The following is a 57,172-nucleotide window of genomic DNA, read 5'->3' as shown; positions in this document are numbered from 1 at the left end:
GGGCGCACCACCAACGACCGGCTGCGCAACGGCAGGCGCAGCCGCAAGGCGTTCGCCTGGGCGGAGCGGGCGCTGGCCGAGCGGGGCGGGCTGGTCCTCGTGGTGGCCCGCTACATTCCCGGCGGCCGGACCGCCTGCACCCTGACCATGGGCGCGGTCGCCTATCCCCGGCGCTCCTTCGCCCTCTTCGACGCCCTCGCCGCGGTGACCTGGGCGGTCTACTCGGGGGTGATCGGCTACGTGGGCGGCGCGGCCTTCGAGCACGACCCGATCAAGGGCCTGCTGCTCGGTCTCGGCATCGCCCTGGCGGTCACCGTCGTGGTCGAGGCCGTCCGCCACCTCCGCCGGCGCGGTACCGCGCCGGAGGCGGAGCTGGTCACCTCCGGCGACTGACGAAGGACACCGTTCCCGAGGAGCTCCGTACCCCGGCGCGAGGAACGACGCTCACGACCGCCTCCAGATCAGGGTATGCCACCGGCCGTCCTCGCCGGCCGCCAGGACCAGCCGGTCACCGTCGGCGTTCAGCTCCCGGACCTGGACGGTGCCCGCGAAGGCCGGGTTGAGCGCCACCTCGACGTCATGGGCGACGTGGCCGTCGCGCACCTCGTAGCGGCCCGCGTAGGCGAAGAACGACGTGAACGCCTCGGCCAGCGCCTCCGGGGGCGCCTGCCGCGGGCCGGCGCCGGGCAGCGGGGCGCGCCCGGCCCGCGCGACCGTCACGCTCATGTGGCCGTCGGGGGTGTAGCAGAGCAGGCCCACCGCGTCCGTGCCGAAGGGGTGTGAGACCCGCCCGCCGGCACCGACGATCCGCCACTCGACCAGGTGCCAGGCGCCCACGAGATCCATGCCCGAGAAACTACGATAAGAGAAGCCAGCAGGTCAACAGCCCCGACGCGAATCTCGGGGAATTCCCTGCGAAGTCAGGGTGAACCCCTATGGCTCCGGCACCTTCCCGCACGGGACGCTTCGACTGTTCATCCCGAACCCCTCAACGGACGCCTCCTCGAGGCGATCCGGTCATCTCGCCATGTCTTCATCTGCTTGGAAGGAGTGTGCATGACCGTGCTCGCGGCCGGCCTGGCGTTGCTGGGATCCCTGTTCTTCGCACTCGGCGCCGCTCTGCAGCAGTTCGAGGCGGCGAGCACGTCCCGCGCCGGTCTCCGGTACCTGGCCAGGCGCCCCCGGTGGCTGCTCGGCGGCCTCGCCATCGCGGCCGGCACGGCCCTGCACATCGTCGCGCTGAAGTACGGCCCGCTCACCCTGGTGCAGCCGATGGGCGTGGCCAGCCTCCTGTTCGCCCTGCCGTGCGCCGCGGCCCTGCAACGCCGCAGGCCGCGGTCCGGCGAGCTGGCCTCGGCGGCGGTGATCGCCATCGGGCTGATCGGCCTGGTGCTGGTCGTGCCCGAGCACGGCGGTGACCCCCACCTCAGCACCTGGGAGGCGGTGGCCCTGCTCGCGGGGGCGGCCACCGCCGCCCTGGCGCTGTGGGCCCTCGCCAGGCGGGCCGCCCCCGCCGCACGGGCCTGCCTGCTCGCCACGGGCGCGGGCGTGCTGTACGGCGCGACCGCCACGCTCACCCGCGTCCTGGTCGACGGCGACTGGGAGCCGTGGTTCCTGTTCGCCGTCCCGATGCCCGCCGTGATCGCGCTGGCGCTGCTCCAGCGCGCCTACGCCGTCGGCCACTTCGGCGTGGCGTTCGCCGCCCTGCAGGTGGCCGATCCCCTCACCGCCGTCGCCTTCGGTGCCCTCCTGCTCGGCGAGCCCCTGCCGACCGGCGCGGCGAGCACGCTCACCGCGCTGGCGGCGGCCGCGCTCACCGCCGCCGGGACCGTCGCGCTGGCCCGTACCACCCCGATGTCCCCCTCACCTGACGTGACAGCACGATGAACGGAGCACCGATGGTCATGCCGGCCACCGCCCCCCTGTACACCCACACCCCCGTGCGGACCCCGGCCCTTCTCGCCACCCGGCCCCGCCGGGTGCTGATCGGGGCCGACACCTACCCGCCGGACGTGAACGGCGCCGCCTACTTCGCCCACCGGCTCGCCCAGGGCCTGGCCGAGCGGGGGAACGAGGTCCACGTGGTGTGCGCCTCGGACGAGGGACCGGCCAGGACCGAGCAGATGGACGGGGTGACCGTGCACCGGCTGCGCTCGGCGCCGGTGCTGGTCCACCCCACCATGCGGGTCGCGGTGCCGGCCCGGCTGGACCGGCTGATCGACAGGATCGCCCCGGACGTGGTCCACGTGCAGGCGCACTTCGTCGTCGGCCGCGCGGCGATCTCCGCCTCCCGGCGCGCCGGCGTCCCGGTCGTGGCGACCAACCACTTCATGCCGGACAACCTCTTCCAGTTCGCCCACATCCCCGGACGGCTCCGCGAGAGGGCGGGCGCGCTGGCCTGGAAGGACTTCAACCGCGTCTTCTCCAGGGCCGACCGCGTCACCACGCCCACCGAGATCGCGGCCGGGCTGCTCACGGGCAAGGGCTTCGGCCCGCCGGTGGAACCCATCTCCTGCGGCATCGACCTGGCGAGGTTCCAGCCGCGCGCCGAGCCGAAGGCGTGGGCCCGCAGGGCCTTCGGCCTGCCCGACCGGGACACGATCGTGTTCGTCGGCCGGCTGGACGAGGAGAAGCGCCTGGACGAACTCGTCCGCGCCCTGCCGCACGTGCTCGTCCACACCGACGCGCAGATCGCCCTGGCCGGAACCGGCGGGCAGCGGGCCGCGCTCGCCAGGCTGGCCGACCGGATCGGGGTCGGGGACCGGGTGTCCTTCCTCGGGTTCGTCCCCGACGAGACGCTGCCCCAGGTGTACGCCGCCGGTGACGTCTTCGCCATGCCGGGTGTCGCGGAGCTGCAGAGCATCGCCACGCTGGAGGCCATGGCCAGCGGCCTGCCGGTCGTCGCCGCGGACGCGATGGCCCTGCCGCACCTGGTACGGCCCGGCGAGAACGGCCACCTGTTCCGGCCCGGCGACGTCCTGGAACTGGCCCGGCACCTGGGCGCCCTGCTCGCCTCCCCCGGGACGCGCGCCGCGATGGGCGCCGCGAGCCGCGCCATCGCGCTGACCCACGACCACCAGGCCTCCCTGACCAGGTTCGAGCGGATCTACCAGGAGGTCGCGCGATGAGGCCGGAGACGGTCCGCCGGGAGGTGGGACCGGACCTCGAGACGGTCCGCAGGGAGGTGGCGCGATGAACTCCGAAGCGGCACACCGGGAGGTGGCGCGGTGAACGAGGGCCCGCCGTCCCGCTGGCCCGGCGTGGCCGGGCCGCTGTCCGCCCTGGCCGCGATGGGCTACGCGCACCTGGTCGCGGCCGACACGGTGGACCCGATGAACGGCCTGATCAGCGACTACGCGCTGCGCGACGACAGCGCCTGGGCCATGGTGGGCGGCACGATCGCCCTGGCTGTGGGCTGCCTCTGGGTCGCGTACCTGCTGGCCCGGGTGGCGCCGGTGCGCGGTGCCGCCTCGCGCGCGCTGTTCGTGGCCTCGGCGCTGGGACTCCTCCTCACCGCCGCGTTCCCCACCGACGCGGCGCCCGGCGTCGTCTCGATCGCCGGGGAGATCCACCGCTGGTCGGCGGCCGTGGTCTTCACCGCGCTGCCCTGCGCGGGGTGGATGCTCGGCCGCCGGACGGGGAACGGGCCTCTGGCGACGGTCTCCGTCCTGTCGGCGGTGTTCCTCGCCTGGTTCCTGGCCGCCCACCCGGGCTCGCTCGTCTCGGACCTGATCGACGGCGCCGACCACTACGGCCTGGCGGAACGGCTGCTGGTGCTCTCCGAGATGACGCTGATCCTCCTGGCCGCCCTCTGGCCGGGACACCGCGACGGCGTGGCCGGTCATCCCGCCCACCGATCGGCGGCGAGAGAGCGGGGCACGACGGTCCCCGCCCAGCCGGGTCCGGACGACACCCGCCATCCTCGCCGTCAGGGCCCGGACGACCCCCGGCATCCCCACCGCCCGGGTCCGGACGGCCCTCAGCATCCTCACCGCCCGGGTCCGGACGACCCTCGGTATTCTCGCCAGCCGATCGGTCTCGGCTGACGGCGAAGAGGCTCCCTTGAATCGCCCACGAGTGAGTAAATGAGACATGCGGCACGTACCCATCAGGTCTTACCTACGCTAACGTAGGTTACGGTTGCGTAGTCTTCGAGGGAGAAAAACCTGATGCGAGAGTTCAGTGAGACCGAGCTGCTGCTCGAGCTTGAGCCTGTCGTCGCGGGGGAACTGGACCGGCACCACAAGGTGGCCAAGGAATGGTTCCCGCACGAGTACGTCCCCTGGTCGGAGGGACGGAACTACGACGGCCTCTACGGCGGGGACGCCTGGGTCGAGACCGACACCAAGATTCCCGAGGAAGCCCGCATCTCCCTCATCGTCAACCTGCTGACCGAGGACAACCTCCCCAGCTACCACCACGAGATCGCCACGACCCTGGGCCGCGACGCGGCGTGGGGCACCTGGGTGCACCGCTGGACCGCCGAGGAGGGCCGCCACGGCACCGCCATCCGCGACTACCTGACGGTCACCCGCGCGGTCGACCCGGTCGAGCTGGAGCGGGCCCGGATGGTGCACATGAGCGAGGGCTTCACCAACTCCTACGAGGGCGTGCTCGCCTCGGTGGCGTACGTCTCCTTCCAGGAGCTGGCCACCCGCATCTCGCACCGCAACACCGGCAAGGCCTCCGAGGACCCGAACTGCGAGCGGCTGCTCGCCAGGATCGCCGCCGACGAGAACCTGCACATGCTCTTCTACCGCAACCTGCTCAACGCGGCCTTCCAGCTCGCCCCCGACCAGACGATGCGCGCCGTGACCGACGTCGTCACCACCTTCCAGATGCCGGGAACCGGCATCGAGGGCTTCACCCGCAAGGCCATGACCATCGCCAACGCGGGCATCTACGACCTGCGCCTGCACATCGACGACGTCCTGCAGCCGGTCCTGCGCCAGTGGGACGTGTTCAACATGAAGAACCTCGGCGCCGAGGGCGAGAAGGCCCGCGAGGAGCTCTCCGACTTCCTCGGCAAGCTGGAGGTCACCGCCTCCCGTTTCGTCGAGCGCCGCGAGGCCCGCCGAGCCCGCCAGGCCGCCGGCGCCTGATTCCTCCTCCGGCCACCGCGCCCCTCCCCGCGGTACCTCGTCCCCGTCCGGGCCACCGCGGCGTCCGCTTCGCGGTGGCCCGGCGTCGACCGCCGTCGCCCGGTCACCGGGCACGCTCCACGGAGCGTGCCGAGGCGGAGCCGTGTCCCGCCGCGACCTCAGCCGCGCGCGCGGATCAGCATGACCAGCCCGGCGACGAACGACCCGAGCAGGACCGGCGACAGGACCACGAGGCCGCCCCACACGAAGAGGCCGAGATAGCCGAGCGCGGACGAACCGTACGCCGGGTCGGCGCCGGCGGCCGCGAACAGCCCCAGGCCGAGGACGACACCGGCCACCGTGAGCGCGATCGGCGTCCACAGGAGGGCGCGGGCCCACACGCGGTACCTCCGGCTGTGGACACGCCGGGCCGACGGCACGTTCGGCGGCGGGGGAAACCCGACGGATTCACTCATGCCGCATTTGTACCAGCCCGCGTGGGTCCCGCACCGCGGTTCAGCGGCCCTGGCGGCCTTCACGTTCCCGGTGGGCCCTGGCTTCCCGACGGCGCAGGTTGATCCGGCCCTGCCATTCGTAGAGTGCGTCGTACCCCGCCATGCCGAGCGCGATCAGGCCCAGGAGGCCGGTGATCACCGTGACCGGGATCAGGTTCAGCGCCCTGCACAGCATGGCCACGACCAGGAGCCCGACGCCGATACCGAGGCTCCACCTCCCAAGGCCGCTCATGCCGCCACCACCTCTCCGGGCAGCGCACGTAGCTCGTTCGTCCCGACTTCCTGGAGTGTGTATGTCACCGGTGTCCGTTCGTCGTCGTGCCCGTTGCCCCGCAACACGCGGAGGTACGGAGCATAGAAGATCCCCGCACTGGGCGTGTCCGGCTGTTCCGACAACGCAAGATTCGTCGGACATGACCTGGCTGTACCGTCCCGGCAGGTCGACGACCCGGCTGACAGGTGGTCGGCCTCCCGGCCCGGTGCTTCTCAGACCGTGGCGACCAGGTCGCGTGCCGGGGCGCGGCCGGCCCCCGGCCGCAGGCGGCGCAGGAAGACCAGCACGAGCAGGGCGGCCAGGCCGGTGGTGACCGGGGGGACGAGGAAGGCGAACGCCGCGCCGAAGCGGTCCACGAGCTGGCCCGCGACGGCCGCGCCCGCGGCGATGCCCACGCCGACGGAGCCGTTGAGCCAGGTGAACGCCTCGGTCCTCACCTCGGCCGGGATGAGGCCCTCGACCAGGGTGTAGCCGGTGATGACGGCCGGGGCGATGACGAACCCGGCCACGGCGGCCCCGGCGTACAGCAGCGGGACCGATCCGGCGAGCGTCAGCGCGACGGTGGCCGCGGAGAGCAGGCCGAACGCGGCGACCAGCCTGACCGGGGCGCCGATCCGCCAGCGGACCACGCCGTACAGGATGCCCCCGACGAAGCTGGCGCCGGAGAAGCTCGCGTAGACCGGTCCGGCGGCGGCGGCCTGGCCGAGGGCCGCGGTATAGGAGGTGACGCCGACCTGCAGGCTGCCGAAGACGGTGCCGAGGGCGACGAAGGCCAGCGCGAGCACGGCCACCCCGCGCAGCCGCAGCACGCCGCGCTGGGAACGGACCAGGACCGGCATCGGTTCGGGGGCGCCCCTGCGGACCCCGGCGAACGCGAGCGTCCCCACCACGACCATGACCAGCGCCACCGACAGTGCCCATACCGGTGAGAACCCGGTCGAGATGGCCACGAGCAGCACCGGGGCGAGGGTGAAGGTCAGCTCGTCGGTGATGGATTCGAGGGCGAAGGCCGTGTCCAGCCTGCCCGACCCGCCGAGCACGTGCGCCCAGCGGGCGCGGACCATCGAGCCGACCTGCGGCATCGTCGCCCCGGCCAGCGCCGAGACGGCCACCAGCCAAACCGCGGAGGCGTGTACCGAGGCGAGCACGAGCAGGGTGCCCAGCGCGACGGCGTGCACGGCGACCTGCGGGACCAGCACCCTCGCCTGGCCGTACCGGTCGGCGAGCCGCCCGGTCCTCGGGCCGACCAGCGCGGGCGCCACCGCGGCCACGGCGGCGGCGACCCCGGCCGCGCCGTACGAGCCGGTGGACCAGTGCACGAGCAGCAGCACGCCGAGCTGGAGCATCGCGTTCGGAAGGCGCGCGACGAAGGCGGGAAGCAGGAAGCGCCAGGCTCCGGGCGAGCCGAGCACGGCGGCGTACGAGGTCAACGTCTCTCCGTCCATCATCCAGACGGAGACTCCGCCCGGTTCGGGAGCCCACCGGGATAGCGGGCTTCGACCGGGGTTGATACCGCTTGCGCGGCCGCCGAGCGGTCATCGTGTGCGTCCCTGTGGAACGCGACAGCCATTTACCTTATGCCACGAACCGCCGTCGTCCGAAGCCGGCCTCCCTACGGCGTTCTCGCCCCTGCTTCCAGGCTGGTGTAGTAGTCGGCGTTCATACCGGCCAGAACGGCGACCTCCTCGCGCCGCAGTCCGGCGACCCTGCGGACCCCGTAGGCCGTCATGCCGACGTCTTCTGGCCGCAGGCCCGAACGGCGTGCGCGCAGAAGGTCTCCCAGCTCATTGTTGGCCATATCCCCAGGCTAGGCGGGCGGACAGCGGCCCGGGGTGCACGACAGCGCCGGAGCAGAACTCCTGAGCGCCATCCGGCACCTCGGAATCTCGGAATCTCGGCAGATCGAAAGGCAGACCTTCGGCAGATTGAAAGCAATCGGCTCGGCAGATCGAAAGGCAACTCTTCGGCAGATCGAAAGTCGGCGTTACTGTTTCCCCATGCGACAGGGGATCGAATACACACCGAGACGTGCGACGGAGCTGGTCTGTGACGCACTCCAGGACACTCGTGTCATCGTGATCAGCGGTGCCCGCCAGGTGGGAAAAAGCACTCTCGCCGAGCGGGTCCTCGACCAGGTCACCAACAGCGTCGCACGCTTCCTCGACGACCCGGCCGTCCGCGCGGCGGCGATCGACGACCCCGTCCGCTTCATCCGTCACGACGGTCTGATGCTCATCGACGAGGTGCAACGCGTTCCAGACCTCTGGCTCGCCATCAAGCACCTGGTCGACCGGGAGCCTCGCCCCGGCCGGTTCCTGCTCACCGGTTCCGCGCGCCTGCTCGCGTTGCGAAGCATCCCGGACGCGTTGCCAGGACGATCGGAGACGATCGAGCTGTGGCCGCTCTCCCAGGGAGAGATCGATGACGAGCCCGACGGATTCGTTGACGCGGCATTCGACCTCGGCTCCGACCTCCGGGCCGAACCGCGCGAGTTCCGTCGCAAGGACTACCTGTCGCGGGCGATCAGGGGCGGCTATCCGGAAGCCGTCAGGAGAGACACGCCACGCCGTCGCCACAGGTTCTTCGAAGGCTACCTCTCCGACATGATCAGCAGAGACGTCAAGCAGGTGGCCGACATCGAGCGCACCGACGACATGCGAAGACTCCTCGCGCTTCTCGCGGCGCAGATCGGAGGGTTGCTCAATCTCAGTCGGCTCGGGTCCGAACTGAGCATCTCCACACCCACTGTCCGCAAATACGTGGAGATCCTGGAAACCATCTATCTGATCCGCCTCATCCCTGCCTGGTCGGCCAACACGACCACCCGGGCCGTCGCCACACCGAAGATGCTCTTCGTCGACACGGGGCTGGCCGGATATCTGAGTGCCGGGGCCGTCAGTGACTCTCTCACCGGAGGGCTGCTGGAGAACTTCGTCCTCGGCGAGATCTCGCGGCAGTTGACCTGGTCTCAGACCTCCGCACGGCTCTATCACTATCGAGATCGAGATCAATACGAGGTCGACGGCATCATCGAGAACAATGCGGGCGAGATCATCGGCATTGAGGTCAAGGCTTCGGAGACCGTGCGTTCCGAGGACTTTCGAGGCTTGCGCCTCCTGCAGCGCAAACTCGGATCCCGGCTGCGTGCCGGGTTCGTTCTCTACTGCGGCCAGGATTCCCTGAGTTTCGGCGACGGGCTCTCCTGCCTACCGATCTCCGCATTGTGGACGACGGGCAGTAAATGACCTTCTCCATCAAGCGCTTACGTACCGGGGAAACCTTGTACGCAGGCCACGAGGGCGAACCGGCAGGGGCCAGATGGGCGTCATGAGGTTCGACCGCTGATCTTCTCCGCACGGTGAAGGTCACCGCGGTCCCACGGGGAACCGTCACCGACGGCCGAGCGCAGCGACGGCCAGGTGAGGACCGCGAGGGCGGCGGCCAGCGCGGCGACGGCCACCATCGCCCCCGGCAGGCCGGTCGTCTCGGCCCAGCGCCCGACGTAGACAGGCCCGGCGAGGAATCCCAGGTAGGCCACGGTGGTGACCACGGACGTCGCCCTCCCCCTCGCCGCCTCGCCCACGTGTGCCGCGACGACACCCATCAGCATGGGGAAGAGCACCGCCGTGCCGGCGGCGGCCAGGGACAGTCCCAGCAGGACCGCCGGGACTGCCGTCGCGACGGACACCAGCGCGGTCCCGGCCGCGGCCGTCGCGGCGCCGCAGACGAGCACGGTCGCGGCGTGCCGGGAGCCGACCGCGCCGGCCGCGAAGCGGGTGAGGGCGACGACGGCGGCGAAGACCGCCGGGCCGGCCGCGGCGAGCGCGGGACCCGCGCCGGCCACGTCGGCCAGGTAGACCGCGCCCCAGCTCTGGTGGGCGTTCTCCACCGCGAAGGCGAGCGCGCCCAGGCCGCCGACCACGAGCAAAGGGAACAGGCGCACGGCGTGTCCCGGCTGTCCCCTGCGCCCTCGGCTCCCCCGCCGCTCGCCGCCCCGGGCGGCCCCCGCCGCGTCCGGGACGGTCCTCCCGGTGACCGGGTCCTCCCCCACCAGGTCCGGGACGGCCCCCTCGCCGACCGGGGCGGCCCTCGCCGGTTCCGGAACGGCTCTCCCTGCGGCCGGGTGGACTCCCGCCGTGTCCGGGACGGTCCTCCCGATGGCCGAGGCGGCCCGCCGGTCGGCCACGACGCCGAGGGCCGCGCCGGCCGCTGCCCCCGCGACCAGCAGGAACGGCACGACGACCGGCAGTCCCAGGCCGCCGAGCAGCAGCCCGGTGGAGAGGCTGCCGGCGACCACCATGGCGGAGAAGGTGCCGTGCGCGCGGGTGATGACCGGCCGGCCGGACGCCCGCTCCGCCGAGGCCGCCGCCGAGTTGATCGCGACGTCGGCCGCCCCCGAGGAGGCGCCGAGCAGCGCCAGTCCCGCCGACAGGCTCCAGAAGTCGCGTCCCGCCACGGCCACCAGCGTCCCCACCGCACCGAGCGTCACCAGCAGGAACGCGGCCACCCGGAGCCCCCAGCGGTCGACCGCCCTGCCGGTGACGAGCATCGCGGGCAGCGCCCCCGCCCCGACGAACAGCAGCGCCGTGCCCAGCTGCCCGTCGCTCAGCTGCGCCTGAGCACGGATCGTCGGCACCGAGGCACCCCACACCCCCCAGAAAGCACCGAACGCGGCGAACCCCATATAAGCGGTACGCGCCCGGACTCCGCCCATTCCTCCTGACATGTGTGTAACGATACACAAAACGGCTGTGTATCGATACACAGCTATCCTCGGCCCATGAGCGGACGGGCGGCGCGACGCCGGGTGACCATGGCCGAGGTCGCCCGCGCGGCAGGGGTGTCGGTGATGACCGTCTCGTACGCCTACGGCCGGCCGGGCCGGGTCTCCGACGAGGCGCGGGCCAAGGTCCGCGAGGCCGCCGAGCGCCTCGGCTACCCGGGCCCGCACCCCGGCGCGCGCTCGCTGCGCAGCGGCCGGACCGGCAACCTGGGCGTCGTCCTGGGCGAGCACCTCACCTACGCCTTCGACGACCCGCAGGCGACCCGCTTCCTGTCCGGCGTCGCGCAGGTCTGCGCCGACCACGGCATGGCGCTCACGCTCGTCCCCGTCACCGGAAGTCCCTCCGACGTCGACCGGGTCACCGAGGCGGCCGTCGACGCCTTCGTGGTCTGGACGACCGCCGACGACGACCCCGTCATCGACGCCATCTCCGCCACCGGCCTGCCCGCCGTGGTCCACGGCGGCCCGCGCCGCGACGGCCTCTCCTTCGTCGCCGCCGACGACCGCGCCGCGGCGGCGGCCGTCGGCCGCGAGGTCTTCGCGGGGGCGCGGCGGCCCGGGGTGCTGAGCTTCCCCCTCGACCGCGCGAGGCTGTCCGGCGTCACATGCGGCGCGCCCCTGGACGACGCCGCGCCCGCCGGGTCGGGCACCCTGCCTCCGGGCGGGGTCGACCCGGACGCCTCGACCTTCCGGGTCACCCGACAGCGCCTGCGCGGCTACCGCGACGCCTGGGCCGAGACCGGCGGCGACTGGTCGCGGGTCCGCGTGGCCGTCTGCTCCACCAACAGCGCGCGGGAGGCCGAGACACTCGCGGCCGAGCTGCTCACCGGCCCGCACGCCTGCGACGCGATCGCCGCAATGAGCGACGAGCTGGCCCTCGGCGTCCTGCGCGCCGCCACCCGCCTGGGCCTGACCGTGCCCGGCGACCTCACCCTCAGCGGCTGGGACGACTCCGGCGCCGCCGCTTCCGCCGGTCTCACCACCGTCGCCCAGTCCCTTCGCGACCAGGGCGCCCGCTGCGCCCGCATCGCCCTCGGCCACCCCACCCCGGCCGACCGGGACGACGAGGTCGCCTGGCACCTGGTCAGCCGTGCCTCCACTCTGCGTCCTTGAGAAAGCGGACTTTCCTACCCGGACGGCTCAGGAAATACGGCTTCTCTGTAGTAATGGTGCGCAGGCAGCGTGTAAGTAGGGCCAATTTTCCTATTTTCAGACCTTCTTGCCTCTTGCCCGATACTCTCACAACTCGGAAATACCCCAACGATTCCGAGGACGGAGTGCCGCCATGGGCGAACACACTGCCAACAGGCAGCAGAGCAAGATCAAAATACTCGTACCGCTGACGATCATCGCAGCGGCGATTTCGGCAACGATCTGGCTGCGCCGCCGCCCCGGCCAGCCGATCCAGGTCTCGGTCCACGTCTAGGGGCCACCCACGTTCGCCCACTAAATCGACACCACTTCACGGATGGGCGATATTTCCGCGATATCCGAATTCTGCTGATCTCGCGGTCTCATTGCGGTTCTGTGGCGATTGTCCGCAGTGACGCACAGGACGCTTCCGCGGTCTTCATGACTGCGGTATCGCAGGCAGATCCAATCCTGTCGGTCCCGCCTGCCACTCTCTCCCAAAGCAATTTCTCGCGGTCAGGCAACACAGAGAGGTGTTCGCGGTGAGCACGAGCCTTTCGGCGCGTCTTCTGGATGCGCTCGGCGATGACAGGAAGCACACGGCGCTGGTGGTGCAGGCCAGATATCAACCGGTCGGCGGTGAGGGCAACGTCGTGATGCCCCCCACCTTCCCCGTCGACAAGAACGAGAAGGACCTCACGAAGAAGTACGTCATTGCCGATCGCCTGGTCGACGGCGAGCGGGTCGGGACGGTGACGATCGACCAGGAGCAGTCCCAGTCCAACCGGCTGGAGGAGGCCCTGCGCGACGCCCGCGACGGGGGCCGTCTCACCCTGCCGATGTTCGAGCTCCGGACGAAGACGTCCCGGGGCGAGATCCGGCTGACCTCGCTCGACTTCCCCCACCGCTACGCCGACGCCTACCTGCGCGACAGCACAATCGGAGGGGTCCGCTTCGATCAGAGCGCGATCGGCGAGCGGCTCCGCGCCGTCAGCGTGACCGACGTCCGGCCGCTGTTCGAGCGGGAGCCCCTGTCCCTCGTGCTCGGCGCGTGGGACTCCCACCGCAAGGGCCGCTGGCCCAAGTTCGCCCGCCTCTACACCGCGACCATGTACGGCGTGGCCCCCCACTTCGCCGCGCGACGCGGCGGACGCCTCGACCCGCAAAATCTCACCGGCTCGGTCGACGACAAGGCCAAGGCGGAGAACCACTGGAAGTTCGTCGCCGACGGGGAGAAGAAGAAGGGCGGCAAGCTCAGCGAGATCGGGCACGGCAACATCGCCCCCAACCCGGTGCCGGGCGGAGCAACGGTCAAGGAGATCCGCCGGATCGCGAGCATCTCCTTCGCGGGCCTTGAGCGCCTGCGCTTCGGCGACGCCTCGGCCGAAGCCTGCGTGGCCGGCCGTGCCACACTCGCCGCCCTCACCCTCGTCGGCGACCGGCTGGCGTTCGGGCGCCCGTCGGTCTGGCTGCGTTCGGGCTGCGACCTGGCCAAGGCGTCCGAGACGGTCGGCCTGGAGCTTCCCGGCGGCAGCGTCGACGAGCTTGAGGTGTCCGTACGAGAGGCGCTGGACGCCTACCACGAGCTGCGCGACGAGGCGGCCCGGCTGGGTGTGCCGATGGCCGACGACACGATCGAGGTCACCCCGATCCCCTCGCTTCAGCAGGCGATCGAGTTCGCCTTCGCCCAGTCCGCCGCCGACGAGGAGTAGCAATCGTGGCGCTCACTCTCACGGTGCGGCTGCGCCATGGCCGCTACGACGCCGGTGACATGCGGCCCAGCCGGGCCGAATGGCCCCCTCACCCAGCCCGGCTGTTCTGCGCCCTAGCCGCCTCGGCGGTGCAGGCGGACGACTGGGACGCCCTGCGCTGGCTCGAACGCGCCGGGGCGCCGGTGGTGCGCGCGGCCATGGACGATGCGCGGCCGGGCAGGACCGACTCCTACGTGGTGACGAACCAGACCGAGCAGAAGAGCGGCAGCCAGAGCTGGCCGGGCCGCACGAACGGGGCACGCAGCCGCGCTTTCATCACCCCGGCCTCCGACCGGTTCGCCGTGGTGTGGCCGGGCGCCGACCCCGACCCCGGCGTGCTCGCCAAGCTCGGCGCCCTGGCCCGCCGGGTGCCGTATGTCGGCCGCTCGACCAGCCAGGCCGAGGTGACCGTGACCGGCTACCTCCCCGATGACGAACCGGCCTGGTCGGAGCTGGCCCCGGTCGCGCTCGGCACCCCCGGCGCGATCGAGCTGCGCGTGCCCTACGTCGGATACACCGACGCGCTCCGAGACGCCTACGACCGTGGTGGGAGAGCGTGGGAGGCCGCGCGGGCGCTGCCGTACTCGCCGGTCGTGGTGACGGAAGAACCCGTCCCGACGCATCTCTCCCCCTGGGACGACCTGATCGTCTGGGGATTCGAGCGGCCCAGCGCCCGCGTCAGCGGCGACCAGGTCGCCCGGCTCACGCTCGCCCTGCGCAAGGCCGTCATGTCCAGGGTCACCGAGCCGATCCCCGCACAGGTGAGCGGGCACGGGGCCGACGACAGGACCCATGTCGCCTTCCTCGCGCTTCCCGACGTCGAGCAGGAGCACTCCGACGGCCACCTTCTCGGAGTGGCGCTGGCACTCCCTCGCCACATGCCCGCCGAAGACTGGAACCGGCTGGCCAAGGCCGTCATGGCCGACCCGCTGACCCGGCTCACTCCCTGGCCCGGTGAGCCGGTGCGGCTCGGCCAGGGTCAGAACCTGCGCACCCTGCGTCGCGGCCGGTGGACCGGCCGGGCGGAGGGTACCCGCACCTGGGTCACGGCCACCCCGATGATGACCGACAGCTTCGCCCGTCCCGGCCGCTCGTACGAGCAGATGGTCGCCAAGTCGCTGCGCCGGGCCGGTTTCCCCGATGTCGTGGATGTCGAGGTCTCGACGGCACCGCTGACGCGCGGGGCGATCTGGCGGCCCCGCCCGGGGTCCCTCCCGTCCAACCGGCCGAAGAAGCCCATCGTGCACACCCGGGTCGTCTTCGACCGGCCGGTGGTGGGGCCGGTGATCGCGGGCTCCCTGCGCTACCTCGGCCTCGGCCTCTTCGTCCCCGAGGGGGTCTCCGGATGAGCGCCTTCACTGTCACGGACTTTCCCGCCTTCTACAAGCAGGTCCATGGGTATGAGCCCTTCCCCTGGCAATTCGAGCTTCTCAAGCGGGTGGTCGAAGAGGGCTGGCCGGAGCTGATCGACGTCCCCACGGGCCTAGGCAAAACGTCCGTGATCGACGTCGCCCTCTTCGCGGCGGCCCTTGGCAGGGTTCAGGCTCGCGTTGGGGTTCCCAGGCGCGTCTTTTTCGTCGTCGACCGTCGGCTCATCGTCGACGAGGCGTATCGGCACGCCGATTCTATCGCCGAAGCTCTCCGCACCTCCGAACGAGGGAGCCTCGCGGCCAAGGTCGCCACTGCCCTCCGGATGGAGGGTGACACCGCCGGGACGCCGGTCGAGGTCACCCGGATGCGCGGCGGGGTCAACTGGTCGTGGCGGTGGGTCGAGCGGCCCGACCGGCACGCGATCGTCGTCGGGACCGTCGACCAGGTGGGCAGCCGGTTCCTCTTCCGCGGCTACGGCGTCGGGGAACACCTGCGCCCGATCGACGCGGCGCTGGTGGGCACCGACAGCCTGATCGTGGTGGACGAGGCCCACCTCTCGGAGGCGTTCCTGGCCAGCGTGCGCGAGGCCACGACCTGCGACGAGACACCGGCCCCGATCCGTCCGACCATGGTCAGCATGTCCGCCAGCCCCGAGGCCGACACCGCCCACGTGCACGGCATCACCGAGGCGGACGAGAACCATCGGGAGGCGTCCAAGCGGTTGAAGGCTTCCAAACGGCTCCACCTGGTGGAGGTGCCGACCACCAAGGCCAACACGGCGAAGGTGATGCCCGAGGCTCTTGCCCACTGGGCGCGGGAGCTGCACCGCGAACACCCAGTCGTCGGTGTCGTCGTCAACACCGTGGCGCGAGCGCGGGCCGTGTTCGAACTCCTGCGCACCGACCGCGAGAGCCGCTGCGTGCTGCTGACCGGCAAGATTCGTCCGCTAGACCGCGACTACCTGCTGTCCAACCACTACGAGCGCATCAGGGCGGGCCGCGACCGCGCGTCCGCCGAGCCGATGTTCGTCGTGACGACCCAGACGATCGAGGTCGGCGCGAACATCGACCTGGACGCACTCGTGACCGAGTCGTCCTCGCTGCCCGCACTCATCCAGCGCCTCGGCCGCCTGAACCGCCTCGGTGACCAGAAGACCGTGGCCTCTGCGATCGTGCTGCACGGCTCAGCGGATTCCGACGGCGTGTACGACACGGCCCGTCCGGCGACCTGGGCCTGGCTGTGCGAGCAGGGCGGCACACCGCTCTCCCACTCACAGAAGGCGCGGCTCCCCGCCGAACCGGCGGGCATGGACGTCTTCCCCTCGGCACTGCGCGCACTGGTGCGAGCCATGCCCCCAGGCCAGTGGGCGACGCTACGCGAGCCCCGCTCCTACGTCCCCTTCCTGGGCCGCGCCCACCTGGACGTCTGGGCCCGCACCTCACCGATTCCCCTCAACGACATCCCCGTGGCCCCCTACCTGCATGGCATCGAGCGGGAGACAGCCCAGGTGACGGTGGTCTGGCGTGACCTCCCCGACAACACGGACTTGTGGCCCGACCTCGTCGGCCTGGTGCCGCTGACCTCGGCCGAGAGCATCGAGCTGCCGCTTCCCGCTGTGAAACGCTGGCTCAGCGGCGAGCCCGGCGGAGACGACATCAGCGACCTGGAGGCCGAGCACCTCCCCGACGTCCCCGTCCTACCCGGCGGCAGGTCCGTGCTGCGCTACCGCTCACGCGACAGCGCCGAAGTGGTCGGCCCTGCGAAGATCCGCGCATCCGATCTCATTGTCGTCCCCACCTCCTACGGCGGCTGCGACGAGTACGGCTGGCATCCCGACAGCCGTGAGCCCGCGATCGACATCGCCGACCTCGCGCAGTCCGGCCTCCGAGGAGGAATGACGATTCGCGTCGGCCCGAGCCTGGTCCGCGCCATGGAGACCTATGCTCCCGACCTCGCCCCCGAGGTCACGGCCTGGGTCGAACGCCTGCGAACCGACCACCAGGACGCCCCCGCACCGAACCCCATGCTGTCGCTCCGATCCACGCTGAGCAAACCTCAACCGGGTCAGGACGAGCTGCCTCACCTGACGATGCTCAGACGGCTCACCAGCCGCCCCCAGGGTCGGCTGATCGACCACATCGACACCGGCACCCTCCTCCTATCCTTCGGAACCACCGCGTTCCGCGAAGACACCACCGCCGCGGGATCCTCCATCTCCTCCGCGAAGCTCTCACTGACCGTCCACCAACAAGAGGTGGCGGAGAAGGCCGAGGAGTTCGCCCGCAACCTGGGCATGGAGCCGGAGGTCATCCAGGCCGTCGGGCTGGCCGCCCTCTGGCATGACGAGGGCAAACGCGACCCGCGCTTCCAGGTCATGCTCCACGGCGGCGACCGCTGGGCGGCAGCGGCCAGTGACGAACCGCTGGCGAAGTCGGGCATGAACCCCGGCGACCGCGCCGCCTTCCGGCAGGCCCGCCAGAGAGCGTCCTACCCAGGCCCGATGCGCCACGAGGTGCTCTCCGCCCAGATCGCGACAGCGCTACTGGCCGACGTACGCGACGTCGACCACGACCTGGTCCTGCACCTCGTCGCCAGCCACCACGGACGGAGCCGCCCACTGTTCCCCTCGGTTGTCGACCCCGCGCCGACCACCAAAATCGAGCGGGACGGCCGGCCGATCGAGGTCGACACCTCCCGGTCGGTCGACTGGACGTCTCCGGGCCGCTTCGAACGCCTCAACCAGCGCTACGGCCGATGGGGGCTCGCCCGGATGGAAGCCGTGGTCCGGCTGGCCGACATCTGGTGCTCGGCCCTCAGCGAGGAGCGGACATGACGACCTTCAGCACTGAGCTCCCCGCTCTCGACGGACGAGACCCGCTCGGCTTCCTCGCCGCCCTAGGCCTCCTGCGCGTCTGCGCCGACATCTGCCGCGTGCCAACGACACTCTCCTTCTCCGACACCACCGCCTGCGCGATCCTGCACAGCCCGTACAAGACGGCCGAGGAGATAGCGGACGCCCTGCACGGTGTCGTCGCGTCGATTCCCGACGCGGCCGTCCTCCCCGACGGCGGAGCCGGTTTCCCACCGCCGTCGGGTTCGGGAAAGGACCCGCTGCGCCGATCTCGCGAGGACTTCCACCAGCTGATGGCGAGCCATCCCGAGGCGGTGGAAACCTGGCTGCCATCCTTGGTCACCGACCTCGCCCTCGACAAGCAGGGACGCTGCGCCATCACACCGTTCACCGCCCCCAGCGGGCAGCAGAAGCTACGGACGTTCTTTGAGAAACCCCTGGAGGCGGTACGGAACGAGCCTCAGCGGCTGTTGGAAGCCCTCATCGGCTGGCGACGTGTCGAGGGATTCACTGGCGAATACCTCGACCACCGGGTGCTGCGCAGCAGCAGCGACGACACCGAAGGTCGTAGCCGGGAAAGCGGCGTCCCCGGAGCAACCTGGTTAGCCACCATGGCCCTGCCCCTCCTCCGCGTCATCGGCGACGGCCACCGCCTCCGCGCCACCCTCTGGCACCGAACCAGTTCCACCTCCGTCATACTGTGGCCCCTCTGGCGCCCCGCCCTCGATCTCCCCTCCGTAAGGTGCCTCCTCGACCATCCCGCCCTCGCCCCTCACAACCGCGTCCCTACAGTCGACTCCGCCGAGTGGCCGGCCCTCGGCGTCTTCAACGTCTACGGCGCAGAACGCCAACGCATCCCTGGCCGCACCTTCGACGGCGTCCTCGCTCCCTTTCCCGTAAAGATCGTTTAGTCTCTGCACGTACGCACGAGTTGTCATTTGAAAAATGCACAGCACGCCACCGCCCCTCGCCAAGCCTGCCTCTCCTGGGAACCGGTTAAGAACCTCAAGCACTCACGCTTTCCCAGGGAGGTTCCGAAGCCCAAACAAGCACTCAAAAACCCAAACTAGACATCCTTTCGCCTCAATTCAATCACTCTGTGTCATAAGACCAGCTCGCGAAGCGTTGCACTCCGGTCTTCACGACCGGTCTCATTGCGGGCGCTCGCTCAGTAACTTCTCGCTGATCTTGTCGAACTGTTGCACTCCGGTCTTCACGACCGGTCTCATTGCGGGGCGAAAGTCCCTGAGCGGCCTGAACCGGCTACTCCTCCGTTGCACTCCGGTCTTCACGACCGGTCTCATTGCGGGACCGCCTGCTGTGTGGTGTCCAGGGTCCAGGTGTACAGAAGTTGCACTCCGGTCTTCACGACCGGTCTCATTACGGCGGGCTGGGCGTGACGTCGCCGGACGCGGCGCGGTGTTTCACTCCGGTCTCCGGACCGGTCTCATTGCGGCCTCGACCTCGGCACCGTCGGTGCCCGCTGGCTGGCGTTTCACCCCGGTCTCCGGATCGGTCTCATTGCGGCAGCGTCATGCCTTCGAGCTCCATGCTCGCGCCGCGCTGTTTCACCCCGCCCTCCGGATCGGTCTCATTGCGGGAACAACCACGCCATGGAGACCATCGTGCTCCAGGCAGTTTCACCCCGGTCTCCGGACCGGTCTCATTGCGGGCTTGGTGATGCAGGAAAGCTCGTGCAGGAGGGCGCGGTTTTCACCCCTGTCTCCGGATCGGTCTCATTACGGCAGCCACCGGTAAAGCTCCCCGCCAGGGCACTCCGTTGTTTCACCCCGGTCTCCGGACCGGTCTCATTGCGGCTCGTCTAGCTGTGCCTCAGTGACTCCGGGCTCGCCGGTTTCATCCCGGTCTCCGAACCGGCCTCGTTACACCGAATCAATCTCATTGCGAGAACAAGAGTGCGGCCCGCCGAGTCATCAAGCCAGGTCCGCGAGATAGCCCTCCTTTATGCTCACGAGGAGGGAGTCCCACTCGGCGGAGGTGAAGGAGAGCACTGGGCCATAAGGGTCCTTGGAGTCGCGAACCAGGAAAAGGCGTTCGGTATCTACCGTGTGTTCCGGGGCGACTTGGGCGTTGTCGGTGAGCGCAAGTTCAACACAGCTACCGCTGAGAGTGCTCTTGTGCCAGACGCCGACCTCGACGCACTGGCCGCCGTTGGCATTACTCAAGCTCGCCTTGCGCCAGATCACGTGGGAAAGATCCATCATGGGTGAGCCTCTCCGTCCGCTTGCATGTCTCGGATAGCCTGCGCGATCAAGCTGCGAGTCTGGTCCGGCCCGAGGGCTCGTGCACGCAGGTGATTGAAGAGCAGGACATACGCGTCTACTTCTCGCGGATCCTCTAAATAGACACTTCCCTGCCAATACTCAACATACACGGTGTCCGGATCGGACAGTTTGGGGAAATTGAGGAGAGTGAATCCGCCATCCATCGCGGGGTGAACACCGGTGGCGAACGGTAGAACCTGGATCGTGACGTGGTTTGTTTCGGAGAGCTTGATCAGCCTGCGAAGCTGATCCCGCATGCTCTGGACCCCTCCGACCGGCCGACGTATGACCGCCTCGTTGAGGATGCACCACATCATGGGCGGGTCGGGACGCTCCAGCACTCGCTCCTGTCGCTTCATCCGAATCGAGAGCCGTCGTTCCAGTTCTTCGTCCGGCGGCAACACGGGTGCCGACCTCATGACGGCCCGCGCATAGTCCTCAGTTTGGAGCAATCCGGGCACAAACTCCGACTGGTACTCCTGGAGGGTCGTTGCCTCCTCTTCAAGGCCGACGTAGCTCTGGACCCACTCGGGAATCGCCTCCGACACCTTGTACCACCACCCGCGCTTGCGCGCATCACGGGCGAGTTGCATGAGCGCTTCTCGGCGATCACCGGCGACCCCGTAAAGATCGAGCATCATTGCCACCAGCGCGACCGTGGCTGCACTGGTGGCCGATTCAATCCGCGTGATGGTGACGGGCGAGCATCCTGCGTGCTCGGCCGCCTGGTCTCGCGTCAGCCCCGCCTCCTTCCGGAGGCGTTGCAACTCCGCTGCGAGGCGACGTCTCCGAACCGACGGGCTCCGCTGAGCACCCATTCCACTCCTCTCCGTAACTGACGTACCGCAGTCTGCCGAAGTGATCTTCGTTCATCAACATGCACGATGTTCATTTCGATTCTTATTGCCGAGCGAGCTACGGTCATGCAAGCTAAGCACACAGAGTGATGGATTGCTCATGGAGAGCAATCGTCAACTTCCGGTCGAACGCCTTCAAAACCGAAAAGGGGTGGCGGGAAGATGAGAGCGCGTGATCTTCAGGGGTGGGGCGGGCAGTTGGTGGAGCTGGCCTGGGAGTTGCATGAGTTGGGGGTCGACTCCGTGGTGCGGCTCTCTCCTGGTGGACCGGCGAGCATGGAGATCTTCCTTCCGTCCGGAGGACCAAAGCCCGTAACCGAGCAGCAAGGCCGCGCCTCAGCGTGCGCCTGGGATCGGAGACACGAGCGAGGCACCCGGACCGGGACACAGAAGGTCTGTGAGCGGATCACGCGGGGGACGCGGTGAGGGCGCTGGGGCTGTTGGGTCAGGTCGAAGTGCCCGCGCAGGTCGCGGCTGTTCCACGGGCCCGTCGCTACGTCCGCGACCTGCTGAAAGGGACCGACCACCCACACATCGACGACGCGTTGCTGCTCGTCACCGAGCTCGTCACCAACGCGATCCGCCACTCCGACTCCGGCCGGTGCCCCGATGGCCGAGTCATCGTTGCCGTCGCGAACCATCTTGGAACGCTCCACATCGACGTTGTCGACGCCGGATCGACCGGGCAGCGGCCTCGCCTCTGCGCGGGCGTAGGGCCCGACAGCGGTGGAGGACGCGGGCTCTGGCTGGTGCAGGAGCTGTCCTCGGCCTGGGGTTGGTACGAGACCCTGGCCGGGCGCGTGGTCTGGTTTCAGTTGGGCGGACAGTGACATTGTGATCAGCTGGGACTACTCGCCCCGCTGCATCAGCCCGCACGTCCTCCCCGCCCGCTCTCACTCCGAGACGCTGACCTGGCACCCTCTGCGCGGGGACAGGCAGGCTCGGGTCGTCAGGTGGACTTGCGACTGCGGCGCCCTGTTCTACGAGCTGTGCCAGGCGGGCGGGCTGAGGTTCATCCGCCGTACGCGACGGGATCATTCGATCGACGAGAGCGACCGCTGGCAGGCCCGGGAGGCGGACGCGATGTGGATCGCCCTGCTGCATGGCCTCGTACGGTAATCCGCTACTGAATTCACTCCTATCAAATCCGCACCCCTCCGAAAGAGCATGACCAATCCCGCTTTCGGACCGGCCTTGACCCACCTCACCGTCCGTTGGACCCTTGGCTTGCCCTGGTGTCTCGGCTTGGAGGGAATGTCTCGTGCGGAACGATGTCACGCGGGCTCACTACGATCGCCTCGCTGACAAATATGACGAGAACTGGGCATACAGTCCGGAATTCATTCAATGGATGACCGGAAACATTCTCGACAGGTTCCGGATCACTCCAGATCACCGGGTGCTGGACGTCGGGGGCGGAACCGGCCTGTACGCGCGAGAGCTCGCAGAGCACGCCGAGGTGGTGGTCTGCGCCGATCCCTCCTCCGCGATGCTCGACCAGCTTCCCGCTCATGAACGTCTGATCCCGCTGCGTACCGGGGCCGAGGAGCTCGCGGAGCAGCGCGTACGACCTCCGCATGACGGTTACGACGCGATCCTGCTCAAGGAGGTGATCCACCACGTCGCCGATCCGCCCCGAGTCCTCAATGGGCTGGCCCGTCTCCTGCGGCCGGGCGGACGGATGCTCGTGGTCATGCTGCCGACGAGCATCGATTACCCGCTGTTCGACGCGGCGCTGAGGCTGTTTCGCGAGCGCCAGCCCGATCCTGCCGGCATCGCCGACGCGATGAGCGGCAGCGGTCTCGACGCCGAGCTCACCTACGACGAGTTCCCGCTTGCTTTCAGCACTGAGCGTTATCTGCGAATGGTCCGAAACCGCTACATGTCACTGCTTTCCAGCTTCGATGATGCAGAGTTGGAAAAGGGCATCGAGGAAATCCGGAGCAAGCATCCGGGTGCCGAGTTACAGTGCCTCGACCGGTTCGCCTTCGTATTTGGGGTGAAAGCGTGAGCAGCGTGGAGCTCGACAGCCGTCTCTACCAGCTCCGCAACGAGTTGGACGACCACTCCCGCGTCGCTCGTCACCTCGGCCTGGACTTCGAACGGCCGATCAAGTCGCTTGGTGACGGCTATCCCGAGAACGCGATCGCGCTGGTCGGGAAGATCACCGAGCGGATCCTCAAGCAGCTCTGGCGACACCACAACGTCCCCGGCGACCCGGGTGGGAAGGCCCTGAGCGAGCTGATCAAGGGGGCGCAGCCGCACATCCGCAGCAGCAGCGTCCTCGACTCGCTGCGCGACATCCAGCGCCTGCGCAACCGGTCCACCCACGACGGCTACGAGATCGCCGACGAGGACGGGCTGACGGCCGTACGCCGGTTGCTGGATGTGCTGGCCTGGTTCGGCAGCACCGGCAGCGGCATCCTGACCGGGGACGTGCCCAAGCTCTCTCCCGAGGTGGCGCTCAAGGCGGAGTTTCTCGCCGGGCTCTACCTGACCCTCGACTACAAGCCGGTCAAGCGTTTCGAGCTGTCGCGCAACACCGTCTACCAGCTCTTCTTCCGCGAGCGGGGGTTGCGCAGCGAGTACGTCGAGCTGCTGCTCAGCAGGAATGTCGACGACGTGGCCGCGGTGCTGGAGGCCACCGGCGGGGAGCTGTTGCAGACCCAGTTGCCCAAGCTCACCCGGTTCCTGATCCTGGAGGAGGACGGCGTCCAGGTGGCTCCGAGTCCGCTCGGGGAGGACTATCGGATCGTCACCTACGACCGTTTTATGGACGCCTTCGTCGACCTGGACCGGCATCTGGCGGACGTCTTCGGCGCTTACCCGGAGCTGCTCGATCCGGTGGGCCTGACGATATCCGGGGACCTGCTCACCACGGACGAACGTACCGGCGAGCAGCGGATCTCCCGGGTCGGTGCCGCCGACCAGCTGCTGGACGAGGTCGCCTCCTCGGGCGGGAACCTGCTCATCGTCGGCCGTTCGGGAAGCGGCAAGTCGACGCTGCTCAAGCAGCTGGTCGCCGGGTCGGCGACGGCGAGCCGGCGCCGCTACCGCTTCTACTTCGACATGAGCCTCAAGGGTCGCGACGAGGAGTTCCGGGAGTTCGTCACGCGCACGCTCGCGCCGTACATGGCCGTCGAGAACTCGTACGTCTTCGATGTCTTCCACTACTTCGCGCGGTCGGGGTCGGTGGCGTGCGCGCTGGACGGCATCGACGAGGCGGTGCCGTCGATGACGCAGGAGGGGTTCCTGGAGCTGTTCACCGAGCTCGCCCAGGTGCTGTCGGCGGAGTCGGCGGTGGTCACGAGCTCACGGGTCTCCTTCCTTGAGGACTCCCCGCAGGTGCGACGGCTGCTGGACGGCACCGCGCTGGTGTCGGAGAAGCTCGTCCAGCAACTCCACGCACAGGGTGTGAATCCGCTGCGCGTACCCCGCTTCTCGGCGCTGCGGCTCCAGGACGCGACGGACGCCGGGACGCCCCTCGAACTTCGCCTGGCACGCGAGCTGGAACTCGACGGCGGCGACGATCGCCTGCACCTCGTCGATCTCGTCTGGCGGCACATGACGCGGGCGGCGGCCTCGGCCGGTCTCACCGAAACCCTGCCGTCGATCGTCGCGTACTTCGGCTCGGCCTTCCTGCGTGGCCGTACGACGTTCACGTTCGTCGAGCTCGTCAACGAGCTGGGCATATCCCTCTTCGGGGGAGGGCGGCTGACCTATGACGCCTTCCGGTTGAAGGAGTTCTTCCGGCCCGTCGACTCGTCCGGGATCGCGTTCGCGCACTCGGCCTACCAGGAGCTGCTGGCGGCCGAACATCTGCGTGACCCATCCGGTCGGGAGTCAGCAGTCGAGGCGGGTCCGCGCCTGACCGAGCAGGTCAGGGAGTTCCTCTACCGGCGTTCCCACCAGACGTCACAGGCTCCGGCTGACGACTGCGTCCTGCCCGCGGGCGCGTACCTCGTCGGGCCTAGTCACCACCTGATGCTCCGGCGTGTTGAGCGCCCGGTGCGTTTCGACCGCTTCCCCGTCACGGTCGGCCGCTACAACCGCTTCCTAGAGGCCGTACGGGAGCACGGTTCGCAGCAGTGGGACCATCCGGACAAGCCACCGGAGTTCTCCCACGAGCCGTGGCAGGAACGCCTCAAGGTGCAGGAGTACTTCACCGACCCGGCGTACGAGAACCATCCGGCGATCTGCGTCAACTACTGGAGCGCCCACGCCTTCGCCCGCTTCGAGGGCAAGCGCCTGCCGACCTCCCTGGAGTGGGAGGCCGCCGCGCGGGGTGGCGACGGGCGGCTGTTCCCCTGGGGTGACGACATCGACCTGGACATCGTCAACTGCGCTGACTCGTGGAGCGGACGGCCACTGATCACGTACGAGGCGTGGCGGGAGGAGCTCGACCGGGGGCGGCTCAGCCAGGCCATGCCGGGACCGGTTGACGCGCATCCGGAGAACGTGTCGCCGTTCGGGGTGCGGGAGATGGCCGGGAACGTCTGGGAGATCACCGGCACGGTGCTGGAGAACCTCAACGAGGTGGTCATCTGCGGCGGCTCCTACGACAACCCGTACCGGGCGTTGCAGGTCTCCTCCAAGGGGCTGTCCCGGCGCCGGGGATGCAGCAACGCGGTCGGCTTCAGATGCGTCGAGGAGCTCGGATGAGCATTGAGGAGACGGTGACGGCGAGCGGCCAGCGGTTCGGTCACATCGTCGACCGCATGCCGCTGGGCAGTGGGCACGACGGGCGGCAGGGCACGTACGTGGTCCGCGACATCGAGACCGAGACGCACCACTCCTTCATGTACTCCGACATCGTGACCGAGGGGTTCCGTACGATCCGGACCGGCGAGCGGGTGAGGTTCATGGTCGACCCGGACGAATCGGAGCGTGCGCGTTACGTCATCCGACTCGATCTTCCGGATATCGAGGACTACTACCGGTGACCCGGCTGGCGAGGCAGGTCGTTGTCGCCATCTACGAGGCCAGGTTCCCCTCCACGCCCGAGTGGGCACCCGGGCCGCTGGTCCTCCAGCATCGGCAGATGCGTTCCACCGCCGAGGCGCGCGGCGAGTACTACAGCGATAAGGCCACCCGCGTCCTGTACGGGCGAGACGATCACCCTCGCCGCTGGCACGACCCCGTTCACCGCGTCGTCGGCGATGTCGAGGTCTTGGGCGTCGAGGCACTACGGGCATCCGACGAGCCGGACGCCTGCGGGCTGGTCGCCATTCACCTGCGGCCCAGGCGAGGGGCGCCCCTGTCGCTGCTGCGCGGCCTGGCCGGGCGCCGGGAAGCCCCGCCCGTCGGTTTCGACCCGCAGTCCCTTGTCGAGGGTCAGGCGAAGATCGAGCCCGGACGTCCCTTCACGGTCTGCTTCGTGACCCCCGGTAGCAGAGGACTCCCCCGTCTCTATCGCCAGCCCAGATACTGGCGCTGGTCGGCGACACATCAGTGGCTATGGGCCCTGGCCTCGCGTACCACCCTGGCGGACTATCCGCCCGACCCCCAGAACCTCGAACCGGCCGACAGCGAGATCATCAGACTCTCCATCGACTGGCACGCCGCCGTCCTGCGCGACGGCATGGGCGTGATCGGCGTCCGTAGCGATGACGGGGCCGAGGATCGGTTCTTCGGATACGGGGAGTTATATGTGCGCTCCATCTATCTGGATGCCCTCATGCTCGGTTTGCTCCAGAACCAGGGGCTCAGACATCTTGAGGAACACAGTGTGGCCGCGCTCGACTCCACCCGTCCGGAAGCGATGGCCGAGTTGGAACGGGAGGTCGGTTCCTTCCGGCGCCGCCTGTGGGCCCAGCACCTCACCAGCCACGGCATCCCGAACCGGCTCCTGACCGCCTACCAGCGCCAGCACGGTCTCCGTGAACGCTTCGAGCAGATTCTGACCGAGATCAGCGACGCTAACCGGCTCACCCGCGAAGACGAGACCCGCCACGTCAACAGCGCAGTGGTGGTGTTCACACTCGTTACCGTTCCGGCCGGAATTGCGCTCGCACTGCTCCAGGTCGTGGAGCCGGACGATCCCTGGTTCTACGCCTCCGTCGGTGCGGCCTTCGTCATCTTGACGGCCCTGCTCTTACGCACCCGCTCTGCACGCGTCGCCCTCCGAGCCCTACGTCGCCGCTTCACCGCGTAGGGAGAACGCAGGTTGTCAGAACAAGTCCGTGAAGGCATCCTGGCTCGTACGCACGCCTCGCCATTCGAAAACGCACAGCGTCTTGATCTTTGCCTTGTTGAAGTTCCTCAGCCCACGTCATCAACTTCTGGCAGCGGTTAGAAACCCCAAGCACGCACACTTTCCCTGGAGGGTTCCTAACCTCAGATAAACACTCGCTGGGTCAAAACGGACATTTTTCCAGCATAAGCTTGATTGCTTTCCGCTATATCTCCAGCTCGCGAACCGTTTCACTCCGGTCTCCGGACCGGTCTCATTGCGGCCTGCGTGACGTCGTGCAGTGGCTTGACCAGATTGCGTTTCACTCCGGTCTCCGGACCGGTCCCATTGCGGCTGGGACACGACCACGCATGGTTCGTTTTCGGCGATCCAGTTTTACTCCGGTCTCCGGACCGGTCCCATTGCGGCACCCCAGTCCGCCGGCGCGTCGCCGCCGCCCTGTCGGGTTTCACCCCGGTCTCCGGACCGGTCTCATTGCAGCAAATGCAACAGTTAGGACGCCGCCGCCCCGCCAGCCTCACCACCGTCGCCCAGTCCCTTCGCGACCAGGGCGCCCGCTGCGCCCGTACCGCCCTCGGCCACCTCACCCCGGCCGACCGGGACACCGAGGTCGCCTGGCACCTGGTCGGCCGCGAATCCACCCGGCGCCCCCGAAGGGGCCGGTGACGAAGGCCACGCCGGGCGGTGCGCCAGGCCGGCGGAGGTCCGGCGACGATCGGACCTGACGCGGTGTCGCGTCAGCGGCCGTGTCAGCACGGCGGCGGCCCGGTATCAGGGCGGTCGGCGACGGTGGACGCCATGAAGTTCAGTGATCGCGCCGCTCGCGGCCGTGCTCGTGGTCGCCGGCGCTCCCGTCGTGTCCGCGACGGCGAGGCCGGGGATCGAGATCTCCGGCGCGCCGACGCGGCCCCTCCCCCTGAGGGGCGGCGGGCCCGCTCGCGAGTGGCGAGCAGGTCGCCCGTACCCACACGCTCGCGGTCCGGTCTCACGTCTCAACTATTTAGTGTTGCTATGTACCGGTAGTCAGTGTTACTTTGTACCAGTAGTCAGCAACATTAAGTAGCTGAAGGGGGTGTCCCATGAGCAAGCAGCTGACGGAGATGCTCAAGGGAACGCTGGAGGGCATCGTCCTCGCGATCTTGTCCGGCCGGCCCGCGTACGGCTACGAGATCACGGCGTGGTTGCGGGACCAGGGCTTCTCCGACATCGCCGAGGGCACCGTCTACGCGCTGCTCGTCAGGATCGAGCGGCGCGGTCTCGTCGACGTGGAGAAGGTCCCGTCCGAGAAGGGGCCGCCGCGCAAGGTGTACTCCCTGAACGCTCAGGGACGTGAATACCTCGAAGAGTTCTGGAGGAACTGGAGCTTCCTCGCAGAACGGCTCGAACAGCTCCACGAAGGAGGCAACTAGACATGGAAACAGGGTCGAACGAGCCGAAGAGCCGCTACCGGCAGTACCTGGAGGTGGTCACAGGGCCGCTCGAGGACAAGAAGCGCTACCGGCAGTACAAGGCGCGCGTCAGGCAGCTTCCCGAGGACTATCGCGCGGCGGTCGAGGCGCTGGAGCGGTACCTGATGTATTTCGGGCCGGGGGACAGCGCCGACGCGGCCGCGATGTACGACGACCTCGCCGACCTGTTCGAACAGAGCGCGGCGAGCGGAACCCCGATCCGCGAAATCGTCGGGGAGAACCCCGTGGAGTTCGTCGAGGCGTTCCTCCAGAACTACCCGGGGGGCCAGTGGATCAACCGGGAGCGGGAACGGCTGACCGACGCCATCGATCGCGTCACGGGCGACAAGCCGTGACCAGGCAGAGAACGGATATCCGGATGACAACCGATCAGGTCCAGGGGCCCGCGATCCACGTGCGGGGCCTGGAGAAGTCGTACAAGGAGCTGCGCGTGCTGCGCGGCGTGGACTTCGAGGTGGCGCGGGGCAGCATCTTCGCCCTGCTCGGCTCGAACGGGGCGGGCAAGACCACGGCGGTGAGGATCCTGTCCACGCTGCTCAAGGCCGACGCGGGAACCGCCCGGGTCAACGGTTTCGACGTCGCCACGCAGGCGGCGGACGTGCGCGAGTCCATCAGCCTCACCGGGCAGTTCGCGGCGGTCGACGAGATCCTGAGCGGGCGGGAGAACCTCGTGCTGGTCGCCCGGTTACGGCACCTCAAGGATCCGGGCAGGATCGCCGACGACCTGCTCGCCCGTTTCTCGCTCACCGACGCGGGCGCGCGGAAGGCGTCGACGTACTCGGGCGGCATGCGCCGCCGCCTCGACATCGCGATGAGCCTCATCGGGAACCCGCCGGTCATCTTCCTCGACGAGCCGACGACCGGGCTCGACCCCCAGGCGCGCATCGAGGTGTGGCAGGCCGTCAGGGAACTCGCCGCCCAGGGTACGACGGTGCTGCTCACCACGCAGTATCTGGACGAGGCCGAACAACTCGCCGACCGGATCGCGATCCTCCACGAGGGCCGGGTCATCGTGAACGGCACCCTCACCGAGCTCAAGCAACTGCTCCCGCCCGCCAAGGTCGAATACGTCGAGAAGCAGCCGACCCTTGAGGACGTCTTCCTCTCGCTCGTCGGCGCCGACAACAAGGGCGCGACACCGACGACGACCGCGACGCCGGCACCGACGAGTAAGGGACAACGATGAACAGGCATTTCCTCGGCGACACCGCCGTCCTGCTGGGACGGTCCCTGCGCCACATCGCGCGCAGCCCGGACACCATCATCACGACCGCGATCATGCCGATCGCCATGATGCTGATGTTCGTCTACGTGTTCGGCGGCGCGATCAGAACAGGGTCGGATTCGTATGTGAACTACATGCTGCCCGGCATCCTGCTCATCACGGTCGCCTCGGGCATCGCCTACACCGCGTTCCGGCTGTTCATGGACATGAAGGGCGGAATCTTCGAGCGCTTCCAGTCCATGCCGATCGCACGATCCTCGGTGCTGTGGGCGCACGTGCTGACCTCGCTGGTCGCCAACGTGATCTCGCTCGTGGTGGTCGTGCTCGTCGCCCTGCTCATGGGCTTCCGCTCGGCGGCGGGAGTGCCGGCGTGGCTCGCGGTCGCGGGCATCCTGATCCTGTTCACCCTGGCGCTGACGTGGATCGCCGTCGTCCCCGGCCTGTCCGCCAAGACCATGGAGGGCGCGAGCGCGTTCTCCTACCCGCTCATCTTCCTGCCGTTCCTCAGCTCGGCGTTCGTGCCCACCGACACCATGCCCGGCCCGGTGCGCTTCTTCGCCGAGCACCAGCCGGTGACCTCCATCGTCAACGCCATCCGCGCCCTGTTCACCCAGCAGCCGGTCGGCACCGACATCTGGATCGCCCTCGGCTGGTGCGCCGGAATCCTCGTCGTCGCCTACGTCTTCGCCATGAACACCTACCGCCGCAAGATCTCCTAGGGCCGTACCGATCGAGTCCGCCCCGATCCGGATCGACGTGACGGAGGGGCGGACCGCGACGCGGTCGCCGTGACGAAGAACGGCACGTCCTCGGGTCGGCTCGCGCCGCCGGTCGGAGAGGTCACCCCGCCCCGTCCCCATCGCCCCCGATCCGCTCGGCGAGCGCTTCGCCCGAGTGCGACACCAGAGACGAGGAACCGTGACAACCCCATTCCCAACAGCGACTGCGACGACCGGAGCACGCATCTCCGGCGCACACCGGCGCCCGGTCATCCGCGGCGAGGTCCTCCGGCGAGCGGCGGTCACGACACTGGCGGCCGTGCTGCTGGTCGAGAAGGTCACCGGCCGCTCCTACGCCGAGGAGATGAGGCGGCGGGTCCTGCGGCCGCTCGGCCTGCGGGGCACCGTGGTGCCGGGTGCCCGGCCGGGGATCCCCGGGCCGCACGCCCACGGCTACCACCGCTACCAGGACGCCGGCCAGTGGAAGGTGGTCGACGTCACCCGCCAGAACCCCTCCTGGAGCTTCGGCGCCGGTGAGATGATCTCGACCACCAGGGACCTCCACACGTTCTTCTCCGCGCTGCAGGGCGGCAGGCTCCTGCCGGCGCCGCTGCTGGCCGAGATGCGCGAGCCGCATCCCAGGAGCGAGGGCCTCTTCGGCCGCTACGGCCTCGGGCTGTACGTGCAGGACACGGGCCCGGGCTGCGTCGGCACCGTCCTCAACCACAACGGCGGCGTCAACGGCTACGGGGCGCTGATGTACAGCACGCCCGACGGCAGCAGGACCCTGACCGCCTCGATCACCGCCGGGGACGCCGCGATCGACCCGGCGCAGGTGTTCCCGAAGGCGCTGGAGAAGCTCCTCAAGGAGGTCTTCTGCGACGGGCGGACCGCAGGCTGACGGGACCGGGCCGGCCGGATATCGGAAACAGAAACGCGATTATCATTATACCATGAATTACCGCTAATGGCACATTAATTGCAATTTGCTCCAGATAAGAGAAATCGATAAATTCACGCCCGTGAAGGCGAACGAAGAGAAGTTTGTCGTGTCCGGAAATGTGCGACTGTGGACGGAACGGTTCGGCGATCCGCGAGATCCCGCGGTGCTGCTCGTCATGGGCACCTCCACGATGGGAATGGGCTGGCCGGACGAACTGGTGGAGGTCCTCCTCGACGGCGGGCTGCACGTGATCCGCTTCGACCATCGCGACACCGGGCGGTCCGACCGCGTGGACTTCGCGACGCACCCCTACACGCTGGCGGACATGGCCGGCGACGCGACAGCCGTGCTGGACGGGCACGGGGTGGCCGCGGCGCACGTCGTGGGAGCATCCCTCGGCGGCGCGATCGGGCAGTGGCTGGCGGTGCACCGCCCCGAGCGCGTGCTCACCCTTACCGCGATCATGACCGGCCCGATGGGCCACAGCGCGGGGCCCGCCTTCGCCCGGGCCCTCGCCGGGCAGGATCCCGACCCCGACGACCTGCCGCCGCCCGCGCCGCGGTTCCTCCGGCACCTCGTCCGGCCGGCGGCCTTGCCCCCGGCCACCCGCGAGGAGCGCATCGCGGCCGGCCTGGAGACCTTTCGCGTGCTGAACGGCGACGTCCTGCCCTTCGACGAGCGGGCCGCGCGACGGCTCGTCGAGGCCGCGAGCGAGCTGGGCGGCGACCCGCGCGCCGCGGCCAACCACGACCTGGCAGGGAAGGTGATGACCGAGGACAGGCTCGCGCCGCTCTCCGCCGTCACCGCGCCGACGCTGGTCGTGCACGGTACCGAGGACCCCCTCCGCCCGCTGCCGCACGGCGAGGCGGTCGCCGCGCAGATCCCGCACGCGCGCCTGGTGGCCGTGCCCGGCATGGGGCACGGCTTCTTCTCCCCGCTGCTGCCCCGCCGGGTCGGCGAGATCGTCCGCGACCACGTCTCCCTCGCCGGACGCGGGGAGCGGGAGGTCAGTTCACGCAGTCCTGGGTCTTGAGGCCGAGTCCGAGTTCCTCGATCTTCTCCCGCCGGTTGACACCGAAGTAGTAGTACGCCTTGCGGTTGCCCGGAACGGTGACGTAGTAGCCGCTCTCCCGCTCCTTGACGGCCGGGTAGGCCTTCCTGATCTGGCGGAGGGTGGAGCCGAGGCCGATGCCCCGGGGAGTGCGCGCCCCGGCCGGCGCGAAGATGACCGCGACACCGCGCCTCTTGGAGATGTAGAGCCCGCCCTCGTCGCGGTGGGCCTTGTAGCTCCAGTTGGAGCAGTCGCCGCCGAACTTGAGCACGATCTTGCCGGTGGCCCTGGCCTGCCTGGCGGTCATCCCCAGCTTGACGCCGCCGTAGCCGTACGGGCCGAAGGTGCCCGGCGCGACGACCGCCGCCGGAGCCTGCGCGACGGCGACGGCTCCCGCCGGGTTCGCGATCGTCAGCGCCGGGCTCACGGCCACCAGTGCCGCCACCGCCAGTCGAGTCATCCGCATCGGCATCGATCGCCCCGTTCCTTGAGCCGCTTCCGGCATCGCTCTCCGCTGCCGCCCACCGGCGGAACGTGCCGCCGGGGTCGGGACGCGCTCATCGGCTGAGCGGGTCGCGCGCCGCAGCACATGGTGTCATGGACCCGGTCGCCATATACGATCAATGACGCCATTTATCGGGGTATATGTCGATGAGGCACCCTCTTTCGCTGAGAGGCACCGGCGTGGAGCCCTCCGCGACCGGGGGGACCGCCTTCGACCCCGCGCCGTTCGGCGCGGAGCCGGGGTCACGGCCGGTACGGCGGGGCGACCCCCCAGCCCCAGCGCGGGACCGGTGCCTGCGAGGGCGGGGTGGCGCCCGGCTGGGAGTTCTGTACCGCGAGGCGGGTGCCCCACTCGACGTATCCGGCGAACGCCGCCCGGAACTCGGGGTCGGCGGGGAGTCCCACCTCGTCGGCCGCGTCCGTCAACAGGCTCACCCACCTGCGGCGCTGCCGCTCGGTGAGGTGCTTGCCGAGATGCTGGGAGAGCATGTGCGCGTAGCCCTCGCGCTCGCGGGTGTAGCGGTCGGGGCCGCCGAAGACCTCCGCCAGCCACAGCGCGACGTACTGCGGATGGTCCGGATCCATGTGCGCGAACAGCGGGCCGATCACCTCGTCCTCGCGCACGTGGCCGTAGAACGTCTCGGTCAGCCGCTCGAACGCCGTCGCGCCGCCCGCCCAGTCGAACAGCGTCGGCTCGGTCTTGCCGAGCACCGGCTCGTAGTGCCGCATCTCCTCGATGTCCGCGACGTACGGCTTTATCTCGGCGAAGAACTCCGTGAAGTGCTCGCTGCCGCGGAAGCCCTCCAGGTGACCCTTGGCGGAGGTCCAGACGATGCGCAGGATGTAGACGCCCGGCTCGTCGGCACATCTCGACAGCTCGTAGTCCAGGCACTGGGGCGCCCTGCCCAACGGCACCGCCGCCCGGTGGTAGGCGGCCTCGAACTCCTCGGCCCGGGGGACGCGGTAACGGATGTACTCAACGATCATCGTCTCCACCTTCGAGTGATCAAGTAAGCATGTAATCATCCTATGCGGCCGACGATCTCGGCTGGAAGGGTCAATACCCGCTCTGCCCGGAGCCGGTCGCGGGCGGCCATGGTGCGCCGTACCCGATTCGATGGAGATCATAGGAGCGCGGCTGGGTCCGCGTCAGGCCACGTTCGTCCTCTGCCAGACTGCGTCGGCTCCGGCGGCACCCGGGCGCCGGGCGGCCCGGGACGGGCACGGCGGCCCCGGCGGCGCCGTACCAGGGCGGGCAGCCAGGGAACGGCGCCGATGACGAGCAGCAAGGCCAGCAGTGGCGCGCGCCACCAGGGCGAGATGCTCGCCGGTGGCGGGGAGGGTGGTGAGGCCACCCATGGACGTGCGGTCTTCGACCAGGCCAGGAACGCGTCGCCGATGGGGAGGAGGCCGAAGGCGTACCTCTTGGTCCACGGGGTGTCGATCGGCAGGCCGGCCAGTTCGCCGTAGTTCGCCAGGGCTCCGGCGAGCGGGGCGTCGCCGTGGACCTGGGCCGTGCCGAGGGCGACCGCGGTCGCCGACAGGCTCACGCCGAGCGGGAGCGGGCCGGAGTCGACGTCGCCCGGGCCGTCCATGCCGGCGGGATACTCGCGCACGGCCGGTCCGAGGCCGAGCGGGGAGACGACATAGCGGTCGCGGAAGCGCCGGTACTGGTCGGCGGCGAAGGCCGGGTCGATCTCGGCGAGGAAACGCTGGCCGAGGCTCTGCGAGCTGCCCCTGGCCACCTCGGCCGGGGCGCCTGTGCCGGGGTCGGCCCGGTGCGGGAGCAGGCCGGTGCGGGGGTCCAGCCGCCGGCGCACCGCCTGGAGCCAGCGGTCGGCGGTACCGGCATATCGGGGCGGCAGCAGCGTGTCGTGCAGCCGCAGCGACGCCATGGCGACGGTCGAGTCGACCGGCCACGCCTGCCCGGGGTAGGCCTCCAGGTAGGGCGACTCCGAGGCGCCGAACGCCTCGGCGAGCGCGGTGGAGTCGTCGGCGAACCGGCGCAGCTCGGCCGGGTCGCGTCGCGCGGGCGGTTGCAGGGCGAGCGTCCCGCCGCGCAGCCAGTTGGTCCAGCCCCGGTAGAAGACGCCGTGCGGCGGGGTGAGGTCCGAACCGAACGGGGCGCGGCCGGACGGCGACTCCAGCCGGGCCAGCGCCCAGCGCGCCTCCCGCAGCGCCGCCGGCCGCTCGCCGTCCGGCGCGCGCATGCCGAGCTCGACCCAGCTCAGGCCGTACAGCGCGTGCAGGAAGAAGTATCCCTCGGGGAACAGGCTCTGCGCCTGGTCACCGGCGCCGCCGTCGAGTGCCGCGCGCAGGAACGTCAGCTGCCGCCGGACTCCGGGCGGCTCGCCGGTCGTGCCCGCGGTGGCGGGCACGACGAGCCGTACCGCGCCCAGCAGCGCGCAGACGCCGACCGCGACGGCGACCAGCCGCCGCAGCACCCGGCCTGCCCCCGGACGCGTTCTCGGGGGCGGTGTCACCTGCGCCGTGGAGGGCGGATCGAGCATCTGTCGATCTTAGTTCGGCGCGCGGTCAGGTACGTGGCCACGTGGGCGAACGGGCAATCGGGTGCGTGGCCACGTGGGCGTTCCGCCGAGCGACCGCCCGCGTTCCGGGCCGTCGTCCGGGATGCCGTTCCAGGACGCCGGGTCACGCCGCCCGCGGCTCTCCCGGCCGTCACACCTCCCTGTCTGGATTACGACATGTCCGAAATTAGCCATACAAGATTGTTGATACACGCCCGTTTTATCCCGAATCATGGCCTCTGATCTTTTTGCACCATAGTCACTTCGGGAGAAACTCCTTGCACGGCACTCCCCCCCGGAGGCACGGGCTGCTCGCCCTCGCCTCCGCGCTCACGGTTCTCCTCACGGCCTCGCCGGTCTCGGCCACCGCCACCGGATCCGCCGGCGCGACAACTCCCGCGACCTCCGCGAAAGCCTTCGCGCGAACGTCCTCGACCGCTCCCGGGGACACCCCGGCGAAGCTCGCCGAGACCGTCAAGGCCGCCGGAACCGCCGGGACCCCGCTCACCGTCACCCTCATCACCGGGGACAAGGTCACGCTCGCGCGGATCGCCGGCGCCCTGACCGTCGTGTCGGTCACGGGCCCGGACGGCGGGCGCGTCGGCGCCCGGGTCAGCACCGTCGACGACCACCTCTACGTGTATCCCGACTCGGCCGCGCGGTACGTCGGCGCGGGGCTCCTCGACGAGGGGCTCTTCGACGTCACGCGGCTCGTGGAGTACGGCTACGACGACGCGCGCAGCGACCGCCTCCCCCTGATCGTCACCTACACCGACGACGCGGTGGGCAGGCGCGCCGAGAAGGTGCCGGGCGGGGCGGAGAAGGTCCGTACGCTCAGCAGCATCCAGGGCGCCGCGCTGTCCGCGGACCGTGACGGCGCGGCGGGCTTCTGGGCCTCGCTCACCGGGTCGGGCCCGCGGGCGCAGTCGCGTGCCGCGACGACCGCCCCCTCCCTCACCTCGGGGATCGCCAAGGTCTGGCTCGACGGCAAGGCCAGGGCGAACCTGGCCGACACCGTCGCGCAGACCGGCGCCCCCGAGGTGTGGGCGGCCGGGAACACCGGCGAGGGGGTGAAGGTCGCCGTCCTCGACACCGGGGTCGACGCCGACCACCCCGACCTCAGGGACCGGGTCAAGAACACCGCCACCTTCGTCCCCGGCCAGGACGTCAAGGACCACAACGGCCACGGCACGCACGTGGCCTCGACGATCGCCGGCACCGGCGCCGCCTCCGCGGGCCTGGAGAAGGGCGTCGCCCCCGGCGCGGACCTGCTGGTCGGCAAGGTCCTGGACAACCAGGGAAGCGGCCAGGACTCCTGGATCATCGCGGGCATGGAGTGGGCCGCCCGCGACCAGAAGGCCAAGATCGTCAGCATGAGCCTCGGCGGCGGGCCCACGGACGGCACCGACCCGCTCAGCCGGGCCGTCAACGAGCTCAGTGCCGAGACCGGCGCGCTGTTCACCATCGCGGCCGGCAACTCCGGCCCCGAGGAGAGCACGGTCAGCGCGCCGAGCACCGCGGACGCCGCGCTGTCGGTCGCCGCGGTGAGCGTCGCCCCCAAGGGCACGGCGCTGGCGCCGTTCTCCAGCCGGGGCCCCCGCGTGGAGGACTTCGGCCTCAAACCGGAGATCGCCGCGCCGGGCGTGGACGTGCTGGCGGCCAGGTCGCAGTACGCCGCCGAGGGCGAGGGCTCGTACCAGACGATGAGCGGCACCTCGATGGCCACCCCGCACGTCGCGGGAGCGGCGGCCCTGCTGTCGAGGACCCACCCCGAGTGGACCGGGCAGCAGCTCAAGGACGCCCTGGTCAGCAGCAGCAGGCTCCTGCCGCAGTTCAGCGCCTACCAGGTCGGCGGCGGCATGCTCGACGTCGCGGCGGCCACGCGCAACACCGTCTTCGCCACCGCCACCGCCCAGGTCAAGGTCCGGTGGCCCTACACCCCCGGGCAGAAGGGCGAGCAGCCGGTCACCTACACCAACCTCGGGGAGAACCCGGTCACCCTCGACCTCTCGGTCACCGGCGGGGCACCCGAGGGCCTGTTCGACCTGTCCGCGGCCCAGGTCACGGTACCGGCGCGCGGCACCGCCACGGTGAACGTGGTCCTGAACGTCGACCGGGCCGAGCTCGACGGCCACCTCAGCGCGCGGCTCGACGCGAGGGGCGCCGAAGGCGCCCTGCTGGCCCACACCGCGATCGGCTTCTACAAGGAGGGCGAGCGGGCGAAGCTCACCGTGCACGCCAGGGACCGCGCGGGCAGGCCCCTCGCCGGCGACCTGCTGATCACCCGGGACCTGCCCGACGGGCACCAGACGTTCGAGTACCACGGGGTCGACCCGTCCGGCACCGCCGAGCTGCGGCTGCCGACCGGCGACTACGCCCTGTGGATGTGGGGCGACGTGGAAGGTGTCAACGGCCCGTCCTCCCTGGGCAGGGTGCTGCTCAGCAAGCCGAAGATATCCCTCACCGGTGACACGCAGATCACCCTGGACGCCTCCACCGCGCGCCAGGTCACATCCGTCCTGCCGTCCGGCAGGGACCAGGCACGGACCACGACGATGGCCAGGATGGACTTCTACCGGGGGTTCGGCAACGGCGCCGTGAGCGATTCCTACCTTCCCGGCGTGCAGCACGACAGCCTCTGGGTGCAGCCCACCGGCGCGAAGGTCACCGACGGGAAGCTGACGTTCGCCGCGCGCTGGCGCGACGAGCAGCCCCGCCTGGCGGTCTCCTCCGAGACGGAGGACTTCGACGACCTGCTGATCCAGACCCGTTCCAAGCCGCTGCCCGAGGGACGCTGGACCTACGGCTCGGTCTTCGCCGGCGCGGGATCCGCGGCGGAGTTCGCCGGGGTGAAGGCGTCGGGCAAGGTCGCCGTGGTGCGATGGAGCGAGTCCGTCACCCCGGAGGCGCAGGCCGAGGCGGCGGCGAAGGCGGGGGCGAAGCTCCTGCTGATCGTCAACCCCGGCCGCGGCCGGCTCGACGCCTGGGACGCGGTGCAGACCGACGCCCCGCTGGCCGTGGCGTCGATCACCCGCGACGAGGGCGAGCGGCTCGTCACCCGCCTCCAGCGCGGTTCGGTGCCGCTGCGCGTCGTCTCCCACCCGACCGTCGCCTACCTCTACGACCTCGTCCACAAGTGGGAGGGGGCCGTCCCGGCCGACCCGACCTACCGTCCGCGCAAGAGCGACCTGGCCCGCGTCGAGGTCTCGCTCGACAACCACAGGCAGCAGGCGGCCGTGGAGACCCGCATCGACCTCCAGGACGGCCTGCGCTCCGGGTTCAGCGGTTACACCAGCGCGCTGCCCGCGCAGAGCAGGCGCACCGACTGGGTCTCCACGGACGACTCCGTCCGCTGGCACGAGTCGCTGTACGTCATCCCCGACGAGACCCAGCAGAGCTCGGACATCCTCACCTACCAGGGCGGTACGACCAGCGAGGCGCGCTGGCTCGGCCCGGTCCAGCGCCCCCGGATGAACACGGCGTCCCTGCTGCCGACCCGCGCGGGCGACGGGCTGGTCGCCATCGTGCCCTCCTGGGGGGCCTCGGGCGGCAGCCACGCGGGTGAGGCGCTCTTCAACCCGAACGCCACGCAGACCCTCTCGCTCTACCAGGGCGACACCCTCCTGGAGCAGGCGAAGACCGAGCGGCTCGACCGTACGCTGATGCTGGCGCCGATCGTCAGCCCCGACCGGCTGCCCTACCGGCTGGTCAACGAGGCGTCCCGCAGCGCGTCGGTGTACCCGTACTCGACCCGCACCCTGACCGAGTGGAACTTCACCTCGGGGTACGTCGAGAGCAACTCGACCAGGGACCTGCCGCTGATCCAGCTCGACTACGACGTCGACGTGGACCGGGCGGGCCGGGCCGGCCGCCGGGCCGAGCTGACCGTCACCCCGCTGCACCTGCCGTCGGTGGTGGACTCGGGCCGGATCGGCACCGCCACCCTGGACGTTTCCTACGACGACGGCGCCACCTGGAGCAGGGCGAGCCTCGACCACGGCAAGAAGGGCTGGACGACGAAGCTGCGCGCCCCGGGCGGCGCCCGCACGGTCACCCTGCGCGCCGGCGCCCGTGACAGCGCGGGCAACAGCGTCACCCAGACCATCGTCCGGGCCTTCGGGCTGAGATGACCGGGGACTGACGCCTTCGGGCCGAGGTGACCGCAGATGGACGAGCCCGGCGGGCCGGTCGGATCAGCCGGTCGATCGGATCGGATGGAACCGCCGGCCGGTTCCCCGCCGGGCTCGGGGCGAAAGCGCCCGGATCCAGGAGGTCGTCCGCCACACGTCGGCCGCGAGCCCGGCCGCCCTGGCCGGCGCAGGCACGACCGGCGCAGGCACGACCGGCGCAGGCACGACCGGCGCAGGCGACGGCGGGCCGGATCGAGCATGTTCCGGCCGGGGTTCAGGCGACCTTGGGGGTGACGCGCATGCCGATGTACACGCACTCGGTGCCGTCGGTCAGGGTGGAGAAGACCACGGGAATGTGCTCACCCCCGAAGGCGGGACCGCCGGAGGCGGCGAAGACCGTCTCCGACACCGGCACCAGGTCCATTTCCAGGGGCGGGGAGAAGTCCTTCATGCCGTCGACGAACTCGTACCGGATGCGCGCGCCGTCGTCGTCCTGGGTGACGGTGGTGACGACGCCCTCGCGCCGGTAGGTGCCCACCAGCCGCGTCATGTCCACCGCGGGCGGGTTCGCCGCCGGTGCGAAGACGTCCGGCATGCGCACCCCGGCCAGCTCACCCAGCAGTTCCCGGAACAGGTCGGCGTACAGCCCGCCGGTGCCGCCGCCGTTGGCGAGCAGGACGACGGCCACCCCCGCGTGCGGGACGACGCGCAGGTAGGAGTACTGGCCGATCGCGGCGCCGTCGTGACCGAAGCCGGGGACGCCGTCCCAGTCGTACAGGGTCCAGCCCAGGCCCCAGCCGTCGGCGCTGACGGTCCACCTGTCCGGGCTGTCGACCACGCGCCGCCGCATCTCCTCGGCGGCGCCGGCGGACAGGACCCGGGTGCCGTCGGGGGCGACGCCGCCGTCCAGATGCGCCCGCGCGAACCGGGCGACGTCGCCCGCGGAGATGATGACCCTGCCGTACGGCCCGGCGGAGCGCGGCATCAGGTCCCAGGCCGGGGCCGGGTCGGGGTCGGCGCCCGGCTCCCCCAGGTGGCTCATGGCGACGCGGAACCGCAGCGCCTCCTCGGGCAGCGTCATCGAGTGCTCCAGCCCCAGCGGGGCGAAAAGCCGCTCCTTCAGCGCCCGGTCCCAGGTCAGGCCGGTCAGCACCTCGACGACGCGGCCCAGCACGACGTACCCGACGCTGCTGTACGACAGTGCCGTCCCGGGCGGGCAGTCCGGCGCCACCTCCCTGGCGGCCTCGACGTACCGGGCCAGGCAGTCGTCGCCACGGCCGGAGTCGTAGTTGAAGTCGCAGGTCAGGCCGCCGGTGTGACTGAGCAGCCGGCGAATCGTGATCGTCTTCGTGGCCTCCGGGTCCGGGGTGGCGAACTCCGGCAGCACGCTCACCACCGGCGTGTCGAGCTCCAGCTCGCCGGAGTCGACCAGCTGCATCACCAGCGTCGCGGTGTAAACCTTGGCGAGCGAGCCGGACAGGAACACCGAGTCGGTCGTCACCTCCACCCCGGTCGCCCGGTGCAGCACACCACTGGCCAGTTCGTGGACGTTCCCGTCGGCCAGTACGGCCAGCGACGCCCCCGGCACGCGGTGGGCGGCGCGAAGCTCGTCGATCCGGGTCTGCCAGCGGGCGGAGTCGAAAGTCATGGGGGATCTCCTCGGTTCGACGGGGCCGGATCCCGGGCGAGGCGTCCGCCGATCGGGCGGGGACGCGAGCCGGGGCATGCGGACAACGCCGGTGCCGTCGGAGCACCGGCCGGAGGGAAAGGGGGAACCGTCCTCGTGGGCGGTCCGGTGACGTCGGGCTAGGGCCGGCTCGTCCCGGCGTCGTCGGGCAGTGCGCCGGAGGCGCGCAGCGCGTCGCGGCGCTCGCGCCACTCGGCCGCGAGCGCGGGCATCCGCTCGACGAGGAACTCGGCGAAGGCCGCACCCTCGAGCAGGCGCGCCCGGCGGGCCGGGGGCGCCTCGTCCAGCACCTTGAGGCCCTGGTGCGCGAGCGCGCCGAGCGAGACGTACTCCGAGGGCTTGTCGACCATCCTCAGCCAGATCGCGGGATGGAGGCTGACGCGGTCCACGCGTTCACCGGCGGCGCGTGAGCGCTGGATCCAGGACCACTCCTCGAGCATGGAGACGGCGCCGCTGACGGCGGTGCGGCTGGCCCGCAGCGCCTCGCCGAGCTCGGCGATGGTCTGCTGCGGCGGATCGCAGATGAGAAGCCACCCGGCCACCCGGCCGGTCATCGGGGGCAGGCCGTTCTGCCGCGCGAAATGGCGGCCGACCTCGTCGGCGTAGGCAAGCTCGGCCTCGTAGTCCATATCGCCGATATTACCTACATAACTGAAATAACGCAAATATCTGACATTTGAGATACGGGCGGTTTGTCATCCAGAGATGCGGGTGGCTTGTCACTCCGGATCTGTGGACGACCCGGTTCCTCAGCCGCCGAACGCGGGATAGCCCGGCAGGCGAGGGACGTCCCAGCCGCCGGAGACCTCCCGCAGCAGCAGCCGCATCGTCTCCGCGAAGGCCGGGAACTCCTGCAGGGTGCTCGCCATCTCCCAGCGGTGCCTCAGCAGCTGCCGCAGCGTCGGGACGGGACGCCGGACCCTGTGCGTCGGCGCGTCCTTCGCCATGCGCGGGATCAGCTCGGTCGTCATGTACACCGTCCAGAGCGCGACCGCCCGCCGGACCCCGGGCTGCCAGATCTCGTCCTCGACCAGCTCCGGATACGCCTCGACGACCTCCGCGCGGTAGGCGTCCTCGATCTTCTCCGCCAGGCCGGGAGGCAGTGTGAAGACGCACCAGCAGGTGGCGAAGGGCATCCGGCAGTACGCGGCCGTCATGAAGACCGGCTGGTAGCAGGCCGACTCGAAGTCGAGCAGCCGCAGGCCGTCCGGAGTGAGCAGGTTGTTGTCCGGGCAGGTGTCACCGGGGGTGAAGGCGAGATACTCGTCCGCTCCCGTCGCCGCGATCCGCTCCAGCTCACCCGCCAGCCCCGGCGGCGCCTCGACCCCGATCCCGGCGAGCGCCGAGGGAAACCCGGCCGCGTACCGTACGGTCCACGGCTCCTCGTCCCAGGACGGCACGCCCCTGCCGTACCGGGCCGACAGGGAGGCCAGGTCGGCGCGCCGGTGCACCGACGCGGCGGACAGCCGCCCGAGCCCGCGAGCCCAGGCCGACAGGCCGTCCAGGGCGGCCCGCGGATCGTCGCCGAGCAGCACGTCCGCCAGGGTCGGCGCGGACCCGAGGTCCTCCATCACCAGCAGCGGGACCGAGTCGTCCACGCCCAGCAGTTCGGGACCGGCCAGCCGCAGCGAGAGCCCGGCGGCCTCCGCGGCGAAGGCGCGCAGTCCCTCGGGCTCCGTGCCGAACTTCTTGACGATGACGCTGCCGCCCGAAGCCGTCCGGCAGCGCAGGACGACGCTGCGCGGGCTGCCCCCGAGGTCCACCGGATCGGACAGCTCGACGCCCACCACTTCGCCCGCGGCCCGCAGGATCGCATCCATCCCGGCATTCTGCCCATCGTGCGCCGGACGGGAAAACCCTGGTCCGGCCCGGCCGGGAAAACCCACGGGTCGGCGGCTCGGAAAACACGTCGTCACCTAGGGCGTTTCGGCGGCGCGGAGTGCCGCGAGGAGTTTGTCCATCGCGGAGCGGGCGCTGGCGGAGGCGTACGGGCCGACGGCGGCCAGGGCGACCACCAGCGCGGCGGCCTCGCCGGGGGTGAGGGACAGCGGGGCGAGGCTGGAGGACGTGTCAAGACGGTAGCCACCGCCGGGTCCGGACCGCACGGTGATGGGCACACCGGCGTCCCGTAGCCGGGCGATGTCACGTTCGATCGTGCGTACGGCCACGCCGAGCCGCTCGGCGAGCAGGTGACCCGTGGTGGCACGCGGGGCACGGGCCCGTAGTGCCTCGATGAGCGCGTGCTGGCGTTCCACCCGGCGCAGGACCAGATGCTGGTCCATCGACTCGGCGGAGTGGTTCCGCGCCGCCGGCATCGGGGAATCCTCTCGCCATGACCGACACGGGCGTGTCGGTCACTCCAGCCTAGGGTCGAGCCATGGAGATCAAAACCTTCCTCTTCCGGTACGCCGGCGCTCTCACCGCGGGGGACCTCGACGGTATCGCCGCCTGTTACGGGTATCCCTCCCTGATCCTCGGCGACGAGAGCGCGCAGGCCGTCGCCGAGGCGTCCGACGTGAAGAACGCCTTCGCCGGAGCCGCCGAACGCTACCGGGCCCAGGGGCTCACCGAGATACGCCCGACGATCGGCGAGACGACCCGGATCACCGAACGGCTCGTCGACGTCAAAGTGCGCTGGGAGTATCTCGATGCCGAGGGCGTCACGCGAGCGGAGGGGTACTACCGTTACACCCTCCGCGGTGATGACGGCGACACGGGCGGCGACACGGGGATCGGGACGGACACCGGCACCGGCGACAATCTGGCCATCCACGTGGTCGTCCCGATCCCGGCCGCCGAATTCGGAGCCTGAGACGTCGGCGCCGGCCGGTGGAAGACGAAACCCGTCGAGGGCACGACGCCCGCCTCGGCACCCCGAACCGGCCGGGGCGGGAAACCGGTTGAAGGCCGCGCCCCCGGCTGGCACCCTGCCAGGATGCCGACGCCCCCCGCGGGTCCTCCCGCGCCGAGCTTTCCGCTGCCCGATCGGTCCGGCCTGGAGGCGCTGCTGGCGAAGGCGTTCGGCGTGCCGGTGGTGCTGGACCGCGTGGAGCACCTGGCCCCGTGGGCGGTCCTGCGCGCACACCTGGCCGGACCGGAGGCCGGGCCGCCCACGCACCCGGCCGGGCCGGATCACGAACCATCCGCGCGCCCGGCCGGGCCGAACCCGGGGCCGCCCGCGTCGGTGATCGTGAAGTGGCTGCGCGTCCATCCGTCCAGATCACGCACGGACGCGAGACAGGTGGTGACCGAGCGGGCCGCGCTGCGCTTCCTGTCCGAGGACCTCGGGCTCGACCTCGCCCCCAGAGTGCTGGCCGACGACATGGCGGCGTCGCTCCTGGTTCTGGAGGACCTCGCCCCCCGCACGCCGCTGGACCAGGTGTTGCGCCGCGACGGCGCGGTGCCTCCACCGGCGGGGCTGGCGGCCTTCGCGCGGGCGCTGGGCGAACTGGGCGCGGCCACGGCCGGGCACGCGGAGCTCTACCTCGCGAGACGACCGGCCGTGGTCGTCGACCTCGCGTGCCCGCACACCGACGCGTGGCGGCGGGCCGTGGAGCACGCCGCGGGGTTCGGGGTCGCGCTGCCGAGCCGGGCCGAGACCGAACTCGCGCGGCTGCTGGCGGAACTCGCCGACCCGGGCCCCTTCCTGGCGTTGACCAACGGGGACGCCGAGGCGAACAACTTCCTGACGGCGGACGGCGACGGGCGGCTCATCGACTTCGAGTTCGCCGGCTACCGGCACACCCTGACCTCGGCCGTGTGCCTGTACGTGCCGGGCCCGGCGTGGCTGACGGTGTCCGACCCGATCGCGACCGGCCTGGAGGCCGGTTACCGCCGCGCGCTGGCCAGGGGCGTACCGGAGGCGGACGACGATCGCCTGTTCGGCTTCGGCCTGGCCGCGGCGTGCCTGACCTGGGCCGCCGGCCGCCTCACCCGTTTCCCGACGCTCGACGCCCGGGTGCCGGGCGAGAACAGCCGACTCCAGCTGATCTTCACCCTGGACGCCGCGGCGTGGACCGCCGAGAACCATCGCGCCCTGCCCCACCTGGCCGGATGGGCCCGCCGGGCGGCACAGGCACTGCGCCGCCGGTGGCCGGACGCGGACGTGGACCGGGCGACGTACCCCGCGTACACCCCGCGCGGGTGAGAGATCACCCGCGCGCCGCGTGAGTCCGGGAGTACGCGTACGGCCGCGGGGGCAGCACGTCCGGGATGTGCCAGGCGGACGGCAGGGCCCAGCGGCCGAAGACGACCTTTCCCCCGCCCGGTGACCGGTAGTGGCCCCACTCGTCGGTGCACATGCCGACGAGCCGCAGGCCCCGGCCGCTCTCGTCGTCCTCCCCGGCGTCGGTGACCTCGGGCGAGCCGTCGCAGCCGTCCCAGACCTCCGCGAAAAGGCCCGCGGTGGTGAGGCGGAGCCGCAGGAGGATCGGGTCCGGGCCAGCGGTCCGCGCGCGGGCGCAGGTGGGCGGGCAGACGGCGGTGTGCGGGTGGCCGCCGGAGGCGGACGGGCAGGTGTAGCCGTACGGGGCGGGCGGGGTGGCGGTGGCCTTGATGGCGTTGGTGGCCATCTCTGAGACGACCAGGACACAGAGGTCGGACAGTTCCTCCAGGCCCCACACCAGCAGTTGCGCACGCGTGAAGTCGCGCGCCCGGGAGGCCGCGGCCGGCTGCGCCGCCAGCCACAGCTCGTTCGCGTCCAGTGGCAGGTGGTCGGTGGTGTCCGGATCAGGGTGAAACGGTGAGTGCATCGGTCCCGGCCGTTCGACGGGGAGCACGGTCATTGATGGCTCCAGGGAAGTTCAACGAAGGTTCGGTCGCGCGTCCCCGGCGCAGAATGGGGACGCCCCCGCCCGAGCGCTGAGACCACACGAATCCGACGGCTCCGGCGTTGTCTCAACCCTGCTGTACGGAGCGTGCTGGAAACAGGCGACGGCACCGAGTCTGTTCGTCACTCTCAGAGATCACATCGCCCCGAAGAGCGACGGCATTGCAGGGAGCGGTGATCTGATCGCCGGTTTCTGCACTCGACCGTCACCGAACGTGAGCGACCAGTAACGTTCAGCCCGAAGAATCGCCGCCGGAGAACCCGCCGGGAGGGGCCGAGCCGATGCCACGTGCACCGCGCAGCGTCAAGCAGCAGATGGACGCCTTCAGCGCTGAGCTTCGCGAGCGTGGTTTCACGTGGGCCGAGGTCGCCGCTGAGTTCAAGCGACGCTGGCGCCTGAACTCCCGCCAGGGCTTCCGTGAGGCGCATCGCCTGACACAAGCCAAGGTCTGCCATCTATGGAACGAGTACTGGCCGAACGAGCCACTGACGACCCGAAAACTCGGGTCGTGGGAAGCGTGGCCCGGCCCCACCGGCAACGAGCCGCCGATCGCCGGGCTCAACCGGCTGGCCCGCATCTACCAGTGCCGCACCGCCGACCTGGTCGACGGTGAAGACCACCGCGATGCCGACGAGCACAACACACCGTCCGTCCGGTCCCGGGGGCGGGCGCCGGTCGCGGCCGGGGCGGCGGGCAGCCTCGGCCCCGAGGACATCCGGGGGGTGCTGGCCGCCCTGCCCACCCTGCCCACGGGACCCGTGCAGTTCGGGACCTCGCGCGACGAGGAGTACGACGCCCTGGTGCGGGCGCTCGCCCAGTGGGCGGCGACCATGAAACGGCGCGACGTCCTGGCCCTGATCAGGGCCGCCGCCGCCGCGGCGGCGGCCTCTCCGCTGCTGGCCCGGCTCAACGACGACGAGCTCGACCGGCTCGCCCTGATCGCCGCCGAACCGTCCCGGGTGGACGACGCCACCGTCGACCACATCGACGCGGTGCTGCACCACTGCATGCGGCAGGAGGACACCCTCGGCCCCCAGTCGGTGCTGGGGACCGTGCTCGCCCAGCACCACCTGGTGCGGTCGCTCATCCCGGCCGCGTCGAACGACGAGGTGCGTGAGCGGTTGCTGTCGCTGCTGGCCAACATCTGCCGGTTCACCGCCTGGGTGTTGTTCAACCTCAACGACTTCAACGGGGCGAACCACTACTACGAGCAGGCCAAGGTGGCCGCGCACCAGGCCGACGACGACGCGATGAACAGCTTCGTGCTGGCCAACTGGTCGCAGCTGGCGACCTGGCGGGGTGACCCCCGCCAGGGCGTCGAGCACGCGCTGGGGGCGCTGGCCTGGGGGCATCGCGCCAACAGCAAGCTGCTGGTGTCGTACGCGTGCGACGTGGGGGCCCGCGCCTACTCGGCGGTGTTGCGCCGCTCGGCCAAGAACGACCGTCACAAGGACCACGCCCGGTGCATGACCAGCCTCGACCAGGCCCGCCGCGAGCTGGGCCACGCGGGCGAGGGCGACGTGGGGGCGAAGCTTCTCTACTTCTACGGCGACGGCCAGTGCCTGTCGACCAGGACCAAGTGCCTGCTGGACATGGGCGACGCCCAGACCGCCGTCGAGATGGCCGCGCGGTCCCTGGCCCGGATCGATCCGGCGTTCGTCCGCAACATGGCGTTCAGCCGCCTGGATCTGGCGCGCGGGCACCTGCGGCTGCGCGCCATCGACGAGGCGTGCGAGCAGATCGGCGAGGCCGCTCGCCTCACCTGCAAGAACACCTCGCCTCGGCTGGCCCGCTCGGTGGTGGAGGTCCGCGAGACGCTGAATCCGTGGGCGAGGACCCGCCAGGTCGCCGCCCTGGACGAGAAGCTGCACACCTTCCAGCTCATCGCCTGACGGCTTTCCGGCCCGTCGCGACCGCTCAGCGCACCCCGGGCATCTCCTCAAGCACCAGGATCTCGAAGACCGGGGCGGGGATCGGCGGGTCCATCAGCTTCTCGGACACCTTCCGCCATCCCCACCTGCGGTAGAGCTCCCGGGTCAGCACGGCCTTGGGCTGTACCGAGAGCGTGGCCCGCTCGGCCCCGGATCCGGAGAGCAGCTCGTCGTGGATCCGGTGCCCGATTCCGGCGCCTCGCCGGTCGGGCAGCACCCCGTAGTCGATGACGACGAACGTCCTGGTCCCGGTCTCGGCCGCGAACTCCTCGCCGACCGGTTCTGCCAGCGCGCTCCACCAGCGGGTGTCGGCCGGCAGCAGGTGTCCGTACCCGAACCCGACGAACTCCGCCCCGGACCGCGCGGTGGTCAGCCGGAAACCCGGCCGGTCGACCAGCCGGGGGAAGTAGGAGCGCTGGTTGGCGAACTCCGCGGCTTTCCCGTCGAACGGGGGCAGCGAGAACACCGCCTCGTAGAGATCGCAGATCGTCCCGGCCAGCGCGAGCGCCTCCCGGCGGCCGTGTGTCTCTATGGTCAACTTGCCGGTGGGGGCCGTGTCGGTCATGCCCGTCTCCTCGCCTTCGTCTCACCACCCTCCCCCGAGGATTTTTTACCCGTGGACGGGCGTGGTAGCCGCTCCGGTTCACGGGGAGACAGTGAGAGCGGGAAGCCGGGAGGGAACCGGCTTCCCGCAAGAGGGACCGGCTTCCCGCTGAGGGACCGCTTCCCGCGAGGGACCGGCTTCCCGCAGAGGGGCGAGAGCGAGGGGACGGGAGCGGGTCAGCTCTTCGCGAGGTCGGCCAGCGGTACGGAGAGATCGACGAGCCGGTCGGGGGCGACGGTCGCGCCGCCGCGGATCAGCTCCTGCGCCGGTGAGATGCCCTCGTCCCACCGGTTGACGTGCATGCCCGCCACGACACGTCCGCCGGAGAGCCAGAAGGCGTGGAAGGCCTCCGACTCCAGCTCCCCCCGGACGACCACGGAGTCGTACCCGCCGGGCGCGAACCAGCCGGAGAACTCCATGCCGACGTCGTACTGGTCGGTGAAGAAGTACGGCGGCCTGTCGTAGACCACCTTCTGGCCGAGCATGGCCCTGGCCGCGGCCACTCCCCCGTTGAGGGCGTTGGCCCAGTGCTCGACGCGGATGCGGGTGCCGTACAGGGGGTTGAAGGCGTTGGCCACGTCACCGGCGGCGTAGACGTCGGGGTCGTCGGTGCGGAGGGACTCGTCGACGAGGATCCCGTTGTCCACGGCCAGGCCCGCCCGCTCGGCGAGTTCGGTGTTGGGGCTCACACCGACGCCGACGATCACGATGTCGGCCGGGATCTCCTCGCCGTCGTGGGTGGCGACCGCGCGGACGTGCCCGGGGCCGAGGATCCCGGTCACCTCGCGGCCGAGCCGTACGTCGACGCCGTGGCGCCGGTGCACGTCGGCGAAGAAGGCGCCCAGCTCGGGGCCGAGCGCGGCGTGCAGCGGCACCGCCCTCGGCTCGACGACGGTCACCTCGCAGCCGTACTCCCTGGCGGCCGCGGCGGTCTCCAGCCCGATCCAGCCCGCGCCGACGACGACCACCCTCCTGCCGCCGTCGCGGACGGCCTCGCGCAGCCGCTCCGAGTCGCCGAGACTGCGCAGGTAGTGCACGCCGTCCAGGTCGGCGCCGGGCACGTCGAGGCGGCGCGGGGAGGAGCCGGGGACGAGCAGCAGCTTGTCGTACCGGACACGCCGCCCGTCGTCGAGCTCCACATGGCGCGCGGCCCGGTCGAGGCCCGTCGCGCGGCGCCCGAGCAGCCGCTCCACGGAGTTGGCGGCGTACCAGTCCTCGTCGTGGACGTAGAGCTTGGCCTTCTCCTCCTTGCCGAGCAGGTAGCTCTTGGAGAGCGGGGGTCTCTCGTAGGGAGGCTCGGTCTCGGCGCCGATCAGCGTGATCCCGCCCTCGAAGCCCTCCTCGCGCAGGGACTCCGCCGCCTTGGCACCCGCCAGGCCCGCTCCGACGATGACGAACGTCTGCTCGGTAGTCATGGGTCCCTTCCTACTCCGATTCCCCCACCGGTTCCAACGATCGCGGGAAGCGGCAGGTCGTTTGCACGTCCGGGGCGGTACCGGCGAGCAGGTGCCGGGCCATGAACCGGCCGAGCTCGCGTTCCAGCCCCCGCTCGTCGATCTCGTCCGGCCGCGGCACCACCTCCAGCAGGGCGTCGCTCACCCCGAGCGGGTCCCCCCGGTCCATCGCGCCGAGCAGGCGCCCCAGCGAGTCGCGCAGCGAGCCGTCGACCGGAAGTCGAGTTCCTCCCGCAGCGCGTCGGCGAATCCTCCGGACAGGGCGGTGACGCCGAACGCGCGCCCCCACCGGGTACGTCTTTCGAGCGAGTGGGCGAGGCGGTCGATGATGTCGAGGTCCTGCTCGACCACGCCGGCGATGCCCGGGCGCTGGACCTTGACCACCACCTCCTCGCCCGTCCGCAGCCTGGCGCGGTAGACCTGCGCGATCGAGGCGGCGGCGAGCGGTTCGCGGTCGAAATCGGCGAACGTCTCCTCCACAGGTCCGCCCAGCTCGGCCACGAGCACCGGCTCGATCTCCGTCCACGGCGCCGAGGCCGCGCCGTCCTGCAGCAGGCGCAGCTCCTCGACGAACTCCACCGCCAGCAGGTCGCTCCGGGTGGACAGGATCTGGCCCAGTTTCACGAACGTGACCCCGCCGTCGTCGAGGGCCTCACGCAACGACCCTCCAGCCGGGCCCTGCTGGAGGGCGCGCCGAGGTCGGGGTCCCGGCAGCGATCCGGACGGTATCAGGGCCTCGGCGATCACCAGGGGTACCAGCCCGGCGAGCAGGGCGCAGACCACGGCGAGGATGAAGAACCAGATCGGGGTGACACCGGGGTCGTCCGGGGCCACCGCCCCCGCGAACGCCTTCATGAGCGGGCCGGCGATCAGGACCACGAATGTCCCGGCCAGCAGCGTGCGGACGATCCCGGACCGCAGGTCGAGCAGGCGCCGCGCGGCCACCGTGAACGCGGTCACCAGGACAAGCACACCGATCACGAGCGCCAGGGGCGTCAGAAGGTCACGTTCATTCCGTTCGCTCCGTCGCGTTCGTTGTGTGGGCGAGGTCTCGGCACGCTCCCCGGCCCGTGGCGCGCGGGCCGTGGAACGAGGGTGCGGTTGACGGCGAACAGACTAGATCACCCGTTTTGAGAACGAGGGAGTCCCGGGCGGGTCGAAACGGTCCGGCGAGTGGCCTCGCGGACCGGAGAGGACATCAACACTCTCGGATGACAGGGCGAGGAAATTTTCGTTTACCCCGCCGGAAACGGAATTCGATCCCCCCTCAAAGGAGGGCGTATATATTTTCCACGCCATCAAGATCGCGCCGCCGACGGAGATGTCGACGAGCTCCGTCCATGGCGCGCTTTTTTGATAAGGAGCATGCCGTATGCCATTGAAGCGACGATTCGCCCGAGTCACGGTCAACTGCGCCTTCGCGGTGGCGGCCGTCCTGAGCCTCGGGGCCTTCTCTCCCGCACCGCCGGGCATTCCGGACAACCCGCCCGCACCCCAGCCCGGTGAAGCCGCACCCCAGCCCTGGGAAGTCACCCCCCGGTCGTGGGAACCCGCACCTCAGCCCGGGGAGGTGGCACCGCCCCCCAGGCCCACCGTACGAGCCCTGACGGCCGCCGAGATCCGGGGAAAGGGACTCGATGAATACATCGACATGTCCCGCCAGAAGGAAACGGTTCCCAGCATCATCGACACGTCCCAGGGTAAATTCACCAGTGATCTCGTTACTCCCGCGAAACGGACGGGAACCACCGGTCCCGCCGATTTCGCGACGGGCTGCTGGTATCTCACGACGACGTACGGATATCCCGCTCTCCAGGGAAGCGCTTATCACACCTGGTGCGGCGACGGCTTCCAGGTCACGTACACCTCGGCCGGCTGCACCGGGAGCACGAGCCTTCCCACCTACATCTACGAGGGCTGCCAGAACATCCAGGCCTACGGAGTCGGCTGGAACGTCTGGGACGTCACCGACAGATGGCGTTTCTGCACGGCCTACAGCCGTTTCACAGGTGTGTGCTCCGCCCGGATGTACCCGTGGCAGAAGAACCGCTACGGCGCCAACGGTCAGGTCTGGCTTCTCGGCTGGGGCAACTAGCGCTAGGACCGGGAACGTTCACCGGGACGCACTTCCCGGTCGTGTCCCTGGGCCGGTTGGAGGTGGGCCTTCGAAGCCGGTCCGGAACATGAAGGTGTGGTGGCCGGATCGGTCGTCGCCCGTTTGGCGGCCGCCGACGAAGACATCGTCCGCGATGTGATCCACCGCTTCAACGACATCGATCGGCCTGGCCGCCCTTGGCCCTCAGCGGGGACATCGGCCTGGCCGCCTTGGCCCTCAGCGGGTGGGAGGCCGTCCCTGCCCGCTCGGCTCGCCCGGTGGAAGCGGGGTTTCGATGCTCGCCCCGGTGGCGGACGGGCTCCGGTCATGGCCCGTTTTTGTCGATGAGATCACCACCCGCCGCGTCCCGCGGCCCACCGGGACCAGACCGTACCGCGCGGGCGCATCCACACCCTGACGGTCCGGACCGTGAACAGACCTAAGGTGTCGCGACCAGCTTCCGTGTTCCAAGGGGCCCGAAGTCATAGACCGTGTTGTTCACCTGCAGTCCGTCGATCGCGCCGATGAAAGGGGTGTCCATGCTGAACCCAAGACTCAACGTGATCACCGCATCCGGCAGCGCGGCCTTGAGCTCGTCGAACGAACACGGAGAAGCCAGAGTGCAGTTGATCAAAACGCCCGTCGCTCCGGTGGCATACCACTGGCTGCCGGCCGCGCCGGCGTCGTACTGCTGCCAGGCGTTGGGCAGCTGGGAATCGGGAGCCGACGGGCTGGTAGAGGTGCCAGGCAGATAGACCAAGGTCGCGTAGTCCGCCGAGCCCACATTGGGATCGACCTCTATGCTCAGTCCCGGCACGGAGACCTCGGCCGGAGAGTCGGCTCCCGCGTACGCCCAGTACCTCAAGATCGTGAGATCACTGATCGACAACTCCGCGAAATCCGTCTCGTTACCGAAAGTGATCTCATCCGGACTGTCTCCGACGATGATTCCCAGGCTGCCGACGCCATAGGGCGGCGGTACGGTGGCCGATGAGCTGGTGACGGGATCCCGCTCATACGGGCCGACACGGTAGACGGCACTCGGCCCGCCATCCGATTCGCGGCCGATGACGCCCCACGTGTCGGTACAGCAGATGGTCGCTCCCGGAGGTCCCTGAAGTCCGGTCTCTCCCTGCGGCCCTGCGGGCCCTGTCGCGCCCGTCGCACCGGTTGCACCGGTCGCACCCGCAGGTCCTTCCGGTCCTACCGGCCCGACCTCCCCTTGCGGCCCCACCGGACCCACCGGACCCACCGGACCCGTCGCACCGACTGCACCGGTTGCACCCGCAGGTCCTTCCGGTCCTGCTGGCCCGATCTCTCCTTGCGGCCCCACCGGTCCTTCAGGGCCTGTCGCGCCCGTCGCACCGGTTGCACCCGCAGGCCCCTCGGGGCCCCCCGCACCAATCGCTCCCGCCGGCCCCACCGGACCGACCTCCCCTTGCGGCCCCACCGGACCCATCACACCGACTGCACCTGCGGGACCCGCCGGTCCTTCGGGACCTGTCGCACCCGTCGCACCCACGGGTCCCTCGGGCCCTACCGGACCAATCTCTCCTTGTGGTCCCACCGAACCCGTCGCACCGGTTGCGCCCGCCGGACCCTCCGACCCTGCCGGACCGACCTCCCCTTGCGGCCCCACCGGACCCATCACACCGACTGCACCTGCGGGACCCGCCGGTCCTTCGGGACCTGTCGCACCCGTCGCACCCACGGGTCCCTCGGGCCCTACCGGACCAATCTCTCCTTGTGGTCCCACCGAACCCGTCGCACCGGTTGCGCCCGCCGGACCCTCCGGCCCCACCGGACCCACCACACCGACTGCACCTGCGGGTCCTTCCGGTCCTGCTGGACCGATCTCTCCTTGCGGCCCTGTCGGACCCGTCACACCGGCTGCACCTGCAGGGCCTGCCGGTCCTTCGGGGCCTGTCGCACCGGTTGCACCCACGGGTCCCTCTGGCCCTACCGGACCGATCTCTCCTTGCGGCCCCACCGGACCCGTCGCACCCGCGGGACCTACCGGCCCTTCGGGACCTGTCGCACCCGTCGCACCCACTGGCCCCTCAGGGCCCGCCACACCGGTCGCGCCCGCCGGACCCTCCGGCCCTGCCGGACCGACCTCCCCTTGCGGCCCTGTCGGACCCATCACACCGACTGCACCTGCGGGACCTACCGGTCCTGCTGGTCCTTCGGGACCTGTCGCACCCGCCGCACCGGCTGCACCCGTCGCACCCACAGGTCCCTCGGGCCCTGCTGGACCGACCTCTCCTTGCGGCCCTGCCGGACCCGTTACACCTGCCGGCCCTTCCGGGCCGGTGGCTCCTGGCATGCCAGTCGCACCTGCGGGACCTTCTGGGCCCCGAGGGCCGTACAGGCCGGTTCGACCCGTTGCGCCCTTGGGTCCTTTCCTGCCTTCCGGTCCGCGTGGGCCACGCGGGCATACGCAAAGCTTGTCCCCACACCTACATGGCCTGCAGCATCTCTTCCGGCAATGACCTCTCGCATGGACCCGTGGCCTTCGGGAGGTGGCAACGGGAGGGCAGGACGAGACCGGCTTTCCCTCCTTGACCTGTGCGATCAGGTGGATACCGGCCAGTTTTTCCTTGAGTATATACGTCGGCACTTGAAATGATGTAAGGAAAAAAACGCTAACGAGGACTACCGCAACACTCCGATTTCGGGCGCGCCTGCCGAGCCATGAGATCACGGCATGTCTGCTATCGCTGGAATTCATGTCATTCCGTGTCGTTCGGGGTCTCGAGGGCAGCCTCTGTGACGCGTGGGCAGTGATCATGCGATACCCGATAAATACTCCAGAATACATTGACCCGGCCGCTGAACCGTAAATTGATAATACAATGACGGGAAAATAATGGATAACAGCCCATCAAGGTTCATATTCATGCGCACAAGGACTTCATGGTGCGATCTTCGGCCTGCGGGTCATTGAATTCACAGCGAAAGCGTTCGGCGCACTTCGCGGGTGAAGGCGGGAAACCCTCAGGGGGTCGTCGGTGGTCGTTACGTTCGCGGAGGGCCGGCGTGACGGGCAGGTCATACGCTCCGCCGTCGTGGACAGCACCCTGGCTTGAGACTCACCGCCGCACGTCGGCCCACATTCCTCTACCAGGCAGAAGCCCTGGGAGTCGACGGCCTGGATGAAGACCGGTGACGTGCTGCCGTCCAGCTCGGTCGTGCCGGGGAAGACGGCGACGATCTCATGTACACCTTCGGAGAGAGGGGCGACGGTCAACTCGGCGTGGCCTGTGCCGTCGAGTTGGGCCGTGCCCAGGCTCACTCCGTCACCGAAGAATTCGACCGGGCCGGTGGGGACGATCCCGGCCGGAGATCTCACCGCCGCGGTGAAGGTGATCGGGCTTTGCTGGCTGATGGCGCATGACGAGTTCACCGTGGTGGTGGTGGACCTGTCGGGAGGACCCGCGCAGGTGGAGAGGGTGATGGTGTTCGTGTCCAGCGTGACGGTGCCGTTGTGCGCCAGGGTCCGGCCGTCCACGGTCGCACCGGTGCCCACGGTGATCGAGGTCAGCGCGAGGATGTCGCCGGAGAAGTCGGTGTTGGCACCCAGGGTGGACGAGCTGCCCACCTGCCAGAAGACGTTGCACGCCTGTGCTCCCCCGATGAGGGTCACCGTGCTGGCGGCCGCGGTGATGAGCGTGGAGGCGGCCTGGAAGATGAAGACCGCGTTGGGGTCGCCCTGGGCGTCGAGCGTCACGTTTCCCGTGATCTGAAATGTGCCCGCGGCGGAGTCGTAGACGCCGGGGGTCACGGTGGTCCCACCGAGCTGTGTCGGGATGGTGGCGTCAGGGGTGCGGGAGGCGGCGTCGTTGTAGGCGGCGAGCTGATCCGTCTGAGCCTGGGCGGCGACGGCGTCGGCGACGTGGAGGGTTCCGACCAGGGTGCCGGGCGGGAAGCCGGTCACCGCGACGCCCGGACTGATCCCCAGATCTCCGGTGACGACAGTGGGCCCGGTGTTCGTGACAGAGGCCCCGCCCAGTACCGCGAAGTCGGCGGCCGAGCCCAGCGCGACCGGTGTCGCCAACGCGTTCGCGGTACACGGTGTCGCGGCGATGCCTCCTGTCGCGACCAGGACCGCGAGGACCCACACCCGCAGGGAACCGACGATGTTTCCTGGTACGAGGCGAGGACGACCGGCGTCTGTCATCAAACTGCCCTTTTCCTTTGGTACGGCTCAGCTCAGGCGCATTACCGATGACGCGTCATACCCTCAGACCTTACTGATCGACATTTTGGCTCCTTGTCATCCGACATGCGGAAGACAAAGACTTGGTGCCGTTTCTGGAGAAAAGATAAAATCGCCATGCAATCCAGTGGCACCCTTGATCGTCCAGGTGCTGAACAAAGGTCATTTTCCGGCATTCCACTGTGAACGAGCCAATATCCTCATGAGGTGGAAACAGGCCGCCGGGTGACCACTCGTAGCGCGCATGGAGCTGCGCGGAGGAGCGGAGGGGCCTCACGACCCAGGGTCCGTTCGAGGCCCGGATCGCCGGGCGCGGGTTCGCCGACGCAGAGCCCTGCCGGCACGTCGCGCAGCATGGCTACACGGGACCATCGACTGCGGAAGAGCTTAAATCCGTAATAGTGCACTTTCAGCCGCGAGTGTGCATTCCTGCGCAGAAGGAAGTCTCGACTGTTTCTAGTGTCCGTGGTGTCCGAACGGCACGACCCCTCCACCACCCGCACAGGAGCATGACGATGAGCACCACGCGCACCCTTCTCGCCGGAGCGGCCCTGGCCGGTTCCCTGCTGGCCGGCATCGCCGCGGCCCCCGCCGCCTCCGCCGCCTCCGCCGACACCTCCACCGGCACCGCCGTGGCCGCCACGCAGCAGGCCCAGACCTCCGGCAAGCACTTCTTCGGCCCCTACTACTCC

52 protein-coding genes (1 of these 52 cut by a window edge) are annotated in these 57,172 nt (G+C 70.0%); 30 read left to right on the top strand and 22 right to left on the bottom strand.

Annotated features, from left to right (window positions below; genetic code table 11):
- Positions 1–393, top strand: partial view of a DedA family protein gene (locus AB0G15_RS32740; protein ID WP_362847227.1) — the 3' portion only. It extends 231 nt beyond the left edge of the window; only the last 393 of its 624 coding nucleotides appear in the window; its start codon lies off the left edge, out of view; its stop codon occupies positions 391–393.
- A 51-nt stretch (positions 394–444) separates the two neighbouring features.
- On the opposite strand, the gene AB0G15_RS32735 is transcribed toward AB0G15_RS32740, so the two are convergent.
- Complete coding sequence (locus AB0G15_RS32735; protein ID WP_362847224.1) at positions 445–846, bottom strand: lipocalin-like domain-containing protein; 402 nt, start codon at positions 844–846, stop codon at positions 445–447.
- 210 nt (positions 847–1,056) lie between these two features.
- On the opposite strand from AB0G15_RS32735, the gene AB0G15_RS32730 reads away from it, so the two are divergent.
- The 4 genes from AB0G15_RS32730 (at position 1,057) to AB0G15_RS32715 (ending at position 5,102) form a co-directional block, all read left to right on the top strand.
- Positions 1,057–1,887, top strand: coding sequence for a DMT family transporter (locus tag AB0G15_RS32730; protein WP_362847221.1), 831 nt, complete (start codon positions 1,057–1,059; stop codon positions 1,885–1,887).
- Positions 1,884–3,128, top strand: a complete 1,245-nt coding sequence (locus AB0G15_RS32725) for a glycosyltransferase (RefSeq protein ID WP_362847218.1) — start codon at positions 1,884–1,886, stop codon at positions 3,126–3,128. The genes AB0G15_RS32730 and AB0G15_RS32725 overlap by 4 nt, the downstream gene beginning before the upstream one ends.
- Positions 3,129–3,227: 99 nt before the next feature.
- The gene (locus AB0G15_RS32720) at positions 3,228–4,046 is read left to right on the top strand and encodes a DUF998 domain-containing protein (protein WP_362847216.1); all 819 of its coding nucleotides are present in this window, start codon (positions 3,228–3,230) and stop codon (positions 4,044–4,046) included.
- A 123-nt stretch (positions 4,047–4,169) separates the two neighbouring features.
- Positions 4,170–5,102, top strand: coding sequence for an acyl-ACP desaturase (locus AB0G15_RS32715; protein WP_362847213.1), 933 nt, complete (start codon positions 4,170–4,172; stop codon positions 5,100–5,102).
- Between the two features lie 158 nt (positions 5,103–5,260).
- On the opposite strand, the gene AB0G15_RS32710 is transcribed toward AB0G15_RS32715, so the two are convergent.
- The 4 genes from AB0G15_RS32710 to AB0G15_RS32695 form a co-directional block, all read right to left on the bottom strand.
- Complete coding sequence (locus AB0G15_RS32710) at positions 5,261–5,557, bottom strand: hypothetical protein (protein ID WP_362847210.1); 297 nt, start codon at positions 5,555–5,557, stop codon at positions 5,261–5,263.
- A gap of 40 nt (positions 5,558–5,597) precedes the next feature.
- Complete coding sequence (locus tag AB0G15_RS32705) at positions 5,598–5,828, bottom strand: hypothetical protein (RefSeq protein ID WP_362847208.1); 231 nt, start codon at positions 5,826–5,828, stop codon at positions 5,598–5,600.
- Between the two features lie 254 nt (positions 5,829–6,082).
- Positions 6,083–7,318 carry an MFS transporter gene (locus tag AB0G15_RS32700; protein WP_362847205.1) on the bottom strand — a complete coding sequence of 412 codons (1,236 nt, stop codon included), beginning with the start codon at positions 7,316–7,318 and terminating at the stop codon, positions 6,083–6,085.
- A 164-nt stretch (positions 7,319–7,482) separates the two neighbouring features.
- On the bottom strand, positions 7,483–7,668 hold the full coding sequence (locus AB0G15_RS32695; protein WP_362847202.1) for a helix-turn-helix domain-containing protein: 186 nt from the start codon (positions 7,666–7,668) through the stop codon (positions 7,483–7,485).
- 199 nt (positions 7,669–7,867) lie between these two features.
- On the opposite strand from AB0G15_RS32695, the gene AB0G15_RS32690 reads away from it, so the two are divergent.
- The gene (locus AB0G15_RS32690; protein WP_362847199.1) at positions 7,868–9,115 is read left to right on the top strand and encodes an ATP-binding protein; all 1,248 of its coding nucleotides are present in this window, start codon (positions 7,868–7,870) and stop codon (positions 9,113–9,115) included.
- A gap of 80 nt (positions 9,116–9,195) precedes the next feature.
- Here AB0G15_RS32690 and AB0G15_RS32685 read toward each other — a convergent pair whose 3' ends face one another.
- Complete coding sequence (locus tag AB0G15_RS32685) at positions 9,196–10,506, bottom strand: MFS transporter (RefSeq protein WP_362847196.1); 1,311 nt, start codon at positions 10,504–10,506, stop codon at positions 9,196–9,198.
- Between the two features lie 144 nt (positions 10,507–10,650).
- On the opposite strand from AB0G15_RS32685, the gene AB0G15_RS32680 reads away from it, so the two are divergent.
- The 6 genes from AB0G15_RS32680 (at position 10,651) to AB0G15_RS32655 (ending at position 18,668) form a co-directional block, all read left to right on the top strand.
- Positions 10,651–11,766, top strand: coding sequence for a LacI family DNA-binding transcriptional regulator (locus tag AB0G15_RS32680; RefSeq protein WP_362847193.1), 1,116 nt, complete (start codon positions 10,651–10,653; stop codon positions 11,764–11,766).
- A gap of 172 nt (positions 11,767–11,938) precedes the next feature.
- Positions 11,939–12,079, top strand: coding sequence for a hypothetical protein (locus AB0G15_RS32675; RefSeq protein WP_362847191.1), 141 nt, complete (start codon positions 11,939–11,941; stop codon positions 12,077–12,079).
- 247 nt (positions 12,080–12,326) lie between these two features.
- The gene (gene cas7u / locus AB0G15_RS32670; RefSeq protein WP_362847188.1) at positions 12,327–13,496 is read left to right on the top strand and encodes a type I-U CRISPR-associated RAMP protein Csb1/Cas7u; all 1,170 of its coding nucleotides are present in this window, start codon (positions 12,327–12,329) and stop codon (positions 13,494–13,496) included.
- A gap of 5 nt (positions 13,497–13,501) precedes the next feature.
- The gene (csb2, locus tag AB0G15_RS32665) at positions 13,502–14,884 is read left to right on the top strand and encodes a type I-U CRISPR-associated protein Csb2 (RefSeq protein WP_362847185.1); all 1,383 of its coding nucleotides are present in this window, start codon (positions 13,502–13,504) and stop codon (positions 14,882–14,884) included.
- Complete coding sequence (cas3u, locus tag AB0G15_RS32660) at positions 14,881–17,739, top strand: type I-U CRISPR-associated helicase/endonuclease Cas3 (protein ID WP_362847182.1); 2,859 nt, start codon at positions 14,881–14,883, stop codon at positions 17,737–17,739. The genes csb2 and cas3u overlap by 4 nt, the downstream gene beginning before the upstream one ends.
- The gene (locus AB0G15_RS32655) at positions 17,736–18,668 is read left to right on the top strand and encodes a hypothetical protein (protein WP_362847180.1); all 933 of its coding nucleotides are present in this window, start codon (positions 17,736–17,738) and stop codon (positions 18,666–18,668) included. The genes cas3u and AB0G15_RS32655 overlap by 4 nt, the downstream gene beginning before the upstream one ends.
- 1,023 nt (positions 18,669–19,691) lie before the next feature.
- Here AB0G15_RS32655 and AB0G15_RS32650 read toward each other — a convergent pair.
- Together AB0G15_RS32650 and AB0G15_RS32645 are read right to left on the bottom strand one after the other, a co-directional pair.
- Positions 19,692–19,964 (bottom strand): DUF397 domain-containing protein, encoded by a 273-nt coding sequence (locus AB0G15_RS32650; RefSeq protein WP_362847177.1) that lies wholly within the window; start codon positions 19,962–19,964, stop codon positions 19,692–19,694.
- A 14-nt stretch (positions 19,965–19,978) separates the two neighbouring features.
- Positions 19,979–20,860 (bottom strand): helix-turn-helix transcriptional regulator, encoded by an 882-nt coding sequence (locus AB0G15_RS32645; protein WP_362847174.1) that lies wholly within the window; start codon positions 20,858–20,860, stop codon positions 19,979–19,981.
- Positions 20,861–21,321: 461 nt separating this feature from the next.
- Here AB0G15_RS32645 and AB0G15_RS32640 point away from each other — a divergent pair, with 461 nt between their 5' ends.
- From AB0G15_RS32640 to AB0G15_RS32580, 13 genes are all read left to right on the top strand, one after another.
- A complete protein-coding gene (locus tag AB0G15_RS32640; protein WP_362847170.1) occupies positions 21,322–21,729 on the top strand; it encodes an ATP-binding protein in 408 nt (135 codons plus the stop codon).
- Positions 21,730–21,733: 4 nt separating this feature from the next.
- Positions 21,734–22,018, top strand: coding sequence for a hypothetical protein (locus AB0G15_RS32635; protein WP_362847167.1), 285 nt, complete (start codon positions 21,734–21,736; stop codon positions 22,016–22,018).
- Between the two features lie 142 nt (positions 22,019–22,160).
- Positions 22,161–22,910: a class I SAM-dependent methyltransferase gene (locus tag AB0G15_RS32630; RefSeq protein ID WP_362847164.1), complete on the top strand. Its 750-nt coding sequence runs from the start codon at positions 22,161–22,163 to the stop codon at positions 22,908–22,910.
- Entirely contained in the window at positions 22,907–25,561 is a 2,655-nt protein-coding gene (locus AB0G15_RS32625) for an SUMF1/EgtB/PvdO family nonheme iron enzyme (RefSeq protein ID WP_362847161.1), read from the top strand. Before AB0G15_RS32630 ends, AB0G15_RS32625 begins: the two co-directional genes overlap by 4 nt.
- Positions 25,558–25,842: a hypothetical protein gene (locus AB0G15_RS32620; protein WP_362847159.1), complete on the top strand. Its 285-nt coding sequence runs from the start codon at positions 25,558–25,560 to the stop codon at positions 25,840–25,842. The genes AB0G15_RS32625 and AB0G15_RS32620 overlap by 4 nt, the downstream gene beginning before the upstream one ends.
- Entirely contained in the window at positions 25,839–27,053 is a 1,215-nt protein-coding gene (locus tag AB0G15_RS32615; protein ID WP_362847157.1) for a hypothetical protein, read from the top strand. The genes AB0G15_RS32620 and AB0G15_RS32615 overlap by 4 nt, the downstream gene beginning before the upstream one ends.
- Positions 27,054–27,575: 522 nt before the next feature.
- Entirely contained in the window at positions 27,576–27,758 is a 183-nt protein-coding gene (locus AB0G15_RS32610) for a hypothetical protein (RefSeq protein ID WP_362847154.1), read from the top strand.
- A 413-nt stretch (positions 27,759–28,171) separates the two neighbouring features.
- Positions 28,172–28,501, top strand: a complete 330-nt coding sequence (locus AB0G15_RS32605; RefSeq protein WP_362698131.1) for a PadR family transcriptional regulator — start codon at positions 28,172–28,174, stop codon at positions 28,499–28,501.
- Positions 28,502–28,503: 2 nt separating this feature from the next.
- Positions 28,504–28,896 (top strand): DUF1048 domain-containing protein, encoded by a 393-nt coding sequence (locus AB0G15_RS32600; RefSeq protein ID WP_362847152.1) that lies wholly within the window; start codon positions 28,504–28,506, stop codon positions 28,894–28,896.
- A 23-nt stretch (positions 28,897–28,919) separates the two neighbouring features.
- Positions 28,920–29,747, top strand: coding sequence for an ATP-binding cassette domain-containing protein (locus AB0G15_RS32595; RefSeq protein WP_362847150.1), 828 nt, complete (start codon positions 28,920–28,922; stop codon positions 29,745–29,747).
- Complete coding sequence (locus tag AB0G15_RS32590) at positions 29,744–30,505, top strand: ABC transporter permease (RefSeq protein WP_362847148.1); 762 nt, start codon at positions 29,744–29,746, stop codon at positions 30,503–30,505. Before AB0G15_RS32595 ends, AB0G15_RS32590 begins: the two co-directional genes overlap by 4 nt.
- Before the next feature lie 319 nt (positions 30,506–30,824).
- Positions 30,825–31,406 (top strand): serine hydrolase domain-containing protein, encoded by a 582-nt coding sequence (locus AB0G15_RS32585; RefSeq protein ID WP_362847146.1) that lies wholly within the window; start codon positions 30,825–30,827, stop codon positions 31,404–31,406.
- Positions 31,407–31,527: 121 nt separating this feature from the next.
- Entirely contained in the window at positions 31,528–32,481 is a 954-nt protein-coding gene (locus AB0G15_RS32580; protein WP_362847144.1) for an alpha/beta hydrolase, read from the top strand.
- On the opposite strand, the gene AB0G15_RS32575 is transcribed toward AB0G15_RS32580, so the two are convergent.
- The 3 genes from AB0G15_RS32575 to AB0G15_RS32565 all read right to left on the bottom strand — a co-directional run bounded on the left by AB0G15_RS32575 (position 32,456) and on the right by AB0G15_RS32565 (position 35,513).
- Complete coding sequence (locus tag AB0G15_RS32575; protein WP_362847142.1) at positions 32,456–32,971, bottom strand: hypothetical protein; 516 nt, start codon at positions 32,969–32,971, stop codon at positions 32,456–32,458. The genes AB0G15_RS32580 and AB0G15_RS32575 overlap by 26 nt on opposite strands.
- A 275-nt stretch (positions 32,972–33,246) precedes the next feature.
- Complete coding sequence (locus AB0G15_RS32570) at positions 33,247–33,990, bottom strand: antibiotic biosynthesis monooxygenase (RefSeq protein WP_362847140.1); 744 nt, start codon at positions 33,988–33,990, stop codon at positions 33,247–33,249.
- A gap of 137 nt (positions 33,991–34,127) precedes the next feature.
- Positions 34,128–35,513: a hypothetical protein gene (locus tag AB0G15_RS32565; RefSeq protein WP_362847138.1), complete on the bottom strand. Its 1,386-nt coding sequence runs from the start codon at positions 35,511–35,513 to the stop codon at positions 34,128–34,130.
- A gap of 296 nt (positions 35,514–35,809) precedes the next feature.
- Here AB0G15_RS32565 and AB0G15_RS32560 point away from each other — a divergent pair, with 296 nt between their 5' ends.
- A complete protein-coding gene (locus AB0G15_RS32560; RefSeq protein WP_362847136.1) occupies positions 35,810–39,661 on the top strand; it encodes a S8 family serine peptidase in 3,852 nt (1,283 codons plus the stop codon).
- Between the two features lie 274 nt (positions 39,662–39,935).
- Here the strand turns inward: AB0G15_RS32560 and AB0G15_RS32555 are convergent, their stop codons facing one another.
- From AB0G15_RS32555 to AB0G15_RS32540, 4 genes are all read right to left on the bottom strand, one after another.
- Complete coding sequence (locus tag AB0G15_RS32555; RefSeq protein ID WP_362847134.1) at positions 39,936–41,309, bottom strand: serine hydrolase domain-containing protein; 1,374 nt, start codon at positions 41,307–41,309, stop codon at positions 39,936–39,938.
- 158 nt (positions 41,310–41,467) lie between these two features.
- Positions 41,468–41,977 carry a hypothetical protein gene (locus AB0G15_RS32550; protein WP_362847132.1) on the bottom strand — a complete coding sequence of 170 codons (510 nt, stop codon included), beginning with the start codon at positions 41,975–41,977 and terminating at the stop codon, positions 41,468–41,470.
- A gap of 120 nt (positions 41,978–42,097) precedes the next feature.
- Entirely contained in the window at positions 42,098–43,168 is a 1,071-nt protein-coding gene (locus AB0G15_RS32545) for a hypothetical protein (RefSeq protein WP_362847130.1), read from the bottom strand.
- 96 nt (positions 43,169–43,264) lie between these two features.
- Positions 43,265–43,663, bottom strand: coding sequence for an HTH domain-containing protein (locus AB0G15_RS32540; protein WP_362847128.1), 399 nt, complete (start codon positions 43,661–43,663; stop codon positions 43,265–43,267).
- A 62-nt stretch (positions 43,664–43,725) separates the two neighbouring features.
- On the opposite strand from AB0G15_RS32540, the gene AB0G15_RS32535 reads away from it, so the two are divergent.
- Both AB0G15_RS32535 and AB0G15_RS32530 read left to right on the top strand, forming a co-directional pair.
- The gene (locus AB0G15_RS32535; protein WP_362847126.1) at positions 43,726–44,160 is read left to right on the top strand and encodes a hypothetical protein; all 435 of its coding nucleotides are present in this window, start codon (positions 43,726–43,728) and stop codon (positions 44,158–44,160) included.
- A 123-nt stretch (positions 44,161–44,283) separates the two neighbouring features.
- Complete coding sequence (locus AB0G15_RS32530) at positions 44,284–45,495, top strand: hypothetical protein (RefSeq protein ID WP_362847124.1); 1,212 nt, start codon at positions 44,284–44,286, stop codon at positions 45,493–45,495.
- Between the two features lie 4 nt (positions 45,496–45,499).
- Here the strand turns inward: AB0G15_RS32530 and AB0G15_RS32525 are convergent, their stop codons facing one another.
- Positions 45,500–46,132, bottom strand: coding sequence for an ATP-binding protein (locus AB0G15_RS32525; protein WP_362847122.1), 633 nt, complete (start codon positions 46,130–46,132; stop codon positions 45,500–45,502).
- Positions 46,133–46,458: 326 nt separating this feature from the next.
- Between AB0G15_RS32525 and AB0G15_RS32520 the strand changes: the two genes are divergently transcribed.
- Positions 46,459–48,069 carry a hypothetical protein gene (locus AB0G15_RS32520; protein ID WP_362847120.1) on the top strand — a complete coding sequence of 537 codons (1,611 nt, stop codon included), beginning with the start codon at positions 46,459–46,461 and terminating at the stop codon, positions 48,067–48,069.
- A gap of 25 nt (positions 48,070–48,094) precedes the next feature.
- Here the strand turns inward: AB0G15_RS32520 and AB0G15_RS32515 are convergent, their stop codons facing one another.
- The 4 genes from AB0G15_RS32515 to AB0G15_RS32500 form a co-directional block, all read right to left on the bottom strand.
- Positions 48,095–48,673, bottom strand: a complete 579-nt coding sequence (locus AB0G15_RS32515; RefSeq protein ID WP_362847118.1) for a GNAT family N-acetyltransferase — start codon at positions 48,671–48,673, stop codon at positions 48,095–48,097.
- A 215-nt stretch (positions 48,674–48,888) separates the two neighbouring features.
- The gene (locus AB0G15_RS32510; protein ID WP_362847116.1) at positions 48,889–50,127 is read right to left on the bottom strand and encodes an FAD-dependent oxidoreductase; all 1,239 of its coding nucleotides are present in this window, start codon (positions 50,125–50,127) and stop codon (positions 48,889–48,891) included.
- 10 nt (positions 50,128–50,137) lie between these two features.
- Positions 50,138–50,335 (bottom strand): hypothetical protein, encoded by a 198-nt coding sequence (locus AB0G15_RS32505; protein ID WP_362847114.1) that lies wholly within the window; start codon positions 50,333–50,335, stop codon positions 50,138–50,140.
- The gene (locus AB0G15_RS32500) at positions 50,308–51,147 is read right to left on the bottom strand and encodes an AarF/UbiB family protein (protein ID WP_362847112.1); all 840 of its coding nucleotides are present in this window, start codon (positions 51,145–51,147) and stop codon (positions 50,308–50,310) included. Before AB0G15_RS32500 ends, AB0G15_RS32505 begins: the two co-directional genes overlap by 28 nt.
- Positions 51,148–51,538: 391 nt before the next feature.
- On the opposite strand from AB0G15_RS32500, the gene AB0G15_RS32495 reads away from it, so the two are divergent.
- Positions 51,539–52,261: a hypothetical protein gene (locus AB0G15_RS32495; RefSeq protein ID WP_362847110.1), complete on the top strand. Its 723-nt coding sequence runs from the start codon at positions 51,539–51,541 to the stop codon at positions 52,259–52,261.
- Between the two features lie 439 nt (positions 52,262–52,700).
- Here the strand turns inward: AB0G15_RS32495 and AB0G15_RS32490 are convergent, their stop codons facing one another.
- Together AB0G15_RS32490 and AB0G15_RS32485 are read right to left on the bottom strand one after the other, a co-directional pair.
- Positions 52,701–53,504, bottom strand: coding sequence for a hypothetical protein (locus tag AB0G15_RS32490; RefSeq protein WP_362847108.1), 804 nt, complete (start codon positions 53,502–53,504; stop codon positions 52,701–52,703).
- A gap of 1,671 nt (positions 53,505–55,175) precedes the next feature.
- On the bottom strand, positions 55,176–56,441 hold the full coding sequence (locus AB0G15_RS32485; RefSeq protein WP_362847106.1) for an ice-binding family protein: 1,266 nt from the start codon (positions 56,439–56,441) through the stop codon (positions 55,176–55,178).
- Between the last annotated feature and the right edge of the window lie 731 nt (positions 56,442–57,172).

The organism is Streptosporangium sp. NPDC023825 (assembly GCF_040639575.1).
Classification (GTDB): Bacteria; Actinomycetota; Actinomycetes; order Streptosporangiales; family Streptosporangiaceae; genus Streptosporangium.
The sequence above is the reverse complement of the archived record's forward strand: the minus strand, read 5'-3'. Positions and strand labels throughout refer to the sequence as shown.

Excerpts from the sequence above, each read along its gene's own strand:
- AB0G15_RS32735 (WP_362847224.1), bottom strand. The coding sequence starts at position 846 with ATGGATCTCGTGGGCGCCTGGCACCTGGTCGAGTGGCGGATCGTCGGT.
- AB0G15_RS32730 (WP_362847221.1), top strand. The coding sequence starts at position 1,057 with ATGACCGTGCTCGCGGCCGGCCTGGCGTTGCTGGGATCCCTGTTCTTC.
- AB0G15_RS32725 (WP_362847218.1), top strand. The coding sequence starts at position 1,884 with ATGAACGGAGCACCGATGGTCATGCCGGCCACCGCCCCCCTGTACACC.
- AB0G15_RS32715 (WP_362847213.1), top strand. The coding sequence starts at position 4,170 with ATGCGAGAGTTCAGTGAGACCGAGCTGCTGCTCGAGCTTGAGCCTGTC.
- AB0G15_RS32710 (WP_362847210.1), bottom strand. The coding sequence starts at position 5,557 with ATGAGTGAATCCGTCGGGTTTCCCCCGCCGCCGAACGTGCCGTCGGCC.
- AB0G15_RS32705 (WP_362847208.1), bottom strand. The coding sequence starts at position 5,828 with ATGAGCGGCCTTGGGAGGTGGAGCCTCGGTATCGGCGTCGGGCTCCTG.
- AB0G15_RS32700 (WP_362847205.1), bottom strand. The coding sequence starts at position 7,318 with ATGATGGACGGAGAGACGTTGACCTCGTACGCCGCCGTGCTCGGCTCG.
- AB0G15_RS32695 (WP_362847202.1), bottom strand. The coding sequence starts at position 7,668 with ATGGCCAACAATGAGCTGGGAGACCTTCTGCGCGCACGCCGTTCGGGC.
- AB0G15_RS32690 (WP_362847199.1), top strand. The coding sequence starts at position 7,868 with ATGCGACAGGGGATCGAATACACACCGAGACGTGCGACGGAGCTGGTC.
- AB0G15_RS32680 (WP_362847193.1), top strand. The coding sequence starts at position 10,651 with ATGAGCGGACGGGCGGCGCGACGCCGGGTGACCATGGCCGAGGTCGCC.
- AB0G15_RS32675 (WP_362847191.1), top strand. The coding sequence starts at position 11,939 with ATGGGCGAACACACTGCCAACAGGCAGCAGAGCAAGATCAAAATACTC.
- cas3u (WP_362847182.1), top strand. The coding sequence starts at position 14,881 with ATGAGCGCCTTCACTGTCACGGACTTTCCCGCCTTCTACAAGCAGGTC.
- AB0G15_RS32655 (WP_362847180.1), top strand. The coding sequence starts at position 17,736 with ATGACGACCTTCAGCACTGAGCTCCCCGCTCTCGACGGACGAGACCCG.
- AB0G15_RS32645 (WP_362847174.1), bottom strand. The coding sequence starts at position 20,860 with ATGGGTGCTCAGCGGAGCCCGTCGGTTCGGAGACGTCGCCTCGCAGCG.
- AB0G15_RS32620 (WP_362847159.1), top strand. The coding sequence starts at position 25,558 with ATGAGCATTGAGGAGACGGTGACGGCGAGCGGCCAGCGGTTCGGTCAC.
- AB0G15_RS32610 (WP_362847154.1), top strand. The coding sequence starts at position 27,576 with ATGCAACAGTTAGGACGCCGCCGCCCCGCCAGCCTCACCACCGTCGCC.
- AB0G15_RS32605 (WP_362698131.1), top strand. The coding sequence starts at position 28,172 with ATGAGCAAGCAGCTGACGGAGATGCTCAAGGGAACGCTGGAGGGCATC.
- AB0G15_RS32600 (WP_362847152.1), top strand. The coding sequence starts at position 28,504 with ATGGAAACAGGGTCGAACGAGCCGAAGAGCCGCTACCGGCAGTACCTG.
- AB0G15_RS32595 (WP_362847150.1), top strand. The coding sequence starts at position 28,920 with ATGACAACCGATCAGGTCCAGGGGCCCGCGATCCACGTGCGGGGCCTG.
- AB0G15_RS32590 (WP_362847148.1), top strand. The coding sequence starts at position 29,744 with ATGAACAGGCATTTCCTCGGCGACACCGCCGTCCTGCTGGGACGGTCC.
- AB0G15_RS32575 (WP_362847142.1), bottom strand. The coding sequence starts at position 32,971 with ATGCCGATGCGGATGACTCGACTGGCGGTGGCGGCACTGGTGGCCGTG.
- AB0G15_RS32570 (WP_362847140.1), bottom strand. The coding sequence starts at position 33,990 with ATGATCGTTGAGTACATCCGTTACCGCGTCCCCCGGGCCGAGGAGTTC.
- AB0G15_RS32565 (WP_362847138.1), bottom strand. The coding sequence starts at position 35,513 with ATGCTCGATCCGCCCTCCACGGCGCAGGTGACACCGCCCCCGAGAACG.
- AB0G15_RS32555 (WP_362847134.1), bottom strand. The coding sequence starts at position 41,309 with ATGACTTTCGACTCCGCCCGCTGGCAGACCCGGATCGACGAGCTTCGC.
- AB0G15_RS32550 (WP_362847132.1), bottom strand. The coding sequence starts at position 41,977 with ATGGACTACGAGGCCGAGCTTGCCTACGCCGACGAGGTCGGCCGCCAT.
- AB0G15_RS32545 (WP_362847130.1), bottom strand. The coding sequence starts at position 43,168 with ATGGATGCGATCCTGCGGGCCGCGGGCGAAGTGGTGGGCGTCGAGCTG.
- AB0G15_RS32540 (WP_362847128.1), bottom strand. The coding sequence starts at position 43,663 with ATGCCGGCGGCGCGGAACCACTCCGCCGAGTCGATGGACCAGCATCTG.
- AB0G15_RS32535 (WP_362847126.1), top strand. The coding sequence starts at position 43,726 with ATGGAGATCAAAACCTTCCTCTTCCGGTACGCCGGCGCTCTCACCGCG.
- AB0G15_RS32530 (WP_362847124.1), top strand. The coding sequence starts at position 44,284 with ATGCCGACGCCCCCCGCGGGTCCTCCCGCGCCGAGCTTTCCGCTGCCC.
- AB0G15_RS32525 (WP_362847122.1), bottom strand. The coding sequence starts at position 46,132 with ATGACCGTGCTCCCCGTCGAACGGCCGGGACCGATGCACTCACCGTTT.
- AB0G15_RS32520 (WP_362847120.1), top strand. The coding sequence starts at position 46,459 with ATGCCACGTGCACCGCGCAGCGTCAAGCAGCAGATGGACGCCTTCAGC.
- AB0G15_RS32515 (WP_362847118.1), bottom strand. The coding sequence starts at position 48,673 with ATGACCGACACGGCCCCCACCGGCAAGTTGACCATAGAGACACACGGC.
- AB0G15_RS32510 (WP_362847116.1), bottom strand. The coding sequence starts at position 50,127 with ATGACTACCGAGCAGACGTTCGTCATCGTCGGAGCGGGCCTGGCGGGT.
- AB0G15_RS32505 (WP_362847114.1), bottom strand. The coding sequence starts at position 50,335 with ATGGACCGGGGGGACCCGCTCGGGGTGAGCGACGCCCTGCTGGAGGTG.
- AB0G15_RS32495 (WP_362847110.1), top strand. The coding sequence starts at position 51,539 with ATGCCATTGAAGCGACGATTCGCCCGAGTCACGGTCAACTGCGCCTTC.
- AB0G15_RS32485 (WP_362847106.1), bottom strand. The coding sequence starts at position 56,441 with ATGACAGACGCCGGTCGTCCTCGCCTCGTACCAGGAAACATCGTCGGT.